General features: G+C 62.7%; 66 protein-coding genes (2 of these 66 running past the window's edge). 25 read left to right on the top strand and 41 right to left on the bottom strand.

Annotated features, from left to right (window positions below):
* Positions 1–1352, top strand: the 3' portion of a protein-coding gene (locus tag PUN71_RS02760) for an ArnT family glycosyltransferase (RefSeq protein WP_277797264.1). Its footprint begins 556 nt before the window's first position; only the last 1352 of its 1908 coding nucleotides appear in the window; its start codon lies off the left edge, out of view; it ends in the stop codon at positions 1350–1352.
* A 54-nt stretch (positions 1353–1406) separates the two neighbouring features.
* Here PUN71_RS02760 and rpsI read toward each other — a convergent pair whose 3' ends face one another.
* Both rpsI and rplM read right to left on the bottom strand, forming a co-directional pair.
* On the bottom strand, positions 1407–1913 hold the full coding sequence (rpsI, locus tag PUN71_RS02755) for a 30S ribosomal protein S9 (RefSeq protein ID WP_043454698.1): 507 nt from the start codon (positions 1911–1913) through the stop codon (positions 1407–1409).
* A 39-nt stretch (positions 1914–1952) separates the two neighbouring features.
* Positions 1953–2396: a 50S ribosomal protein L13 gene (gene rplM / locus PUN71_RS02750; RefSeq protein WP_043454696.1), complete on the bottom strand. Its 444-nt coding sequence runs from the start codon at positions 2394–2396 to the stop codon at positions 1953–1955.
* A gap of 327 nt (positions 2397–2723) precedes the next feature.
* Between rplM and PUN71_RS02745 the strand changes: the two genes are divergently transcribed.
* The 19 genes from PUN71_RS02745 (at position 2724) to PUN71_RS02655 (ending at position 18851) form a co-directional block, all read left to right on the top strand.
* Positions 2724–3359 (top strand): prepilin peptidase, encoded by a 636-nt coding sequence (locus tag PUN71_RS02745; RefSeq protein ID WP_277797263.1) that lies wholly within the window; start codon positions 2724–2726, stop codon positions 3357–3359.
* Positions 3360–3639: 280 nt separating this feature from the next.
* Positions 3640–3831, top strand: coding sequence for a Flp family type IVb pilin (locus PUN71_RS02740; RefSeq protein ID WP_277797262.1), 192 nt, complete (start codon positions 3640–3642; stop codon positions 3829–3831).
* Between the two features lie 31 nt (positions 3832–3862).
* Positions 3863–4054, top strand: a complete 192-nt coding sequence (locus PUN71_RS02735) for a Flp family type IVb pilin (protein WP_277797261.1) — start codon at positions 3863–3865, stop codon at positions 4052–4054.
* A gap of 203 nt (positions 4055–4257) precedes the next feature.
* Entirely contained in the window at positions 4258–4701 is a 444-nt protein-coding gene (locus tag PUN71_RS02730) for a TadE/TadG family type IV pilus assembly protein (RefSeq protein WP_349361797.1), read from the top strand.
* Complete coding sequence (locus PUN71_RS02725) at positions 4689–5705, top strand: TadE/TadG family type IV pilus assembly protein (RefSeq protein WP_277797260.1); 1017 nt, start codon at positions 4689–4691, stop codon at positions 5703–5705. The genes PUN71_RS02730 and PUN71_RS02725 overlap by 13 nt, the downstream gene beginning before the upstream one ends.
* Before the next feature lie 21 nt (positions 5706–5726).
* Positions 5727–6467, top strand: coding sequence for a Flp pilus assembly protein CpaB (gene cpaB / locus PUN71_RS02720; RefSeq protein WP_277797259.1), 741 nt, complete (start codon positions 5727–5729; stop codon positions 6465–6467).
* Positions 6464–7660: a CpaE/TadZ family protein gene (locus tag PUN71_RS02715; RefSeq protein ID WP_277797258.1), complete on the top strand. Its 1197-nt coding sequence runs from the start codon at positions 6464–6466 to the stop codon at positions 7658–7660. Before cpaB (PUN71_RS02720) ends, PUN71_RS02715 begins: the two co-directional genes overlap by 4 nt.
* Positions 7657–9093, top strand: a complete 1437-nt coding sequence (locus PUN71_RS02710) for a TadA family conjugal transfer-associated ATPase (RefSeq protein WP_277797257.1) — start codon at positions 7657–7659, stop codon at positions 9091–9093. Before PUN71_RS02715 ends, PUN71_RS02710 begins: the two co-directional genes overlap by 4 nt.
* Entirely contained in the window at positions 9090–10037 is a 948-nt protein-coding gene (locus tag PUN71_RS02705; RefSeq protein WP_277797256.1) for a type II secretion system F family protein, read from the top strand. The genes PUN71_RS02710 and PUN71_RS02705 overlap by 4 nt, the downstream gene beginning before the upstream one ends.
* 9 nt (positions 10038–10046) lie before the next feature.
* The gene (locus PUN71_RS02700) at positions 10047–10955 is read left to right on the top strand and encodes a type II secretion system F family protein (protein ID WP_277797255.1); all 909 of its coding nucleotides are present in this window, start codon (positions 10047–10049) and stop codon (positions 10953–10955) included.
* A 280-nt stretch (positions 10956–11235) separates the two neighbouring features.
* Positions 11236–11460 (top strand): Flp family type IVb pilin, encoded by a 225-nt coding sequence (locus tag PUN71_RS02695; RefSeq protein WP_277797254.1) that lies wholly within the window; start codon positions 11236–11238, stop codon positions 11458–11460.
* Between the two features lie 104 nt (positions 11461–11564).
* The gene (locus tag PUN71_RS02690; RefSeq protein ID WP_277797253.1) at positions 11565–11954 is read left to right on the top strand and encodes a TadE/TadG family type IV pilus assembly protein; all 390 of its coding nucleotides are present in this window, start codon (positions 11565–11567) and stop codon (positions 11952–11954) included.
* A complete protein-coding gene (locus tag PUN71_RS02685) occupies positions 11942–12973 on the top strand; it encodes a pilus assembly protein TadG-related protein (protein ID WP_277797252.1) in 1032 nt (343 codons plus the stop codon). The genes PUN71_RS02690 and PUN71_RS02685 overlap by 13 nt, the downstream gene beginning before the upstream one ends.
* A 40-nt stretch (positions 12974–13013) precedes the next feature.
* Entirely contained in the window at positions 13014–13763 is a 750-nt protein-coding gene (gene cpaB, locus PUN71_RS02680; RefSeq protein WP_277797251.1) for a Flp pilus assembly protein CpaB, read from the top strand.
* Entirely contained in the window at positions 13760–14956 is a 1197-nt protein-coding gene (locus tag PUN71_RS02675) for a CpaE/TadZ family protein (RefSeq protein WP_277797250.1), read from the top strand. The genes cpaB (PUN71_RS02680) and PUN71_RS02675 overlap by 4 nt, the downstream gene beginning before the upstream one ends.
* Complete coding sequence (locus PUN71_RS02670; RefSeq protein WP_277797249.1) at positions 14956–16440, top strand: TadA family conjugal transfer-associated ATPase; 1485 nt, start codon at positions 14956–14958, stop codon at positions 16438–16440. Before PUN71_RS02675 ends, PUN71_RS02670 begins: the two co-directional genes overlap by 1 nt.
* A gap of 10 nt (positions 16441–16450) precedes the next feature.
* The gene (locus PUN71_RS02665) at positions 16451–17383 is read left to right on the top strand and encodes a type II secretion system F family protein (RefSeq protein WP_277797248.1); all 933 of its coding nucleotides are present in this window, start codon (positions 16451–16453) and stop codon (positions 17381–17383) included.
* Between the two features lie 7 nt (positions 17384–17390).
* Complete coding sequence (locus PUN71_RS02660; RefSeq protein WP_277797247.1) at positions 17391–18275, top strand: type II secretion system F family protein; 885 nt, start codon at positions 17391–17393, stop codon at positions 18273–18275.
* 93 nt (positions 18276–18368) lie between these two features.
* The gene (locus PUN71_RS02655; RefSeq protein ID WP_043454650.1) at positions 18369–18851 is read left to right on the top strand and encodes an Hpt domain-containing protein; all 483 of its coding nucleotides are present in this window, start codon (positions 18369–18371) and stop codon (positions 18849–18851) included.
* A 3-nt stretch (positions 18852–18854) separates the two neighbouring features.
* Here PUN71_RS02655 and PUN71_RS02650 read toward each other — a convergent pair whose 3' ends face one another.
* Positions 18855–19628, bottom strand: a complete 774-nt coding sequence (locus PUN71_RS02650; RefSeq protein WP_277797246.1) for a response regulator transcription factor — start codon at positions 19626–19628, stop codon at positions 18855–18857.
* 253 nt (positions 19629–19881) lie between these two features.
* On the opposite strand from PUN71_RS02650, the gene PUN71_RS02645 reads away from it, so the two are divergent.
* Positions 19882–21549 carry a sensor histidine kinase gene (locus PUN71_RS02645; protein ID WP_277797245.1) on the top strand — a complete coding sequence of 556 codons (1668 nt, stop codon included), beginning with the start codon at positions 19882–19884 and terminating at the stop codon, positions 21547–21549.
* Between the two features lie 47 nt (positions 21550–21596).
* Here PUN71_RS02645 and PUN71_RS02640 read toward each other — a convergent pair whose 3' ends face one another.
* The 8 genes from PUN71_RS02640 to PUN71_RS02605 form a co-directional block, all read right to left on the bottom strand.
* A complete protein-coding gene (locus tag PUN71_RS02640) occupies positions 21597–22511 on the bottom strand; it encodes a tRNA pseudouridine synthase A (RefSeq protein WP_277797244.1) in 915 nt (304 codons plus the stop codon).
* Positions 22512–22543: 32 nt separating this feature from the next.
* The gene (rplQ, locus tag PUN71_RS02635) at positions 22544–23116 is read right to left on the bottom strand and encodes a 50S ribosomal protein L17 (protein WP_277797243.1); all 573 of its coding nucleotides are present in this window, start codon (positions 23114–23116) and stop codon (positions 22544–22546) included.
* A 68-nt stretch (positions 23117–23184) separates the two neighbouring features.
* On the bottom strand, positions 23185–24195 hold the full coding sequence (locus PUN71_RS02630) for a DNA-directed RNA polymerase subunit alpha (protein ID WP_009358719.1): 1011 nt from the start codon (positions 24193–24195) through the stop codon (positions 23185–23187).
* 129 nt (positions 24196–24324) lie between these two features.
* On the bottom strand, positions 24325–24726 hold the full coding sequence (rpsK, locus tag PUN71_RS02625; RefSeq protein WP_009358720.1) for a 30S ribosomal protein S11: 402 nt from the start codon (positions 24724–24726) through the stop codon (positions 24325–24327).
* Between the two features lie 54 nt (positions 24727–24780).
* A complete protein-coding gene (gene rpsM / locus PUN71_RS02620; protein WP_003803743.1) occupies positions 24781–25155 on the bottom strand; it encodes a 30S ribosomal protein S13 in 375 nt (124 codons plus the stop codon).
* Positions 25156–25331: 176 nt separating this feature from the next.
* Positions 25332–25445 carry a 50S ribosomal protein L36 gene (gene rpmJ, locus PUN71_RS02615; protein ID WP_009358722.1) on the bottom strand — a complete coding sequence of 38 codons (114 nt, stop codon included), beginning with the start codon at positions 25443–25445 and terminating at the stop codon, positions 25332–25334.
* A gap of 71 nt (positions 25446–25516) precedes the next feature.
* On the bottom strand, positions 25517–25738 hold the full coding sequence (infA, locus tag PUN71_RS02610; protein ID WP_009358723.1) for a translation initiation factor IF-1: 222 nt from the start codon (positions 25736–25738) through the stop codon (positions 25517–25519).
* Between the two features lie 171 nt (positions 25739–25909).
* The gene (locus tag PUN71_RS02605) at positions 25910–26845 is read right to left on the bottom strand and encodes a P1 family peptidase (protein ID WP_277797242.1); all 936 of its coding nucleotides are present in this window, start codon (positions 26843–26845) and stop codon (positions 25910–25912) included.
* 216 nt (positions 26846–27061) lie between these two features.
* On the opposite strand from PUN71_RS02605, the gene PUN71_RS02600 reads away from it, so the two are divergent.
* From PUN71_RS02600 to PUN71_RS02590, 3 genes are all read left to right on the top strand, one after another.
* Positions 27062–28021 (top strand): carbohydrate ABC transporter permease, encoded by a 960-nt coding sequence (locus PUN71_RS02600; RefSeq protein ID WP_277797241.1) that lies wholly within the window; start codon positions 27062–27064, stop codon positions 28019–28021.
* Positions 28018–28935 carry a carbohydrate ABC transporter permease gene (locus PUN71_RS02595; RefSeq protein WP_277797240.1) on the top strand — a complete coding sequence of 306 codons (918 nt, stop codon included), beginning with the start codon at positions 28018–28020 and terminating at the stop codon, positions 28933–28935. Before PUN71_RS02600 ends, PUN71_RS02595 begins: the two co-directional genes overlap by 4 nt.
* Before the next feature lie 76 nt (positions 28936–29011).
* Entirely contained in the window at positions 29012–30358 is a 1347-nt protein-coding gene (locus PUN71_RS02590; protein WP_043454632.1) for an ABC transporter substrate-binding protein, read from the top strand.
* Between the two features lie 89 nt (positions 30359–30447).
* Here the strand turns inward: PUN71_RS02590 and map are convergent, their stop codons facing one another.
* From map to rpsJ, 23 genes are all read right to left on the bottom strand, one after another.
* On the bottom strand, positions 30448–31275 hold the full coding sequence (map, locus tag PUN71_RS02585) for a type I methionyl aminopeptidase (protein WP_277797239.1): 828 nt from the start codon (positions 31273–31275) through the stop codon (positions 30448–30450).
* Positions 31276–31347: 72 nt separating this feature from the next.
* Positions 31348–31917, bottom strand: coding sequence for an adenylate kinase (locus PUN71_RS02580; protein WP_277797238.1), 570 nt, complete (start codon positions 31915–31917; stop codon positions 31348–31350).
* Between the two features lie 5 nt (positions 31918–31922).
* Positions 31923–33233 carry a preprotein translocase subunit SecY gene (gene secY, locus PUN71_RS02575; protein WP_043454625.1) on the bottom strand — a complete coding sequence of 437 codons (1311 nt, stop codon included), beginning with the start codon at positions 33231–33233 and terminating at the stop codon, positions 31923–31925.
* A 210-nt stretch (positions 33234–33443) separates the two neighbouring features.
* The gene (rplO, locus tag PUN71_RS02570) at positions 33444–33929 is read right to left on the bottom strand and encodes a 50S ribosomal protein L15 (protein WP_013601817.1); all 486 of its coding nucleotides are present in this window, start codon (positions 33927–33929) and stop codon (positions 33444–33446) included.
* Positions 33930–34136 (bottom strand): 50S ribosomal protein L30, encoded by a 207-nt coding sequence (gene rpmD / locus PUN71_RS02565; RefSeq protein ID WP_009358731.1) that lies wholly within the window; start codon positions 34134–34136, stop codon positions 33930–33932.
* 2 nt (positions 34137–34138) lie between these two features.
* A complete protein-coding gene (gene rpsE / locus PUN71_RS02560; RefSeq protein ID WP_043454622.1) occupies positions 34139–34855 on the bottom strand; it encodes a 30S ribosomal protein S5 in 717 nt (238 codons plus the stop codon).
* Positions 34852–35235, bottom strand: coding sequence for a 50S ribosomal protein L18 (gene rplR / locus PUN71_RS02555; protein WP_018769141.1), 384 nt, complete (start codon positions 35233–35235; stop codon positions 34852–34854). Before rplR ends, rpsE begins: the two co-directional genes overlap by 4 nt.
* A gap of 2 nt (positions 35236–35237) precedes the next feature.
* Positions 35238–35774 carry a 50S ribosomal protein L6 gene (gene rplF / locus PUN71_RS02550; protein ID WP_043454618.1) on the bottom strand — a complete coding sequence of 179 codons (537 nt, stop codon included), beginning with the start codon at positions 35772–35774 and terminating at the stop codon, positions 35238–35240.
* Positions 35775–35792: 18 nt separating this feature from the next.
* Complete coding sequence (gene rpsH, locus PUN71_RS02545; RefSeq protein ID WP_043454616.1) at positions 35793–36191, bottom strand: 30S ribosomal protein S8; 399 nt, start codon at positions 36189–36191, stop codon at positions 35793–35795.
* 82 nt (positions 36192–36273) lie between these two features.
* Positions 36274–36855 carry a 50S ribosomal protein L5 gene (gene rplE / locus PUN71_RS02540; protein WP_043454613.1) on the bottom strand — a complete coding sequence of 194 codons (582 nt, stop codon included), beginning with the start codon at positions 36853–36855 and terminating at the stop codon, positions 36274–36276.
* Positions 36855–37217 carry a 50S ribosomal protein L24 gene (rplX, locus tag PUN71_RS02535; RefSeq protein ID WP_043454610.1) on the bottom strand — a complete coding sequence of 121 codons (363 nt, stop codon included), beginning with the start codon at positions 37215–37217 and terminating at the stop codon, positions 36855–36857. The genes rplE and rplX overlap by 1 nt, the downstream gene beginning before the upstream one ends.
* Before the next feature lie 3 nt (positions 37218–37220).
* The gene (gene rplN / locus PUN71_RS02530; protein ID WP_003803789.1) at positions 37221–37589 is read right to left on the bottom strand and encodes a 50S ribosomal protein L14; all 369 of its coding nucleotides are present in this window, start codon (positions 37587–37589) and stop codon (positions 37221–37223) included.
* A 915-nt stretch (positions 37590–38504) separates the two neighbouring features.
* A complete protein-coding gene (rpsQ, locus tag PUN71_RS02525) occupies positions 38505–38810 on the bottom strand; it encodes a 30S ribosomal protein S17 (RefSeq protein WP_043454607.1) in 306 nt (101 codons plus the stop codon).
* Positions 38807–39136 (bottom strand): 50S ribosomal protein L29, encoded by a 330-nt coding sequence (gene rpmC, locus PUN71_RS02520; protein WP_018769136.1) that lies wholly within the window; start codon positions 39134–39136, stop codon positions 38807–38809. Before rpmC ends, rpsQ begins: the two co-directional genes overlap by 4 nt.
* A 2-nt stretch (positions 39137–39138) precedes the next feature.
* Complete coding sequence (rplP, locus tag PUN71_RS02515; protein ID WP_043454603.1) at positions 39139–39555, bottom strand: 50S ribosomal protein L16; 417 nt, start codon at positions 39553–39555, stop codon at positions 39139–39141.
* On the bottom strand, positions 39556–40386 hold the full coding sequence (gene rpsC / locus PUN71_RS02510; protein WP_043454600.1) for a 30S ribosomal protein S3: 831 nt from the start codon (positions 40384–40386) through the stop codon (positions 39556–39558). It lies immediately after the preceding gene.
* On the bottom strand, positions 40387–40752 hold the full coding sequence (rplV, locus tag PUN71_RS02505) for a 50S ribosomal protein L22 (protein ID WP_009358304.1): 366 nt from the start codon (positions 40750–40752) through the stop codon (positions 40387–40389).
* A 38-nt stretch (positions 40753–40790) separates the two neighbouring features.
* Complete coding sequence (rpsS, locus tag PUN71_RS02500; protein ID WP_003803803.1) at positions 40791–41072, bottom strand: 30S ribosomal protein S19; 282 nt, start codon at positions 41070–41072, stop codon at positions 40791–40793.
* A 12-nt stretch (positions 41073–41084) separates the two neighbouring features.
* Positions 41085–41924: a 50S ribosomal protein L2 gene (rplB, locus tag PUN71_RS02495; protein WP_043454598.1), complete on the bottom strand. Its 840-nt coding sequence runs from the start codon at positions 41922–41924 to the stop codon at positions 41085–41087.
* Positions 41925–41953: 29 nt separating this feature from the next.
* Complete coding sequence (gene rplW, locus PUN71_RS02490; protein WP_011692807.1) at positions 41954–42259, bottom strand: 50S ribosomal protein L23; 306 nt, start codon at positions 42257–42259, stop codon at positions 41954–41956.
* Positions 42256–42876 carry a 50S ribosomal protein L4 gene (gene rplD / locus PUN71_RS02485; protein WP_043454595.1) on the bottom strand — a complete coding sequence of 207 codons (621 nt, stop codon included), beginning with the start codon at positions 42874–42876 and terminating at the stop codon, positions 42256–42258. The genes rplW and rplD overlap by 4 nt, the downstream gene beginning before the upstream one ends.
* A gap of 4 nt (positions 42877–42880) precedes the next feature.
* Complete coding sequence (gene rplC, locus PUN71_RS02480; protein ID WP_043454592.1) at positions 42881–43531, bottom strand: 50S ribosomal protein L3; 651 nt, start codon at positions 43529–43531, stop codon at positions 42881–42883.
* Positions 43532–43548: 17 nt separating this feature from the next.
* The gene (gene rpsJ, locus PUN71_RS02475) at positions 43549–43857 is read right to left on the bottom strand and encodes a 30S ribosomal protein S10 (RefSeq protein WP_003803825.1); all 309 of its coding nucleotides are present in this window, start codon (positions 43855–43857) and stop codon (positions 43549–43551) included.
* A 396-nt stretch (positions 43858–44253) separates the two neighbouring features.
* Here rpsJ and PUN71_RS02470 point away from each other — a divergent pair, with 396 nt between their 5' ends.
* Positions 44254–45690, top strand: coding sequence for a GH1 family beta-glucosidase (locus PUN71_RS02470; RefSeq protein WP_277797237.1), 1437 nt, complete (start codon positions 44254–44256; stop codon positions 45688–45690).
* A 30-nt stretch (positions 45691–45720) separates the two neighbouring features.
* On the opposite strand, the gene PUN71_RS02465 is transcribed toward PUN71_RS02470, so the two are convergent.
* The 7 genes from PUN71_RS02465 to PUN71_RS02435 form a co-directional block, all read right to left on the bottom strand.
* On the bottom strand, positions 45721–46968 hold the full coding sequence (locus PUN71_RS02465) for an Nramp family divalent metal transporter (RefSeq protein ID WP_277797236.1): 1248 nt from the start codon (positions 46966–46968) through the stop codon (positions 45721–45723).
* A gap of 106 nt (positions 46969–47074) precedes the next feature.
* Positions 47075–47200, bottom strand: coding sequence for a hypothetical protein (locus tag PUN71_RS02460; RefSeq protein ID WP_276202738.1), 126 nt, complete (start codon positions 47198–47200; stop codon positions 47075–47077).
* A gap of 101 nt (positions 47201–47301) precedes the next feature.
* Positions 47302–48492, bottom strand: coding sequence for an elongation factor Tu (tuf, locus tag PUN71_RS02455; protein WP_013601835.1), 1191 nt, complete (start codon positions 48490–48492; stop codon positions 47302–47304).
* A 256-nt stretch (positions 48493–48748) separates the two neighbouring features.
* On the bottom strand, positions 48749–50863 hold the full coding sequence (gene fusA, locus PUN71_RS02450) for an elongation factor G (protein ID WP_043454582.1): 2115 nt from the start codon (positions 50861–50863) through the stop codon (positions 48749–48751).
* Between the two features lie 69 nt (positions 50864–50932).
* Positions 50933–51403, bottom strand: a complete 471-nt coding sequence (gene rpsG / locus PUN71_RS02445) for a 30S ribosomal protein S7 (protein WP_003803829.1) — start codon at positions 51401–51403, stop codon at positions 50933–50935.
* A gap of 1 nt (position 51404) precedes the next feature.
* Positions 51405–51779, bottom strand: a complete 375-nt coding sequence (gene rpsL / locus PUN71_RS02440; RefSeq protein WP_009358312.1) for a 30S ribosomal protein S12 — start codon at positions 51777–51779, stop codon at positions 51405–51407.
* A gap of 384 nt (positions 51780–52163) precedes the next feature.
* On the bottom strand, positions 52164–54384 hold the 3' portion of the coding sequence (locus PUN71_RS02435; protein ID WP_277797235.1) for a DNA-directed RNA polymerase subunit beta'. Its footprint extends 1679 nt past the window's final position; only the last 2221 of its 3900 coding nucleotides appear in the window; its start codon lies off the right edge, out of view; its stop codon occupies positions 52164–52166.

Below are 54384 nucleotides of genomic sequence, written 5' to 3'. Positions count from 1 at the left end.
AGCAGCCCTTGCTTTTGACGGCGGCGGGGGCGATGGCTGGCGCAGGTTTTCTCACCAAGCAATTGCAGATTGCGCTAATCCTCCCCGCGCTCGCCATCACCTACGTGGTCTTCGCCTCCGCAACCTGGCGGCGGCGACTGCTGCATCTGATCTGCGCGTTCCTTTCTGCTGCCGCGGTGGCCGGTTCGTGGTTGCTGGCGGTGCAGTTGGCTGCTCCGACCAGCCGTCCTTTCATCGGCGGCTCCCGGACCAACAGCGCTCTCGAACTCGCTCTCGGGTACAACGGCCTGCAACGCCTGACCGGCGAAGACGCGGTGCGCTCTACTCCCACTGATGCTCTCGACGGGGACTTTACTGGTGGATTCCAGCGTTTCCTTGAGCCGCAATTCGCGGGTCAATGCGGCTGGTTCCTGCCCCTGTCCCTCGTTGGCATGTCTCTGGCCGCTGTTTGGATCTCGAAGCGCGAAGGGAGTCGGGGTACCCGGGCACTGTTGCTGTTATCTGGCACATGGCTGGTCACATCCGCCACTGTGTTGGCTTTCATGTCCGGAATCCTGCACCCGTATTACTGCCTCACCTCCGTTCCTCCGCTTTGTGTGTTGGGTGCCGTAGGCCTCAGCCATCTCCTCAAGTCACGGACTCGCAAGAGCAGGGTGCTTCTGCTGTTGACACTGGTAGCAGCTATGACCATGGCCTATGTATCCGCGCTCCGTTCGATCCAGGACTTCCCGGGCCTGCCACTCATCCTGCTCGTTCTCTGGGCTGTCGCAATTGCCCTGCAATTCATGCCCGGAATCCGTCAGCCTGTCGCCCGCGCCGCGTCTGCCGGATTGATGGCCGTCCTATTAACCGGACCTGTCATATGGTCCCTCAATACCGTCCTCAGCCCTCATGTAGGCGCCGGGGTAATAGCGGGACCAAGTATCCTGGGCTACCGAAGCGACCACCCTGACAAGCAGCACCTGGGAGACCACGTGATTCCCGGACAGGTTGCCCTGATGTTTGGCGACAGTACTCAGCCTGCAGTTGTTGACGCCCTGCGACAAATTCCTCCGTCGGCAACTTGGGTAACAGCCACGATTGGCTCCGAAACTGCCGCCAACTACCAACTGGAAGTGGGCCGCAGCGTCCTCCCAATTGGCGGCTTCGACGGCACCGATCCCTTTCCCAGTTTGGAACAGTTCCAGGCCCTGGTTGCAGGCGGAAGGGTAGGGTCCTTGGTCATCAAGGATTTGCCGCCCTTGACATTAGAGGGGAAGGGAGAATCAGCACGAATTGTCGATTGGGTTCGCACCAGCTTTGCAGCTGAGCCAGGTGTGGGGGCCGAGTTCTATCTGTTGCACCAGCCTTAACGACGGAAAAGCCCGTCCCGCCAAACGGCGGGACGGGCTTCCGTGCAAGCGGATTTAGCGCTTGGAGTACTGCTGAGCCTTACGGGCCTTCTTAAGACCAGCCTTCTTACGCTCGATGACACGGGCGTCGCGGGACAGGTAACCGGCCTTCTTCAGGGTCGGACGGTTGTTTTCGACGTCGATCTCGTTCAAGGAACGGGCGATGCCGAGGCGCAGTGCGCCCGCCTGGCCGGAAATGCCACCACCGTGGATACGGGCGATGACGTCGTAGGCGCCTTCGAGATCAAGGATCTTGAAGGGCTCATTGACGTCCTGCTGGTGCAGCTTGTTCGGGAAGTAGTTCGCCAGCTCGCGGCCGTTGATGGTCCACTTGCCGGAGCCGGGCACAACGCGGACGCGTGCAACGGCTTCCTTCCGGCGGCCAACAGCTGCGCCGGCAACGGTCAGGGCCGGGCGCTCCTTCTTGGGAGCAGCTTCAGCAGCTGAGCTCTCAGAGGTGTAGCTGGTCAGGTTTTCCTCGGCCTCGGGGGCCTCGGTGGTCAGTTCTTCGTTCTGAGCCACGATTCTCCTTGTATTAAGTAAGTTGTTTGGTGGCCAGGACTACTGGGCGACCTGGGTGATTTCGAAAGTCTTGGGCTGCTGGGCGGCGTGCGGGTGCTCAGCACCGCGGTACACCTTCAGCTTGCCGAGCTGCTGGGCAGCCAGGGAGTTCTTGGGGAGCATGCCCTTGATGGCCTTCTCAACAGCGCGGACCGGGTTGGTTTCCAGCAGTTCCGCGTAGTTGACGGAGGTCAGGCCGCCCGGGTAGCCGGAGTGGCGGTATGCGCGCTTCTGCTCCAGCTTGGCACCGGTCAGGGCTACCTTCTCGGCGTTGATGATGATGACAAAGTCGCCCATGTCCATGTGGGATGCGAAAGTGGCCTTGTGCTTGCCGCGCAGCAGGATTGCGGTCTGGCTTGCAAGACGACCAAGGACAACGTCGGTGGCGTCAATGACGTGCCACTGGCGGTTGATATCGCCGGGCTTCGGGGTGTACGTACGCACGGTGTTTGCCTCGTTCTTGTTCTGGCGTTCTTGTTTAGGTGTCACTAACTCGTGCACCTACTGTCTGCGCGCTACCGGAACAGAGGTGAGGGCTCCATGTAACCAGTCATCCTGAAGTTCCGAATGTGCACGTTGAGTAGTCATCCTGCAACCGGATTCTCAAGCGGGCACGCACCATCGGAATAGGACACGCACAACGACTACCAAGATTAGCGCGTCAGGTGGTCCAGGGTCAAAATGGGGGTAGCCGGAGGCCGCTGGGGCTTGGCCGGCTCATCTACGCAGGGGGATGCAGTGTCGTCAGCGGTGAACGGGGACTCCACCAGCATGTTCTTCTTTGTCATCGGCGCCGCGCTCCTAGGTGGCGCTTTATCACCCCTCGCCGAGACGCTGATCGCGAAACTGCTTCCTAGACTCGGCGGAGCGCCTCGCCTAAAGATGCGAATTGCGACGGCGGCCCTTACCGCTGTCGCAAGTGTCGCCTTTGCGCTGCATTTTGGTAATACAGCCAGCCTCCCTGCCTTTGTCTTTCTTGCGATAATCGGGGTGCAGCTGGCCCGGATTGATGTAGCACTTCACCTACTGCCAAATCCCCTGGTGCTGACTCTTCTCGCCGGCGGTCTTTTATTGCTTTTACTGCCTGCACTCCTTGATAAGCAATCTGACCAGTGGGTCCGAGCGGCCGTCGGAGCTGTTACTTTGTTTGCCGCGTATCTGATTATGGGACTTATTTCCCCGGGCGGCATCGGTATGGGCGACGTAAAGCTAGCTGCACCGGTCGGCCTCTACTTGGGGTACCTAGGCTGGGCGCAGCTCCTCTACGGCGGCTTGCTGGGCTTTGTCGTCAACGGGGTGGTGACGGTCCTTGTCCTGCGCAGAAAGGGCCGTGAACAAGCCACGGAAGTGCCGCACGGCCCCTCTATGCTGGGCGTTTTGGCAGCCCTCGCACTCTTCTCGAGTTAGTCATCTTCGCCTCAACCCATCGTCCCTACCAAGGCTATCCCGCGTCAGCCTCCAAGTAGCCAGCAGAAATCTCTACGTTCACTTCTGAGTACTGCCGACTGCTTCCGAGTACGTACTTTTGCCTCGTTCACTAAAAGTCGAGTACCACTACGCATTGTTGGTCATTGGCGACGGTGACAATCTCTTCTTAGCGAAGTCCAGCCGCTAGGAATTATGGGGGCAGCTGGAAATTCGTTGAAATCAAAATATCAATTCATTTCACCGAATTAAGGACAATAAAATGACTTCTCTCATGGTCTCGATGATGGCTTTCGTTGCCGGCGTCAAGGATCGCTTCTCCTCGGAAAAGGGTGCCACTGCCGTTGAATACGGCCTCCTGGTGGCCCTCATCGCCGCAGTCATCGTCGCAATCGTCGCCACTTTGGGCGGCCAGATCAACACCGCCTTCACCACGATCTCAAGCAAGCTCTAGAGGCTTACACATCTGTCAAAGAGGGGGGAAAATGTCAGCTCTCATGATTCCGGTTCTTGCATACATCTCAGGTATCAAGGAACGGTTCACCTCAGAAAAGGGTGCGACTGCTGTGGAATATGGCCTTCTCGTGGCACTAATCGCAGCAGTGATCATAGCGATCGTGGCAACGCTGGGCGGACAGATAAAGGACGCCTTTACTACGGTCTCCAGCCAGCTGTAGCGGAGTCTGGAGGACTAGGGGCGGGGCGGGAACCTGGAGCACTGGCTCACCGGATTCCGCCCCGCCCTACCCGTTCCAGCACACAGACCACGACTTTCCCGATATCGGAAAATGCGGCTCATGGCCCTGTGCCGATGTCCTGAACCATAACAACCGTCACGCCTGGCCTATTAGTCAGGCCTCCCAGAATCCTGGTCACACTCATGATGTCGATTCTCAAGCGCCAGCCACGACCTCGAGGCATGAGGGAGGCCGGCGCGGTTGCTGTCGAATTTGCACTGGTTCTACCGATCTTCCTTGCGCTCGTCCTTGGCATTGCTGAGATGGGCAGAGCATTCAACATTCAGGTGTCCCTTAGCGAAGCGGCACGTCAGGCTTCGCGGTATGCGGCCGTTCATTGCTCGGAAGCCGGCTACTCTCCGGCTAGCGCCCAGGCGGCGGGTGTAGCGGCAGCTCCATCAGTGGCTTTGACGGACTCAAATATTTCCATCACCTACACGGGGACCGGCTCGTGCGCGGACGGCAATGACGTATCGGTCAGCGTCAGCTACACAACTCCTTGGATGACAGGCTTTCCCAACCTAATCCCTGGAATGCCGGCCGGTCTCACCATTCAAGGCAAAGGGGTCATGCGATGCAACGCATAGGCGCAAGAGGTTCGGAACGAGGCGTTGTCGCCCCAATGACCGCGCTCATCATGGTGTTCCTGTTGGGCATGTCTGCCTTCGCTATCGACGTTGCCACCATGTACTCAGAGCACGCGCAACTTCAAAATGGTGCCGACGCTTCGGCTCTCGCCATCGCCAAGCAGTGCTCCAAGTCGCCAACGGCTTGCGCCGCCAATCAATCCGCTGCAGCTGCCGGGTACGCGAACGGCAACGCTTTGGACGCGCACAGCAATGTTTTGAGCGCCGTCGCGGACGCCACCGCCGGAACCATTGACGTTACCCTGCAGGCGCAGGAGCCTGACGGCAGTAACCACTTCTCTCTACAATTCGCCAAGGCTATAGGGATATCGACAACAGACATCCAGGCTTCGGCGAGCGCGAAGTGGGGATACCCGAGCAGCGGCAAAGGATTCCCGCTGGCGTTCTCGCAGAGTTGCTGGAACTTGGGCCCCGCGACACCCACAGGCGGGGATGTACAGAAAATTACGTGGAAGCCGGGAACACCCTCGTGCACCAATGCTTCCGGTCTCACTATCCCGGGGGGATGGGGGTGGTTGGACGACGCATCAACTGATCCCTGCACGGCCGTGACGTCCGTCGGTAACTTCACCACTAGCAACCCCGGGAACAACCCACCCACGACTTGCGAAACCATCCTCCAGGGCTGGAAGAACACGCTTTTGGCGGGTGGGACGGTAAAGGTCACGTTCCCTATTTTTGACACCGCCTCCGGCACCGGGAACACGGGGGTATTCCACATCGTGGGTTATGCAACGTTCAGCATCTGGGGCTGGCATTTCGGAAACTCTTCAGGCCCATACGAATTCCGCGACAGTGCGACCGACCCTGGCATGAACGCCAGCCTGGCCTGTTCTGGTGGAAATGACCGCTGCATCATCGGCCAATTCGTCGAGTACACAACCTCCACAGGGGGCAGCGGCGGATCGGACTTCGGCACAGACAGTGTCTCACTCATCAAATAGGAACCAAGTTAGGGGCTTAAATTGAAAACTCGCCTTCTGGGAGGCATCGTTGCGCTCGTGCTCGCCGTAGTCGGCACGTTGCTTCTCATCTCATACGTTCAAGGGTCTGAAGCCAGGGCCCAAGCAGACCTGCAACCCATCGACGTTCTGGTGGTCGAAAAGCAGCTTCCACAGGGTTCAACCCTGGACCAGGTCAAGTCAGCAGTAAAGCTCACCTCTCTTCCGTCAGCTTCAGTGCCAAATGGAGCCCTGAAAAGCCTCGATGGTCTCGATGGAAAAGTAACCTCCGCCGACCTGGTTCCAGGCGAACCACTTCTCGGAGTTCGCCTCGTGGACCCCACAAGCCTTGCAGCCCCTGGTTCCGTTCCAGTGCCTGCCGGCATGCAGGAGATTTCGGTTCAGCTCGACGCGCAGCGGGTAGTCGGTGGACGGATCGTGGCGGGCGACACCGTGGGTGTCGTAGCCCTATTCGCAGGAGATGGCCCAGATGGCGCGACCGCACAGCAGATCTTCCACAAGGTTTTGGTCACTAGCGTCCAGCGCGCAGTGACCCAAAACTCCGGGAGCAATCAGGCGTCCAGCGAACAGGCAAACACGCAGCTGCCAACGGGCCAGTTGCTGGTGACCTTCGCCCGTGGCGACGCCGATGCCCAGAAGATCGCCTTCGCCGCAGAGTTCGGAAAGCTCTGGCTTACGAAGGAGCCGGCGTCAGCTACGGAAAGCACTCCGAGCATCATCAAGAAAGTGGAGCTGATCAAATGAGCAGGTTCGTGTTGATCACCCAGGACAACAGCTTCACCCAGCGGACCAAGCAGGCGGCGAACAGCCTGCACGGTGCCTTGCAGACTCTTCAGGCCGACTACCTCCCTCCCAGCCCGGAAGACATCCTTCGTGCAATCAATGGGGATCCGGCGGAAGTGATTCTCCTTGGGCCCGGGCTTCCAACGGATGACGCGATCCGGCTCGCCAGTCTCTTCGACCTCCAGTTTCCGGAGATCAGCGTAGTTCTAGTGACCGACGGAGGGTCCGAAGTGGCCCTGCCTGCCATGCGCGCCGGCATCCGTGACCTGCTCAACCCCAGCGCACCAGTTGATGACATACGGGCAATGCTGGAACGGGCCAGCCTGGCATCTGCCGGACGTCGGCGGGGACTGGGAGCGTCGGTAACGGAGGCGCCGACAGGCACGCGAATAGTCGCGGTCATGTCGCCCAAAGGAGGGGTTGGCAAGACGACTGTGACGACCAACCTGGCGGTGGGCTTGGGGAAAGTCGCACCGAGCAGCGTCGTAGTTGTGGACCTGGATCTCCAGTTCGGTGACGTTGCGTCCGGCCTCATGCTGGAGCCTGAGCGCACCTTGGCTGATGCCGTCACCGGAGCTGCAGTCCAAGACAGCATGGTCTTGAAGTCCTACCTCACACTCCACCAGTCCGGGGTCTACGCTCTCTGTGCACCACTAAACCCGGCTCAGGCGGACCAAATCAGCGGAGAGCAGGTAGGACACCTCATCTCCCAGCTCGCTACCGAGTTCCAGTATGTCGTGGTCGACACGGCACCGGGCCTTGGCGAACACGTCCTTGCCACGTTGGACCGTGCAACGGATGCAGTGTGGGTATGCGGCATGGACATTCCCAGTATCCGGGGCTTGCGGACGGGTTTCCGGATCCTGGAGGAGTTGAACCTCATGCCCGAAAACCGGCACGTTGTGCTCAATTTTGCGGACCGCAGAAGCGGTCTGACGGTACAGGACGTGGAAGCGACTATCGGGTGCCCCGTGGACATCGTCCTGCCGCGCTCAAGGGCCGTTCCCTTTTCCACCAATAAAGGCGTGCCGCTCCTGCAGGACGGCAGCCGGGACAGCGCAGCTCGTGGCCTGGCCCAGCTTGTGGACCGTCTCAAGCCTGATTGGAAGGAAAAACAACACAAGAAGCTTCACAGAAGGGCGGTAGTGCAATGAGTCTGGCACGAAGGCTGGAAGCAGCCAGGGGGAATAACGACCCGAATGACGGTGCCGTTGTCAGCGCCCCTGTAGCGCCATGGAATTCTACCGCCGCCTCTTCAACCGGAGCCATCACCTCGCCGAGCTATGCAACCGAGCCCAACGAGGCACTTAGTGCGGTTAAAGAACGTGCCGGTGTTGCACTGTATGAGCGCATGGGCAGTCGGATCACTGACTCTTCCATTGACGATGCTGAGCTTCAGCAGTACGTCAAGGATGAGCTCAAAAAGATCATCGAAGAAGAGGACATCCCGCTGACGCTCACCGAGCGAAACCGGCTTGTCCAGGAAATTATCGACGACGTCCTGGGGCTCGGCCCGCTCGAAAAGTTCCTCAAAGACGGCGAGATTACCGAGATTATGGTCAACGGCCCCGACAAGATCTATGTGGAACGGCAAGGAAAGCTCGGAATCACGGGCTCCCGGTTCAACGACGAGGATCATCTGCGAAAAGTCATAGAGCGGATCGTCACAAAGGTCGGTCGGCGCATTGACGAGTCTTCACCTCTCGTGGATGCCCGCCTGAGCGATGGATCCCGTGTCAACGCCATCATTCCGCCTCTGGCGGTCAGTGGCTCCTCCCTCACCATCCGCAAATTCGGCCAAGTGCCACTGACGGTCAATAACCTGATTTCTTTGGGGTCCATGTCTCCCGAGATCGCCGAACTCCTCCACGCCTGTGTCCGGGCACGGCTCAACATCATCGTTTCGGGCGGCACCGGTACAGGCAAGACGACCATGCTCAACGTACTGTCGTCCTTCCTTCCCGCCGACGAACGAATCGTTACCATCGAAGATGCCGTGGAGCTCCAACTGCAGCAGGAACACGTAGTTCGGCTGGAAAGCCGCCCGCAGAACATTGAGGGCAAAGGGGAGATCACCATCCGCGATCTCGTTCGGAACTCCCTGCGTATGCGGCCTGATCGGATTGTCATCGGTGAGGTCCGTGGAGGGGAGTCGCTGGACATGCTGCAGGCGATGAACACTGGCCACGACGGCTCCATTTCCACCGTCCACGCCAATTCGCCGCGCGACGCAATTTCCCGGCTTGAAACATTGGTTCTCATGGCCGGCATGGATCTTCCGCTCCGCGCCATTCGAGAGCAGATTGCCTCCGCGGTGAACCTGATTGTGCACATTTCCAGGCTTCGTGATGGCTCCCGGCGCATAACCCATGTCACCGAAGTCCAGGGCATGGAAGGCGATATCGTGACACTGCAGGACGCCTTCGTGTTTGACTACAGTGCCGGCGTCGACGCCAACGGAAAGTTCCTCGGCAGAACAGTGCCAACCGGTGTACGTCCGCGTTTCGTGGATCACTTCGCTGAACTCGGCATACCGCTTTCTCCGGCGGTATTTGGTACCACTCCAGTAGGCGGTGGCTTCCGGTGACCGTTACGAACCCGGTGTTCCTGGCACTCGGAGTTGCACTTTGTTTGTCGGCTGCGGCCGTCCTCTTCCTCGTTACATTCAAAAGCAGACGGGATGAGATCGCTCTCTCCCGCAGGAGGCCCGGAGTTGCCAACGGGCCCGGTTTGCTTACACGGGCAGCCGAATCGGCTACTGCGTTTTTGGAAAAGAACGTCAGTAAGAATGCAACTTTTGGAAGTCGTGCATCCCTAGAGCAGGCAGGCCTGAAGATCCGCCAGGCAGACTTCCTGTTGCTGGTTGCCTGCAGCGCTGTCACCGCCGGCTTTGTTGGATTCATTTTGTGGGGATTCGTCGCTGCATTACTCTTCGTGGTCGCAACGCCCTTTGTTGCCATGCTGGTCTTGAATGTGCTTTCTTCGCGGCGCCGTTCAAAGTTCGAAGCGCAACTGGGTGACACCCTGCAAATGCTCTCCGGCGGCCTCCGAGCGGGACACAGCCTTCTCCGTTCCGTAGACGCAGTGTCAAAGGAGGCGGAGGCACCAACTTCGGAGGAGTTCGCAAGGCTGGTCAATGAGAACCGGCTTGGGCGGGACCTGAAGGACTCGATGCTGGATGCTGCACGCCGGCTGAGAAGCGAAGACTTCGAGTGGGTGGGCCAGGCCATCGAGATCCACCGCGAAGTTGGTGGAGACCTTGCGGAAGTCCTGGACCAGGTGGGGGAAACCATCCGGGAACGCAGCCAGATCAAAGGCCAGGTCAAGGCACTCAGCGCAGAGGGAAGGCTTTCCGCCTACATACTCGTGGCTCTACCCATCGGGATGTTCCTTTATATGTCGGTCGTCAACACGACGTACATCTCAACCCTTTACACCAGCTTCATCGGCTGGATCATGCTCGGAGTGGCTGTACTCATCCTGTCGGTGGGGTCGTTCTGGCTTAGCCGCGTCGTGAAGATCAAGTTTTAGGAGGAAGACATGACAGCAATGGCTTGGCTGATAATTGGCCTGATTGTGTTTCCGGTTTCCTTTATGGCTTGGTCTTTCCTTTCTGTAGATAGGAGGGGATTCGCGGCAGTCCGGAGCAATCTCGGCCGGGGCATCCGCCTTATAGAGGCCGGGGTGCCGGGAACCGGCACGGCCGGTAGTGCGGACGCCAAACCCTCAGTCCCACTGGGGCTGAGGGTCACGCCGAAGGGTTATGTCGCATGGCTGGATAAACTGCTTGCCAGGGCCGGCCGGCCCGCACAACTGCCCCTTCCGCGGCTGTTGATTGCCAAGCCGGCGTTGGCGCTCCTTGTCGCGGTGCTAGGGATCCTTATCATCAGCAAGGATCCCACGCCCGCCGCTTGCCTGTTCGTAGCGCTGGCGGCCATCCTCGCCTACTTCGTGCCCGACATCCTGATTCACGGCAGGGGCGCTGAACGCCAGAAAGCAATCGAACTTGAACTGCCAAACACACTCGACCAGATGCTGATCTCCGTTGAGGCCGGCTTGGGTTTCGAGATCGCGATGGCGCGGGCGGGTCAAAACGGAAAGGGCCCCCTGGCCTTTGAGCTCATGAGGACCCTCCAGGACATGCAGGTTGGCAGGAGCCGACGAGACGCCTACCTCGCCTTGGCCGCCCGGACAGATGTGCCGGACCTGCGGGCCTTTGTCCGGGCCGTTGTCCAGGCAGACATCTATGGGATTGCAATCGCAAACGTACTCCGGACACAAGCGAAGCAGATGCGCATCAAGCGGCGCCAACGGGCCGAAGAGAAGGCCATGAAACTGCCGATCAAAGTTCTCTTCCCATTGATGTTTTGTATCCTCCCTGCCCTGTTCATAGTCATCATGGGCCCTGCAGTCATCAATGTCATGAAGAACTTCGTAGGCGCTTTCTGACTCTCCCGCCGTCATTCACTTCGCGCCTCCCCTACCCGGCGGCGCCTCCAAAAAGCCGGACCCCCTCGGAACCCAGAACCGAGGGGGTCCTTTTGTCTGCCCGTGCTGGCCAAATCCACCAGAAGCACAGGAAAAACCCAGTAAAAGCACAGGGAAAAGGCACTCGGTAAAGCCTTTGCGCAGGATGTTGCAAGATCCGGTCAACGTCGCATCAAACGTTGCTAACTTCGTTTCAGTGCTGGTGCAGGGCCAGCCACATCCGTCTCGCTCAGGAGTCAAAATGCTTTCTCTCTACACCAACCTCTCCGTCCGCCTTCGCAGCGAAAAAGGTGCAACAGCCGTCGAATACGGCATTATGGTCGCACTTATCGCCGTCGTTATCATCGCCGCCGTCACGCTGCTCGGCGGGACCATGCAGGATACGTTCACGCAGATTCAGTGCTCGGTGAGCAAAGGAACGTTCGTGGCTCGCGCGGGTGATGTCGCTGCCAGCTGCACCCCGTAGTAGCACCTTCTGACAGGGAACTTTTGCGCCGATGAGTATGAGGTGGCGGCGGCAAGGGCCGTCGCCACCTTTTCCTACTGCCCGAATGATTGAAAGGCACCTCCATGTCCCAAGAATCCGAGCGCGGCGCCGCCGCTGTCGAGTTCGCGATTGTGGTGCCTGTCCTCGTCATGTTGTTGCTGGGCATCATGGAGTTCAGCCGGGTTTACAACGCCCAGGCTGAGCTTTCAGCAGCTGCCCGTGAAGGCGTGCGGGTAATGGCCGTGACCGGCAATCAAACAACGGCGCGGTCAGCAGCGAAGAACACAGCGGTTTCCTTGAAACCGGTTTTGCAGGACAGCAACATCAGTTTCGGAGCAGCTTGCCCTTCAACCGTTAGTGCCGGGACCAGTCCCCAAGCCACGATCACCATCACCTACTCCCTGTCCACCCTCACTGGGATAGCGGGGCCCTTCACGATGACCGGCAAGGGAACAATGCTATGCGGAGGCTGAAACTAGCCAGCCGGAAACGCGACGGCGAGCGCGGCGCCGTGAGTGTCATTGTCGCCACGATGCTGGTTGTCCTGCTTGGCTTCGGTGCCATGGCTGTCGACGTCGCAATGTTGTACTCGGAGCGAACGCAGCTCCGCAACGGGGCCGATGCAGCTGCGTTTGCCATCGCGCAAAAATGTGCCAAGAATCCCAGCGACACAGACTGCTCCAACACCTCATCTTTGGCGGCGAACCTGGCCAACACAAATGCCAACGACGGACTCAGCAATATCAAATCCATCGCGTTGGACAAGACAAACCGCAAGGTGACTGTCTCGGTCGCATCCCAGGAAGCCGGACACAGTGCCAACCAAGTCTCGCTCTTCTTCGCCCGGACCCTTGGTTTTAACACAGCTGAGGTTAACGCTCCCTCCACCGTTAATTGGGGTAGCCCAACCAAAGGCACCACCGTATTCCCCCTGACGATCTCCATCTGCCAGGTCCGCGGCCAATACGGAGTCATGCAGCTTCTCCGCATGCATGGCACGGGCGCCAACCCAAGCTGCAATTACGGTCCGGCGGGCGCCTTTGTCGAAGGCGGCTTTGGTGGACTCAAACAGGATGCCAATTCCTGCGGCGCCTTGGTGGATATCACAAAGAGCACTGCGGGGGGCGACACCGGCAACAACCCGCCCCCCAACTGTGAAGTGACCCTCAACGGATGGGCGGCCGACATGACAGCCGGTAAGGACGTAATCGTACTGTTGCCCATTTTCAATGCCGTCACGGGTACCGGAACCAATGCGATCTATGGACTCAAAACTTTTGCCGCATTCAAGGTGGCAGGTTGGAAGTTCGGGCCTACCGGGCTTCCGTACACCTTTCACAACAGATCCCCAGACGTACCCGCCGCTTTGGAATGCAAGGAGCCTTGCCGGGGCATCATAGGGACATTTGTGCAGTACGTGTCGCTTGCAAGTGGCTACACGCTGGGCCCGGTTGATCCAGATGGGGTCACCGTTGTGGCCCTCGGCGGCTAGAAGTGCCAACTAGACCATTCAGGAAGTTCAGGAGCAGTCAGTGAAGTCTCGTATGTTGGCCGGTGTATCAGCAGTGGTGCTGGCCATCATCGGAGCGGTCCTCATCGTCACCTATGCCCAAGGTGCCGATCAGCGCGCCATGAAGGACATGGATCCCACCGGCGTACTGGTGGTGACTAAGGCCGTTCCGGCAGGTTCGTCCCTTGACATTGTGCGGGCTTCAGTGAGTGTACAGCAGGTTCCCGCCACCGCTGTCTCTAAGAGCGCTCTCAAAAATCTTGACGACGCGGCCGGAAAGGTCGCAGCCGTCGACCTCGTCCCCGGCGAACAACTCCTCGCCGAACGCCTCGTCGCCCCGCAGGACGCCAAAACCACCGGCGGCGTCAAAGTGCCCGCAGGCATGCAGGAAGTCACCTTCGAGCTGGAACCGAAGCGCGTCGTAGGCGGGCGGATTGAAGCCGGCGACCACGTCGGCCTCGGCTTCAGCTTCGCCGGCGGCGCGGACAAGGCCAAGACAAGTGAAGCGACAACGCAGCTCACGCTCCGCAAGGTCCTGGTCACCGCCGTCCAGCGGGCCCCGCAACCAAGCGCCAAGCCCACCGACGGCACCAACCCCCAGGACACCACCCTCCCGCAGGGATCCTTCATGGTGACAGTGGCTGTGAATGACATCGACGCCACCAAGATCATCTACTCCTCCAACAATGGTGACCTCTGGCTCACCAAGGAACCCCTCGACGCCCAGGACAACGGCGGCTTCATTGCCAGGAAGGACACGGTGTACAAGTGAGCCGCTTCGTCCTCCTCTCCCCCAGCACCGAGTTCGACCAGAAGCTGCGCGCCGCCGTCGCCCACGGCCTGCGCGGCACCGTCCAGACCATCGCGAGCGATATCCTCCCGGCAGGCCCGGCCGAACTGTTCGCCCTCCTCAACCAGGAACAGCCGGAGGTCCTCATCATCGGCCCGGACGTCCCCTACGAAGAGGCATTGCGGTTCGCCAAGGTCTCCGACGTCCAGCTCCCAGGTCTCAGCCTGGTCCTGGTCAGCGACGTGCAGCCGGAGTTCCTCCTGCACGCCATGCGCGCCGGCATCCGCGACATCCTCAGCCCGCAGGCGGACGCCGCCGAAATCCGGGTGCTGCTGGAGCGCGCCTGCCAGTCTTTCGCCACCCGACACCGGGGCCCCGAATCACAGCACGCGGAGGCGAACGGCAAGGGACTGGTCATCGGCGTCTTCTCCCCCAAGGGCGGCGTGGGCAAAACCACCCTGGCCACCAACATCGCCATCGGCCTGGGCCAGATCGCACCCATGAGCGTGGTCATCGTAGACCTTGACCTGCAGTTCGGCGACGTCGCCTCGGGCCTGTACCTCAACCCCGAACACACCGTCACGGACGCCGTCACCCCCGCCGCCGCCCAGGACTCGCTGGTCCTCAAGGCCTTCCTCACGGTGCACCCCGCCGGCATCTACGCCCTCTGCGCCCCGCCCAACCCCGTGGACGCAGACCACATCACCCCGGACCAGGTAAGCCGGCTGCTCGAACAGCTCGCCCAGGAGTTCCAGTACGTGGTAATCGACACTGCCCCGGGCATGCCCGAAATCGGCCTTGCGGCCATGGAGCAGTGCACGGATGTGGTGTGGGTCAGCGCCATGGACATCCCCAGCCTGCGCGGACTCCGCTCCGGCCTGGAAGTCCTCCGCCAGCTGGAGATCATGCCCGAATCCCGCCACGTGGTCCTCAACATGGCGGACGCGAAAGCAGGCCTCAACGTCCAGGACGTCGAATCCACCATCGGCGCACCCGTGGACGTCAGCGTCCCCCGCTCCCGCGCCGTGGCCCTGTCCACCAACCGCGGCATCCCCGTCCTGCAGGAATCGAAGAAAGACCCCGCCGTCAAGAGCCTCCGCCAGCTGGTGGAGCGCTTCAACCCGGCCTGGCGCACACAGACTCAGCGGAAGCTTCACCGAAGGGTGGTTATCTGATGAAACTCTCCGAACGCATCAACGCGGTCCAGGACCGCAACCAGGCTGCCGGCGCGGGCACTGCGCTGCTGGAACCGCCCCGCGCCGCAGCTTCGCCAGCCCCGGCGGACAGTGCGGAACGGCACCTTCCCGCGCATGCCGCCGTCGTGCATTCAACGCATGACGCCGGCACAGCGCAGGTGCCCAGCTCACCAAGGGTGGACGTCTTCGCAGCCATGAAGGACAGGGCGGCCACGGCCCTTTTCGAGCGGATGGGCACCCGCTTCAACGACGCCGCCGTGAGCGAACAGGAACTGCGGAGCACCGCCAAGGAGGAACTCACCCGCATCATCGACGCGGAGCAGGTGCCGCTGACCCCGGAGGAGCGCACCCGCCTGGTCCGCGACGTTGCCGACGACGTGCTGGGCTACGGCCCCCTCCAGCGACTGCTGGACGATCCCGCCGTCACCGAAATCATGGTGAACCGGATGGACCAGATCTATGTCGAGCGCAAGGGCAAACTCACCCTCACCGAGTCCCGTTTCAGCTCAGAGGAACACCTGCGCAAGGTCATCGAGCGGATCGTATCCAAAGTCGGCCGCCGCATCGACGAGTCCTCGCCCCTGGTGGACGCCCGCCTCGAGGACGGTTCGCGCGTCAACGCCGTCATCCCGCCGCTGGCCGTGGGCGGCTCCTCCCTGACCATCCGTAAATTCAGCAAGACGCCGCTCACGGTCCGCAACCTGATCGACTTCGGAACGCTCACCCCCGAGATGGCCGAACTGCTCAACGCCTGTGTCAAGGCGAAGCTGAACATCATCGTTTCGGGCGGTACCGGCACGGGCAAGACCACCCTCCTGAATGTCCTGTCCTCGTTCCTTCCGCACGATGAACGCATCGTCACCATCGAGGACGCCGTGGAACTGCAGATCCAGCAGGAACACGTGGTCCGGCTGGAGAGCCGCCCGCCCAACACCGAAGGCAAGGGCGAGGTCACCATCCGCGAACTTCTCCGCAACTCCCTCCGCATGCGCCCGGACCGCATCGTGGTGGGTGAGGTCCGCGGCGGCGAATCGCTGGACATGCTGCAGGCCATGAACACCGGCCACGACGGCTCCCTCTCCACGGTGCACTCCAACTCACCCCGCGATGCGGTGGCCCGACTGGAAACCCTGGTGCTGATGGCCGGCATGGACCTGCCGCTGCGCGCCATCCGCGAACAGATCGCCTCCGCCGTGAACCTCATCGTCCAGATCTCCCGGCTCCGCGACGGCTCGCGGCGCATCACCCACGTCACCGAGGTCCAGGGCATGGAAGGCGACATCGTGACCCTTCAGGACGCCTTCGTCTTCGACTACTCCGCCGGTGTGGACGCCCAGGGCCGGTTCCTGGGCAGGCCGGTGGCCACGGGCATCCGGCCCCGGTTCATCGACCGGTTCGAGGACCTGGGCATCCACGTCTCCCCGGCCGTATTCGCCGGGCCGCTGTCTCCGGGCACCAAGTAGGGACGCGGCCATGATCATCGCCATCGGAAGCGTCATCCTGCTGGCAGCCATCTGCCTGCTCGGCGTGGCCGTGCTCCTGCCAAGCGCCCCCTCAGTGCCGCTGGACCGCCGTCGTCCATTTGAGCCCGAGCCGCCGTCCTCCATTTCCCGCCTGGCAACGTCGGGGGTCCGCTCCTTGGAGCGCCTTCTCGCCGGGCGAACCGTCAAGCTCTTCTCCCGCGCCGAACTGGAGAACGCCGGCCTCCGCCTCAGCCAGGCGGAATTCTCCCTCCTGGTGGGAATCGGCGCGTGCGTGGGCATGCTCGTGGGCCTGGTGACCGTCGGTCCCGTGGTGGGGCTGCTCCTCGCCCTGCTGGCGCCCTTCGTGGGCAAACTCGTCCTCGGCTTCCTGGCCGGCAAGCGGCGTGCCGCCTTCGACAGCCAGCTCGGCGACACCCTGCAGCTGCTATCCGGCGGCCTCCGGGCCGGGCACAGCATCCTGCGTGCCATCGACGCCGCCGCAACTGAATCGCAGAAACCGACGTCGGAGGAGATGCGGCGGGTGATCACCGAGACCAGCCTGGGCCGTGACCTGCTGGCCGCCCTAAACGACACCGCCGACCGGATGAAGAACGAGGACTTCGTCTGGATCTCGCAGGCCATCCAGATCAACCGGGAAGTGGGCGGCAACCTGGCGGAGGTACTGGACCAGGTCAACGAGACCATCCGCGAGCGCGCCGAAATCAAAGGCCACATCAAGGCTTTGGCGGCGGAAGGCAAGTTCTCGGCCTACATCCTTATCGCCATGCCGTTCGGCATCGTGGCCATGCTGCTGGCCGTGAGCCCCAGCTACATGAACTCGATGTTCACCCATCCCCTGGGCTGGGTGATGATTGGGGCCTCGTTTGTCCTGATGACCATTGGCGCGCTGTGGATGCGCAAGATCATCGACCTGAAGTTCTGAGGCCCCGATGAACCTGATCGTCCTCCTGTCCGTTCTGCTGGTCTGCGCCCCTGTTGCGGCGCTGGCCTGGTCCATCCTCACCGTGGACAAGCAGGGCCGTGCAGCCGTCTCCGACCTGCTCTCCCGCGGCGCGCCGCCCGTTGCCGCCGCACCGGCATCCAAGCCGGGCCTGCTGGAAGGCATCGGCAGGCGGCTGACTCCCCCGGCCTACGTCGCTTTCCTCGACCGGCTGCTTGCCCTCGCCGGCCGGCCCGCCTCCATGCCGCTGGGCAAGGTCCTAGGGTCAAAACTGGGTATTGGCCTGGCAGGTGTGGCCATTGGCCTGTACCTCACCTCGATCGGAAGCTCCCCGCTGATGAAGCTCGCCGGACTCTTTGTCCTGGTCCTCGGCTACTTCATCCCTGACCTCCTCCTCTACAGCAAGGGCCAGGAACGGCAAAAGGCCATGCAGCTGGAACTGGCCAACACGCTGGACCAGATGCTCATCTCCGTGGAAGCCGGGTTGGGCTTCGAGGGCGCCATGGCCCGGGCCGGAGAGAACGGCAAGGGACCGCTCGCGGAAGAACTGGTCCGAACCCTGCAGGACATGCAGGTGGGGCGCAGCCGCCGGGAGTCCTACATCGCCCTCGCCGAGAGAACCAACATCCCTGAACTGCGCAGCTTTGTGCAGGCCGTGGTGCAGGCCGACACCTACGGGATCGCCATCAGCCGGGTCCTGCGCGTCCAGGCCAAGGTGATGCGGGTCAAGCGGCGCCAGCGGGCCGAGGAAAAGGCCATGAAACTGCCCGTCATGATCCTTTTCCCGCTGCTGTTCTTTATCTTTCCGGTCCTCTTCATTGCCATTCTGGGACCGGCCGTCATCAATACAGTGGTGACCTTCAGCGGCCAGTAAGGATACTCAGTACGGCGGCAAGGTTGCCTCAAGGTTTACACAGAATGAGAAGAAATAGGACACCGAAGGATTTCCAGGAAGTAGCCTTGAACAATGAAAAGTCCCGATCCCGGTTCCGGCGGAAAGAGCCCCGCTGCGGACTCCCCGCTGTCCGGGGTCGCGTCGCCCGCCGCGTCCGTTCCGCCTGCCGGCTCGGCCCCCTCACTGGAAGCAGCCGCTCTCTTGCCGTTGATTGATGCCGCAGTCCTGGAAGAACTCGAAGACGAACTGGCTGGATCGGGCCTGGCCCAGCGCTTCGCCCGGGACTACGCCGCCATGTGGGACCTGCGGCTGGCCCGGCTCGGATCCGCGGTGGAAAGCCAGGATGAGGCCTCAGCCCTGGACGCGGTGATCAGCCTCAAGATCAGCTCCGCGATGGTGGGCGGGGTACGGCTCGCCAGGCTCGCCGAACTCCTGGAAGGCCTGATCCGGCGGGGCGACTTCGTCCAGGGCCAGGCCCTGATGGCTGGTGTGGCCCTGGACGGGGCCCGCACCGTATCGGAACTGCAGTCCACCTACATCCTGGAGAACGGCTAGCAGTCAGGCATCGTCCGGCCGCCGCGGCGCCAGCCGGTAGCCCACCCCGCGCACCGTCTGCAGCCAGCGCGGCGCCAACTGGTCTTCCTTGAGCTTGCGGCGCAGGTTGCCCACATGCACCTCGACGGCCCGCTCGTCCGCCTCACTGATATACGTGTCCCGGTCGTAGAAATCGCCCCGTACGGCCCGGACCAGGTCAGCCCTGGTACACACGGCACCGCCGCCCTTCAACAGCACATGGAGCAGGTCGAACTCGCTGCGCGTCAGGCCCAGCGGCTCGCCTTTGATTTCAACCGTGCGCGTCCGGTGGTTCAGCAGCAGGCCGTTATGCTGCAGCACCCCGGGCTCCACCGGGGCGGGAGTAGCCGCCTCCCCCCACTGCGCCGGCTTCTGCCCTGTCACTTCATGCCGGGGCCGCCGCATCATCGCCGCCACCCGCGCCCGGAGTTCCCGGGGCCGGAAAGGTTTGGCGATGTAGTCGTCCGCCCCTGCATTCAAAGCACTCAGCAGGTCCGGTTCCTCGGTCCGGCCGGTCAGCATCACCACGTAGGCATTACTGAAATTCCGGATCCGGCGGAGAACCTCAAACCCGTCAATGTCGGGCAGGCCGATGTCGAGCGTGACAACGTTGGCCTGCTTGCTGCGGACCACTTCAACCCCGGCCCGTCCATCAACAGCCGTATGCACTTCGAAGCCAGCCTGGGTGAGCACGCCTTCGAGAAGGTTGCGCACATCCGCATCGTCTTCGATTACTACAGCTACACCAAGATCGTCCATTGCTATCCCTGCGCCAGGCGGAGATGGCCCCCCATTGGCCCAGCGCCAATGCCATTCCCGCTCCAACCATTTATACGCTACTAGTAAGCCGGGCTGATGACATCCGAATCAGCACCGAAAATTGAAAAGTCAATTATTATGACAAGACATGTGCATTATCCAGCGGAAAGGGCGGATGCCAAGGTAACTGGGGGGAAATCAATGCACCTTGGCGCGCCCGCTTTCCACGTGTAAAGGGGTACGAGTCAGAACCATGGCTGAGCCGTTGTTCCACCGGGGACCCGGCCGCATCTTCCGCCGGCTGGGCACCCGCGCCCAGGTGGCGCTGTGCCAACTCCCCCTCACCGTGATCGTGGCTGCGATCACGGCGGCCACGCCGTTCGCCTGGCCCTCCCTGCTGGACAGCCCCCTGTACGTGGCGGGGATCGTCCTCCACGGGATACTGTTCCTCGGCTGCTTCCTGGTCCCGTGGGAGCGGCTGGCGCACCGCCCGTACCTGCTCATCCCGGTGCTGGATTTCGCCGCCATCGGCTTCCTGCGCAACGGCGCAGCACCCCTCCTGCCGGGCCTGGCGGTGCTCGTCATCTTCCCGGTCATCTGGCTTTCGGCCTCCGGGATGCTGGCCCGCAGCAGCCTGGTCCTCAGCTTCGTTGGGCCGCTCCTGATCATGCTTCCCACCGCAGTGGCACACTTCCCGGCCCTCAAGGCCTCGGACATCACCAGCGCCGTCCTCTTCCCCGTGATGATGCTTGCGGTGTCGCTGGCCATCCGTTTCGCCAGTGTGAGCCTGCGCCAGCAGCAGGCCGAACTGGCGGACAAGGACCGCGAACTCCGGGACCTGCTGGCAGCGAGCAGGGAACGGGAAAAGCTGCTGGAGACGGTCCTGGACGCCACCGATGTGGGGATTGCCGCCGTCGACCGCTCCGGACACTTCCTGGTGTCCAACAGCCGCCAGCGCAACTTCCGCCGCGCCACCGGCGCGGACGACGCCCTCCCCGGCCAGGGCCACCAGCTGATCTTCGGGCAGGACCGCCGCACCCTGCTTCCGCAGGACCGCCGGCCCATCAACCGGGCCAGGGCAGGCGAGTCCTTCGCCGACTACCTGGTGTGGGCCGGTGAAGGGCCGGACCAGCGTGCCGTCTCCACGGCGGCCCGCCCCCTGGTCAGCGAGGACGGACGCCTCACCGGCGCCGTGGTGGTCTACACCGACGTCACCGGCTGGGTGGAGTCCCTGGCGGCGAACCAGGAACTGGTGTCCAACGTGTCGCACGAATTCAAGAACCCGCTGAACTCGATCCTCGGCAACGTGGACCTGGTGCTGGACGAAGCTGACGGCCTTCCGCCGCGCGTGGCCCAGCGCCTCGCGGTGGTCCAGCGCAACGCCGAACGGCTGCTGGACCTGGTGGCCGACCTGACGGCCTCTGCCTCCACTTCGCTGAACGTCCATCCCAAGCGGACGGACCTGGCCAGCCTCGTGGAGACCAGCATCAGCTCCGCCCAGGCCTCGGCTCAGCGCTCCCACGTGGAGATCGCCGCCGACGTCCCCTCGCCGCTGTGGGCCTACGCGGATCCGCTCCGCATCGGCCAGGTGCTGGACAACCTGGTCTCCAACGCCATCAAGTACTCCCCCGACGGCGGCCAGGTCAGCATCAGTGCCACGGCGGACCGGCAATGGGTCCGCCTCAGCGTCCGGGACACCGGGATGGGCATGACAGAGGAGGACGCGGCCCGGGTGTTCAACCGCTTCTTCCGGACGGAATCAGCGCAGAAGGCCGCCATTCCGGGTGCAGGGCTCGGGCTTTCCATCACGCGGATGATCGTGGAGCGGCATGGGGGCAGCATCCAGTGCGAGAGCGGAGCGGGCCAGGGCAGTACCTTCACGGTGATCCTGCCTGCAGAAGGTCCCCCGCCGGCGTTCTAGTTCATCGGCTGCTGGGTAGATGCCGTTTTGACGCCTGAAAACGGCAGTTACGGAGCAATCGATGGGGGCTGGTGCACCCGCAGTGCCCGGGTCTGCTCCGCGCGGGCCAGCAGCTCGCTGTCTGACGGGTAGGCCACTTCCTCCAGCACCAAGGGGTGCGGCGCGGCAAGCACCGATTTCGCGTCCCGCTTCTGCAGCAGGAGCCGCTCGTACAGCCAGCCCGGGGGCACGGTCCCCTCACCCACGTACAGCGCCGACCCGATCAGGGCCCGCACCATGTTGTGGCAGAAGGCATCCGCCTGGACGGTGGCCACGATGGCGCCGTCCTCGCCGCGCCGGAACTCGAAGCGCTGCAGTTCCCGGACGGTGGTGGCGCCCTCGCGGGGCTTGCAGAAAGACAGGAAGTTCTGCAGGCCCAGCAGCTGCGAGGCGCCCTTGTTGAGGAGGTCGACGTCCAGCGCGTTCTTGTGCCACAGCGTGAAGTACCGCTCCAGCGGGTCCCACAGCGCCGGTCCATCCGCAATCCGGTAGCTGTACCGGCGCCAAAGGGCGGAGAACCGGGCGTCAAAGCCCTCGGGAGCCAGCGAGGCAGCATGGATCTCCACGGCGCCGGGCAGGTCCCCGAGCGCCCGGTTCAGCCCACCGCGGAGCCTCCGCAGCATGGCGACGGCGGGATCAAGTTCGTGCCCGCGCGGCATTGCCTGCCACTCGGCTTCGGTGAGGTCCAGGTGGACCACCTGGCCGCGGGCATGTACACCGGCGTCGGTGCGGCCGGCGACGGTGACCCGGACCTGGCGGCGGACCAGGAGGGCGATCGCCTCTTCCAGGACGCCCTGGACGGTGCGCAGGCCAGGCTGCAGTGCCCACCCGCTGAACGGGCCGCCGTCGTAGGAAAGATCGAGCCGGATACGCAAAAACCCGCCGCCCCCTGGAACGGGGGCCGCGGGTTTTTGGTGGTTCACAGACCTAAGTCTATAAGAAGCCGGTCAGCGAATTACTTCGCTTCCTTCTCCTCGGCAGCCGGAGCGTCGGCAGCTTCCTCAGCGGCCGGAGCCTCTTCGGTTGCAGCTTCTTCAGCAGCAGGTGCCTCTTCGGTTGCAGCAGCTTCCTCAGCGGCCGGAGCCTCTTCAACAGGAGCTTCCTCGGCGGCCGGAGCAGCCTTGGCAGCAGCCTGCGTAGCCTCGGCTACGACGGCCTGCTTGGCGGAAACCGGCTCGAGGACCAGTTCGATGACAGCCATGGGGGCGTTGTCGCCCTTGCGGTTGCCGATCTTGGTGATGCGGGTGTAGCCGCCGTCGCGGTTCTCCACGGCCTGGGCGATGTCGGTGAACAGCTCGTGGACGACGCCCTTGTTGCTGATCAGGCCGAGAACGCGGCGGCGGGAAGCGAGGTCGCCACGCTTGGCGAAGGTGACCAGGCGCTCTGCATACGGCTTCAGGCGCTTGGCCTTGGTCACCGTGGTGGTGATCCGCTTGTGCTCGAACAGGGATGCTGCCAGGTTCGCGAGCATGAGGCGCTCGTGAGCCGGGCCGCCTCCGAGGCGCGGACCCTTAGTGGGGGTAGGCATAATTGTTTCTCCTCATGTGGAAGCCGTAGGCCGCACTCCATGGTGCTGCCCGCCGGCCAAGGTCTGGTTTAGAGTTCGTCGTCGCCGAAGGCGGCGTCGTCCTCTTCGATTGCTGCGGCGCGTGCTGCGAGGTCAAAACCGGGAGGCGAATCCTTGAGGGACAGGCCCAGTTCAACCAGCTTTGCCTTGACCTCGTCAATGGACTTCGCACCGAAGTTGCGGATGTCCATCAGGTCAGCCTCGGAGCGTGCAACGAGTTCACCCACGGTGTGGATGCCCTCACGCTTGAGGCAGTTGTAGGAACGGACGGTGAGGTCCAGATCCTCGATCGGCAGTGCCATGTCGGCTGCCAGGGCAGCGTCGGTGGGCGACGGGCCGATCTCGATACCTTCAGCTGCGGTGTTCAGCTCACGGGCCAGACCGAACAGTTCCACCAGGGTGGTGCCTGCGGAAGCAACGGCATCGCGCGGGGCGATGGCCTGCTTGGTCTCGACGTCGACAATCAGCTTGTCGAAGTCGGTGCGCTGCTCAACACGGGTTGCTTCCACGCGGAAAGTAACCTTCAGCACCGGCGAGTAGATGGAGTCGACCGGGATGCGGCCGATCTCTGCGTCGCCGGACTTGTTCTGAGCTGCCGAAACGTAGCCGCGGCCGCGCTCGATGGTCAGTTCGAGTTCGAACTTGCCCTTCGAGTTCAGCGTGGCGATGTGCAGATCCGGGTTGTGGAATTCGACGCCGGCCGGCGGAGCGATGTCCGCGGCGGTGACGACTCCGGGGCCCTGCTTGCGCAGGTAAGCCACGACAGGCTCGTCGTGCTCGGAGGAAACCGACAGGTTCTTGATGTTCAGGATGATCTCGGTGACATCTTCCTTGACACCCGGAACCGTGGTGAACTCGTGCAGCACACCATCGATCCGGATGCTGGTTACGGCAGCACCGGGGATGGAGGAGAGCAGGGTACGGCGGAGGGAGTTTCCGAGGGTGTAGCCGAAGCCCGGTTCCAGCGGTTCAATGACGAAACGCGAACGGTTTTCGGACACGACCTCTTCGGAGAGGGTGGGGCGCTGTGCAATGAGCACTTAGGTTTCCTTTCGGCGAGCATCCGCTATATGACGCAACACAGGTGGTGGAAATTCGGTCTGAAGACTTAACGCGCTGGGCTTGCCCGGACCATCACTGGTCCGGGCAAGCTCCTGCTGCGGAAAGAATTAGACGCGGCGGCGCTTCGGCGGGCGGCAGCCGTTGTGGGCTGCGGGGGTGACGTCCTGGATGGAGCCAACCTCGAGGCCAGCGGCCTGCAGCGAACGGATTGCGGTCTCGCGTCCGGAACCCGGGCCCTTGACGAATACGTCTACCTTGCGCATGCCGTGCTCCTGCGCACGCTTGGCAGCGGCTTCAGCAGCCATCTGGGCAGCGAACGGGGTGGACTTGCGCGAGCCCTTGAAGCCAACCTCACCCGAGGAAGCCCAGGAGATAACAGCACCGGTGGGATCCGTGATGGAAACGATGGTGTTGTTAAAGGTGCTCTTGATGTGCGCCTGGCCAAGCGCGATATTCTTCTTGTCCTTCTTACGCGGCTTGCGAACCGCGCCACGAGTCTTCGGGGGCATTTTTTCTCCTACAGAAAGTTATTGGGGAAAGTCCGTAAATCCCGGGCGGGGATTTTAACGGGCCTTCTTCTTGCCGGCGACGGTACGCTTCGGGCCCTTGCGGGTACGTGCGTTGGTCTTCGTACGCTGACCGCGTACGGGCAGGCCCTTGCGGTGGCGCAGGCCTTCGTAGCTGCCGATTTCCACCTTGCGGCGGATATCTGCTGCCACTTCGCGGCGAAGGTCACCCTCAACCTTGTAGTTGCCTTCAATGTAGTCACGCAGCTCAACCAGCTGGGCGTCAGTCAGGTCCTTGACGCGAACGTCAGCGCTGATGCCCGTGGCAGCCAGGGTTTCGTGTGCACGGGTCTTGCCCACGCCGTAGATGTAAGTAAGCGCAATTTCCAGCCGCTTTTCGCGGGGAATGTCTACGCCAGCGAGACGAGCCATAGTGGCAGTACTCCTTGATAAACCGGAGGTCGTAGGCAGTACACCCGCACGTTCCGTGCGGCCCCAGCCTCCGACCGGGGGTTAGCTGTCCGGGCTCCATACGTCCCAGATCAGCTTGTGCTGCCTTTATTTACTTGCGTGGGTTAGCAACCCAGGATTTCCTTCAGGGAAGGAAATTAGCCCTGGCGCTGCTTGTGGCGCGGGTTCTCGCAGATCACCATGACCCGGCCATTACGGCGGATCACTTTGCACTTTTCGCAGATCTGCTTGACGCTCGGCTTGACCTTCATGGCATTCCTTTGCGTGTAGCAGTGTGGTCAACTGGAGCAGCAATCAGCGTGCGCTGACGCCGCCCAGCAATTTACTTGTAGCGGTAGACGATACGACCACGGGTGAGGTCGTACGGGCTCAGCTCCACCACTACGCGGTCCTCGGGGAGGATTCGGATGTAGTGCTGACGCATCTTTCCAGAGATGTGTGCCAGGACGATGTGCTTGTTGGTGAGCTCAACGCGAAACATCGCATTAGGCAGCGCCTCGGTCACAACGCCTTCGATCTCAATGACCCCGTCCTTCTTGGCCATACCCTCCGCTAACTGTTGTTGCCGCAGCCCCGCCGGATTGCACCGGGCATGACCACGAACGTTTTTGTTGGATCGATTGCCTTCCCCAGGCCCAAAAGGGCGTGGCAGTCCAGACAACCAACAAACAACACTACCCTGTTGGGCGGTAAAAGTTAAATCGGCCATAGTAGCCTACGCGGTGCGGTATGCACCATATTCGCCGGCAGGGGTGCTGATGCCTTCCGCGCTGGCAACGCCGTCCAGGATCGCCAGACGTACGACGTCGGCTGCCGCGCTTTGGAGCGTGATGAGGCTGACCTGCCGGGCAGCGTCGTCGGAGCGGTCGAGTGCGACTGCCTGCGTAGACAAACAAAAAACGGTATCCCCATCAGCAAGCGTGTGAGAAGGATTCAAGGCCCGGGCAATACCGGCGTGCGAAGCAGCGGCCGTCCTTTGACATTCGGCCACATCAAGAACGGCGTTGGTGGCCACCACGACAAGGGTGGTGTTGAAGGGCGGCGGATCAGTGTTCTCCACGAAGAACTGCAATGTTGGCTCAAACGGAAGTCCGAGTGCGTTGACGATGGCCAGCGCTCCGACCACCACCCCGTTCCCAAGGGTGATCGAGGCTGTGCCTACGCCCCCTTTGAACTGTCCCCTGCCGATGAGCGCGCCGGTGCCTGCGCCGACGTTGCCGCGTCCGACGTCGCGCCCTTCCTTGGATGCCGCCGCGGCGGCGGCTGCAGCGTAGCCCATGTCCGGCGTCGGGCGTGCGGAGAAGTCGCCGCCCCGGCCCAGGTCGAAGATGGCGGCGGCGGGGACGATCGGCACCACTCCCCCGGGCACGGCAAAGCCGCGGCCGTTCTCCTCGCACCAGCGCTGGGCGCCTGCAGCGGACGCGAGCCCGTACGCGCTTCCGCCCGTGAGGACCACGGCGTCCACGGCGCTGACCAGCGTGGTGGGGTCCAGGGCATCCGTTTCGTGGGTGGCCGGGCCACCGCCCTGGACGTCCACCGAACCCGTGGTGCCCGGCGGCGGCAGGACCACCGTCACCCCGCTGAGCCAGCCGTCGGTGTCTTTCTGGACGTGGCCCACGCGGATGCCCGGGACGTCGGTAATGGTTCCCATGCCCCTATTCTCCCCTCAGCCGGGCGTGCCCCTGCCGCAGCAGCGAACTTTGTGCGAGACTGCATCCAACACAGCGTTAACGGGCGACGAAGCCTTGGATAACAGTCCCCTGGCAAGGGCATATGCGGGTTTCAGCCCTCTGACGGTCTGGTGTAGTAGTCCCTAGATCCAGCCAGGGCCGGCCACGAGCAGGCTCCCAACCCGGGAGAGACACGCATGACCCGTCAACTCGCCCCGCATCCTTCCGTCAAACCCAAACGGCCGCCGGGCCAGGACGGGAAGGTACCCAAGCGGCGGTGGACCGCAAGGACGCGCCGCGACTTCTTCGTTTTCCTCGCCATGGCGTTGCCGAACCTTGTGCTCATCGCCGTCTTCACCTACCGTCCGCTGTTCAGCAATATCTACTACTCCACGCTGGACTGGACCCTCGGCTCGCCCACCGCAACCGTGGTGGGCCTGGCCAACTACGCCACCTTCTTCAACAGCAACGACGCGCCCAAGGTGCTGGGCACCACCGCTGTCTTCACGCTGGTGACCGTGGGCGGTTCGATGATCCTGGGGTTGCTGGTGGCGCTGGCGCTCAACGCGAAAGTCCGCGGCACCACGTTCGCCCGCTCCGCCGTCTTCGCACCGTACGTGCTCTCCGGGGTCGGTGTGGGCCTGGTGTGGCTGTTCATTTTCGACCCCGGCTACGGCGTCCTGGCATGGCTGCTGCGGGGCCTCGGCCAGCAGAGCCCGCAGTGGATCAACGATCCCCAGCTCTCGCTGGTCATGGTGATCCTGGTGTACGTCTGGAAGAACCTGGGCTACTGCGCGGTGGTGTATCTCGCCGGGCTGCAGTCGCTTCCGCAGGAGGTCATGGAAGCGGCGTCGCTCGACGGCGCCAACGGGTTCCGCCGCTTCGTCAGCATTTCGCTGCCGCTGCTGTCCCCCACCACGTTCTTCCTCCTGATCACCACAATGCTCAGTTCCCTGCAGGCCTTCGACCTGATCCGGATCATGACGCCGCTGGGCACGGGCACCAGCACCTTGATCTACGAGGCCTACCTCCAGGCCTTCGGCGCCTACAACAGGGCCGGCTACTCGGCGGCCATTTCCGTGGTCCTGTTCGCCATCCTCCTGGTGATCACCGTGCTTCAGCTGCGGTTCGTTGAACGAAAGGTGCACTACTCGTGACCTCCCTGTCCCCGGTGAATCCGGACCCCGCCGCAACCACCGCCGCACCGGAACCGGCCCTACGACGCGACCACCCGTTCTCCCGCCGGAACCTGGTCCGGACCGTGATGGGCGGCTACCTGCCGCTGCTCGTCGCCACCCTGGTGGTGTTCCTGCCGCTGCTGTGGATGGTGCTGAGCTCCTTCAAACAGTCCGGCGAAATCGTCACGACAGACCTGAAGATCCTTCCGGAAAGCCTGAACCTGGAGAACTACCGGACCGCCATGACCACGGTGCCCTTTGGACAGTTCTTCCTGAACAGCACCATCGTCACCCTGTCCGGGGCCACCATCAAGGTGCTGCTGGCGATCCTGACGGCGTATGCCCTGGTCTTTGTCCGCTTCCCGTTCCGGAATTTCATTTTCGTGCTGATCCTGGTGGCCCTCATGGTGCCGCCGCAGGTGTCCATCCTGCCCAACTTCATCCTGATTGCGGGTATCGGCGGAAAGAACACGCTGTGGGGCATCATCCTCCCGGGCCTGGGCACCGCATTCGGAACCTTCCTGCTGCGCCAGCACTTCCGGACGCTCCCGGCGTCCATCCTCGAATCGGCGGAAGTGGATGGTGCCGGGCATTGGCGCCGGTTGTGGCAGATCGTGGTCCCGGTCTCCGTCCCGTCCATCGCCACCGTGGCACTGGTGACCATCGTGACCGAATGGAACGACTACATCTGGCCGCTCATCATCACGGACCGGCCGGAAACCATGACCCTGCCCGTGGGCCTCACCCTGCTGCAGAACAACGAAAGCAACGCCGCCGGCTGGGGTGTCCTCATGGCCGGGGCCGTCCTGGTCATCGTGCCGATCCTGATTATCTTCGCCGCCCTGCAGCGCTACATCGTCGCGGGCCTCACCCAGGGCAGCGTGACCGGCTAAGCCGCCGGCCGCCGTCGTACTTCACAACTCGCAGTACATTCCGACCTTCCACTGGCAACAACCGAAAGGAACCGTCATGACACACCTGGACCGGAGGCACTTCCTGGGCCTGGCAGGGGTAACCGCCTCTGCGGCCGCACTGGCCGCATGCGGCGGCCCTTCAACGAGCGGCGGGGGCCAGGCGACCTCCCAGGCCGCCGAGATCGACTTCAACGGCGTGAAGCCGGCGGCCAAGATCGACTTCTGGTCCAGCCACCCCGGGCAGTCGCAGGACGTGGAGAAAAGCCTGATCGACAAATTCCACGCCAAGAACCCCGACATCACAGTCAACCTGGTCACCGCGGGCGCCAACTATGAGGAAATCGCGCAGAAGTTCCAGACCGCGCAGGCGGCCAAGTCCGGCCTGCCCGGCGTCGTGGTGCTCTCCGACGTCTGGTGGTTCCGCTACTACACCAACGGCAGCATCATCCCCGTGGACAGCCTGACCAAGAAGCTCGACATGAAGATGGACGACTTCCAGCAGTCACTGGTCAACGACTACAAGTACGACGGCAAGCAGTGGGCCCTCCCCTACGGCCGGTCGACACCGCTGTTCTACTACAACAAGGACCACTTCGCGGCGGCTGGGCTTCCGGACCGGGCACCGAAGACCTGGGACGAGTTCGCCGGCTGGGCGCCCAAGCTGAAGGCCAGTTCCGGCGCCCAGTACGCGTACATCTATCCGGCCCTGGCCGGATACGCGGGGTGGACGCTGCAGAACATGCTGTGGGGCTGGGGCGGCGGCTGGTCCAAGGAATGGGATATCACCTGCGACTCCACTGATTCCGTGGCTGCGCTGCAGTGGGCGCAGGATTCGATCTACAAGGACAAGTGGGCCGGTGTCTCGTCCAAGGAGGCCGCCGATGACTTCTCGGCCGGGTTGACCTCCACCACCATCTCTTCCACGGGTTCACTGCTGGGGATCCTGAAGTCCGCCAAGTTCAACGTGGGCGTGGGCTTCCTGCCGGGCGGACCGAAGGCGCAGTCCAACGTGTGCCCCACCGGCGGCGCAGGGCTCGGCATTCCCAGCGGCATCACCAAGGAAGAACAGCTTGCCGCCGGGATGTTCCTGGACTTCGTCACCCAGCCGGAAAGCACGGCCGAGTTCTCGGCAGCCACCGGTTACATGCCCACCCGCAAGTCAGCGGACATGGCAGCCGTCCTGGCCAAGACACCGCAGATCAAGACGGCCATGGACCAGCTGGCGGTCACGAAGGTCCAGGACAACGCGCGCGTCTTCCTCCCCGGCGCCGACCAGGAGATGGCCAAGGCAGCGGCGAAGATCCTGACCCAGCAGGGCGACGTCAAGTCGACCATGACCGACCTGAAGAACACGCTGCAGTCCATCTACGACCGGGACGTGAAACCCAAGCTGAAGTCATAGCGGGGCATTCGACGCGTAAAAGCCCTGGCGACCCCTGCATCCAGGGGTCGCCAGGGCTTTTGCGTGTCGCAGGCGAACGTGCGCGTCCCTTACGGGATCGGCACCGGGGTGACGCCGAGGGGCACCAGGTGCTCCGCGCCGCCGTCGGGCGCCGACAGCACCCAGATGCCTTTTTCGTGGACGGCCACGGAGTGCTCCCACTGGCAGGAACGCTTCCCGTCGGTGGTCACCACGGTCCAGTCGTCCTCCAGGACAGCGGTCTCGATGCCGCCGCGGACCAGCATGGGCTCGATGGCGAGGCAGAGGCCGGGCCTGATCTTGGGGCCGCGGTGGTTGGTGCGGTAGTTCAGGACGTCAGGGGCCATGTGCATTTCGGAGCCAATGCCGTGGCCCACGTAGTCCTCCAGGATGCCCAGCGGCCTTCCGGGGACGGAGGAGACGTAGTCATCGATGGCGGCGCCGATGTCACCCACGTGCTTGCCGGTGGCCAGGGCTGCGATTCCCCGCCACATGGCTGCCTGCGTAACGTCGGAGAGCCGCTGGTCCTCGGGATCCGCCGTTCCCACAATCACGGTGCGGGCGGAATCGGAGTGCCAGCCATCGACGATCGCGCCGCCGTCGATCGAGATGATGTCGCCGTCCTGCAGGACCCTGCTGCCCGGGATGCCGTGCACCACTTCCTCGTTGACGGACGTGCAGATGGTGGCCGGGAAGCCGTGGTAGCCCAGGAAGTTGGACTTGGCGCCCGCGTCGTTCAGGACGGCGGCGAAGACGTCATCCAGGTGCTTGGTGGTAACACCCGGCACGGCGGCGGCAACGGCGGCGTCCAGTGCACGGCTGAGCACCAGGCCGGCCTCGTGCATGGTGCGCATCTGGGCGTTGTTCTTGTATTCGATGCGGGGCTGGCCGAAGGCCATGGTGCTTCCTTTCAAATGGCTGAGGCTCCTCCCGGATTCCGGGAGGAGCCTCGATAAACCGGGCGCCTGAGGTCAGGCTGCCTGAGCGGCCTTGATGGCCTGCATCACGCGGTTGGTTACTTCGTCGATGGGACCGATCCCGTCGACCTGGGTGAGGATACCGCGCTCGGCGTACTTCGCCACCACGGCTTCAGTCTGCTCGTGGTACAGGTCCAGGCGGTGGCGGATGACGGCTTCGTTGTCGTCGCTCCGGCCCGTTTCCTTGGCCCGGCCCAGGAGGCGGTGCACCAGTTCTTCATCGTCGGCGGTCAGCTGGAGCACCACGTCGAGCTTCTCGTCGCCGTCGGCGAGGATCTCGTCAAGGTAGTCCACCTGCGCGGTGGTGCGCGGGTAGCCGTCCAGCAGGAAGCCGTTCTCGACGTCGGTTTCGTTCAGCCGGTCGCGGACCATCTTGTTTGTCACGCTGTCCGGGACGAAGTCACCGTTGTCCATGTACTTCTTTGCCTCGACGCCGAGCGGGGTTTCGCCCTTCACGTTGGCCCGGAAGATGTCGCCGGTGGAGATGGCCACAACGCCGAGGCGTTCTGAGATCCGCTCCGCCTGCGTTCCTTTTCCGGAACCGGGAGGTCCAATAATCAGCATTCTCGTCATCGCAAAAGCCCTTCGTAGTGACGTTGTTGTAGCTGCGCATCAATCTGCTTGACGGTCTCCAGGCCAACGCCCACCATGATCAGGATCGAGGTGCCACCGAACGGGAAGTTCTGGTTTGCGTTGATCAGCACCAGTGCCACCAGCGGGATCAGCGCCACGAAGCCCAGGTACAGGGCGCCGGGGAGGGTGATCCGTGAGAGCACGTACTGCAGGTAATCAGCGGTCGGCCTGCCGGCGCGGATACCTGGAATGAAGCCGCCGTACTTCTTCATGTTGTCTGAGACTTCTTCAGGGTTGAAGGTAATCGCGACGTAGAAGTAGGTGAAGAACACGATCAGGACGAAGTAAACCGCCATATAGATCGGGTGGTCACCGCGGGTCAGGTTGTTGTTGATCCACTCAACCCACGGCTGCATGGGCTCACCATTCCGGGGCTGGTTGAACTGCGCGATCAACCCGGGAATGTAGAGCATGGAGGAAGCGAAGATCACCGGAATGACACCGGCCATGTTCACCTTGATGGGAATGTAGGTGCTGGTGCCGCCCACGGTACGCCGGCCAATCATCCGCTTTGCGTACTGCACCGGAACGCGCCGCTGCGACTGTTCCACGAAGACCACGAGCGCCACGGTCAGCAGGCCCACCACCAGGACGAGGAAGAACGTTCCCGGTCCCTGCGAGGTCCAGATGGCACCCAGCGAGGTGGGGAACTGGGCCGCGATGGACGTGAAGATGAGCAGCGACATGCCGTTGCCCACGCCCTTCTCGGTGACGAGTTCGCCCATCCACATGATCAGGCCGGTTCCGGCCGTGAGGGTGATGATGATCAGGATCGTGGTGATGATGCTGCTGTTCGGAATGATCGGCAGCTGGCAGCCGGGAAGCAGCTGCCCGGAGCGGGCCAGGGACACCAGGGTGGTCGCGTTCAGCAGGCCGAGCGCAATGGTGAGGTAGCGGGTGTACTGGGTCAGCTTGGACTGGCCCGACGCTCCCTCGTCGTAGAGCTCCTGGAACCGGGGAATGACCACCCGGAGCAGCTGCACGATAATGCTGGCCGTGATGTAGGGCATGATGCCCAGGGCGAAGATCGACACCTGGAGCAACGCACCGCCGCTGAAGAGGTTAACGAGCTGGTACAGCCCGCCGGCCGTCTGACCGTTCTGCAAGCATTGCTGGACATTCTGGTAGTTCACACCTGGCGAGGGAATGAAAGCACCCAAGCGGAAGATGGTGATGATTCCCAGCGTGAACAACAACTTGCGTCGCAGATCAGGCGTGCGAAAGGCCCGGCCAAATGCGCTAAGCAAGCGTCCTCCTGTGGTGTCAATAAGGGTGGGGTGACGGAATGTGATAAATCCCGACAACCGAGTCTAACGGTTGGATGCGCCATGCGAACAATCCGTCCCTGCCCGCGTGCGCCGGATGGCGGGAATTAGTCGCCCGGCGGATGTGAAAAACTCCCGGTATCCGGGGCCGAAGCCCGCGGATACCGGGAGTTCAACAGCTGGCGCCGTCCCTTACAGGGCGGTGGTGCTTCCGCCTGCTGCAGCGATCTTTTCAGCGGCGCTGGCCGAGAATGCGTGGGCAGTGACGTCAACCTTGACGGTGATGTCGCCGGTGCCCAGCACCTTGACGGGCTGGTTCTTGCGAACGGCACCCTTTTCGACCAGGTTCTCCACGGTGACTGCGCCACCTTCCGGGAACAGCTCGTTGAGCTTGTCCAGGTTTACAACCTGGAACTCAACCCGGAACGGGTTCTTGAAGCCGCGCAGCTTCGGCAGGCGCATGTGCAGCGGCAGCTGGCCGCCGGCAAAGCCAGCCTTCACCTGGTAGCGGGCAGCAGTACCCTTGGTACCGCGGCCGGCGGTCTTACCCTTGGATGCCTCACCACGACCAACACGGGTCTTGGCGGTCTTGGCACCCGGAGCGGGACGCAGGTGGTGAACCTTCAGGGCGTTCTGCTTCTCAGCAGCCTGTGCCTTATCAGCAGTGTTCTCTGCCATTTACTTCGCCTCCTCTACCTTTACCAGGTGCGGAACCGTGTTGAGCATTCCAACGGTCACGGCGTCGGCGGTGCGGACAACGGTGTGTCCGATCCGCTTCAGGCCGAGGGACCGCAGGGTGTCGCGCTGGTTCTGCTTGCCGCCAATGGCGGACTTGATCTGAGTGATTTCCAACTGAGCGTCGGAGGGGACCAGGTTCTTAGCCATGACTAAACACCTGCCTTCGGAGCCAGGAGGGCCTTCACCAGTGCCGGCGGAGCGATCTCGTCCAGCGGCAGGCCGCGGCGTGCTGCCACGGATGCCGGCTCTTCGAGGCGCTTCAGGGCATCAACGGTCGCGTGCACGATGTTGATGGCGTTGGAGGAACCGAGCGACTTGGAGAGGATGTCGTGGATGCCCACGCACTCCAGTACTGCACGGACCGGACCACCGGCGATAACACCGGTACCGGCGGAAGCCGGACGCAGCATTACGACGCCGGCAGCGGCTTCACCCTGAACGCGGTGCGGGATGGTGTTGCCAACGCGGGGGACGCGGAAGAAGGACTTCTTGGCCTCTTCAACGCCCTTGGCGATAGCAGCGGGAACTTCCTTGGCCTTGCCGTAGCCCACGCCGACCATGCCGTTACCGTCACCAACGACGACGAGTGCGGTGAAGCTGAAGCGACGACCACCCTTGACGACCTTGGAAACGCGGTTGATGGTGACAACGCGCTCTACGAACTGGTTCTTTTCGGCTTCACGGCCACCGTCGCGGCCGCCACGGCCACCGCGGTCGCCGCGGCCCTGGCCGCGGTCGCCACGCTCGCCGCGACGGGCGCCACCACGGCGGTCCTCGGCAGCGGGGGCAGTGGTCTCAGCAGCTGCGGCTTCGGGAGCCTTCTGATCTGCAGACACAGTGTCCTTTTCCTTGTTTGCTTCGGTCACAGTGACAGCCCACCTTCGCGTGCACCGTCGGCGACGGCGGCAATCCGGCCGTGGTACTTGTTACCACCACGGTCGAACACGACAGCCTCGACGCCGGCAGCCTTGGCACGTTCGGCAACGAGCTCGCCGACGCGCTTGGCCTTGGCAGTCTTGTCACCGTCGAATGCACGGAGGTCGGCTTCCAGGGTGGACGCGCTTGCTACGGTCTGGCCAATGCTGTCATCGACAACCTGGACAAATACGTGGCGTGCGGAGCGGTTGACCACCAGGCGGGGGCGGGCAGCCGTACCGGCAATGCGCTTGCGGATACGAAGCTGGCGGCGGCTGCGGGCAGCAGCCTTGCTCTTGTTCGTACGCTTCTTGTTAATGGAGATGGCCATGGTTACTTACCAGCCTTTCCGACCTTGCGGCGGATGACTTCGCCGGCGTAACGGATGCCCTTGCCCTTGTAGGGGTCAGGCTTCCGCAGCTTACGAATGTTGGCAGCAACTTCGCCGACCTGCTGCTTGTTGATTCCTGAGACAGAGAGCTTGGTCGGTCCCTCTACTGCAAAGGTGATGCCGGCCGGAGCCGAAACGTTGACCGGGTGGCTGTAGCCCAGAGCGAACTCGAGGTCAGATCCCTTGGCCTGAACGCGGTAACCGGTACCGACGATTTCAAGCTTCTTCTCGTAGCCTGCGGTAACGCCCTGGATCATGTTGGCGATCAGGGTGCGGGTCAGGCCGTGGAGCGAACGGGAGGCGCGCTCGTCGTTCGGGCGGGTGACGGTCAGGGTGTTGTCTTCCAGGGCAACCTCGATGGGGCTGGCCACAGTGTGGCTCAGCTCGCCCTTGGAACCCTTGACGCTGACGACAGAGCCGTCAACCTTGACCTCAACGCCGGCAGGAACGGTGATGGGGAGACGTCCAATACGTGACATTATTCTCTTCCTTTCCCGTTACCAGACGTACGCGAGGACTTCGCCGCCCACGCCCTTCTTGCCGGCCTGCTTGTCAGTCAGGAGGCCGGAAGAGGTGGACAGGATTGCGATACCCAGGCCACCGAGCACGTGAGGCAGGTTGGTGGACTTCGCGTAAACGCGGAGACCCGGCTTGGAGATGCGGCGTACGCCGGCGATGGAACGCTCGCGGTTCGGACCGAACTTGAGTTCGAGGGTCAGCTTCTTGCCAACCTCGGCGTCCTCTTCCTTCCAGCCGGCGATGAAACCTTCGGCCTTGAGGATGTCGGCAACGCGTGCCTTGAGCTTGCTGTAAGGCATAGACACGGTGTCGTGGTATGCCGAGTTTGCGTTACGCAGGCGCGTAAGCATATCTGCGACAGGATCTGTCATTGTCATGTGGGCTCATGCCCTTCCTCGTAACGGTTTCCGCCGTCCCGCCCTTTGCGGTGCGGAGCGGCCGGACCTTTTACGTAGTTAATTAAGCTTCGGTTTTGAACGGGAAACCAAGCGCCTTGAGCAGCGCGCGGCCTTCGTCGTCGGTCTTGGCGGTGGTCACGACCGTGATGTCCATACCGCGGACGCGGTCGATCTTGTCCTGGTCGATTTCGTGGAACATAACCTGCTCGGTCAGACCGAAGGTGTAGTTGCCGTTGCCATCGAACTGCTTGCCGCTAAGGCCGCGGAAGTCGCGGATACGGGGCAGTGCCAGGGTGACCAGGCGGTCCACGAATTCCCACATGCGGTCGCCACGCAGGGTTGCGTGTGCACCGATGGGCATGCCTTCGCGCAGCTTGAACTGTGCGATCGACTTGCGGGCCTTGGTAACCTGCGGCTTCTGGCCGGTGATCTGGGTGAGGTCGCGGACAGCGCCGTCGATCAGCTTGGAGTCCTTGGCGGCATCTCCAACACCCATGTTCACAACAACCTTCACCAGGCGGGGAACCTGGTTGACGTTGGCGTACTTGAACTCATCCTGGAGCTGGCCCTTGATGGTTTCGGCGTACTTGGTCTTCAGACGGGGAACGATCTTCGTTGCCGGAGTCTCGATGGTCTCAGTCATTAGATGTCCTTCCCGGTGCTCTTGGACACGCGGATACGGACGGTCTTCTTGACGCCGTTCTTCTCCACAGTGTCGAGGCGGAAGCCCACGCGGGTCGGCTTCTTGGTCGACGGGTCAACCAGGGCCACGTTGGAAATGTGGATCGGGGCCTCTACGACCTCGATGCCGCCGGTCTTGGTGCCGCGCTGCGACTGTCCAACCCGGGTGTGCTTGGTAACGCGGTTGATGCCCTCAACCAGCACGCGGTTGGTGTCGGTGAAGACGCGCAGAACCTTGCCCTGCTTGCCACGGTCGCCGCCGCGCTCAGCCTTGGCGCCAGTGATGACCTGAACCAGGTCACCCTTCTTGATCTTTGCAGCCATGGACTAGAGCACCTCCGGAGCCAGAGAAACGATCTTCATGAACTTCTTGTCACGCAGTTCACGACCAACCGGTCCGAAGATACGGGTACCGCGGGGGTCACCGTCGTTCTTCAGGATCACAGCTGCGTTCTCGTCAAACTTGATGTAGGAACCGTCCGCACGGCGGCGTTCCTTCTTGGTACGGACGATGACGGCCTTGACCACATCGCCCTTCTTTACGTTGCCGCCCGGGATTGCATCCTTGACGGTGGCGACAATGACGTCACCGATGCCTGCGTAGCGACGGCCGGATCCACCGAGAACGCGAATGGTAAGGATTTCCTTAGCACCCGTGTTGTCGGCGACCTTGAGTCGCGACTCCTGCTGAATCACTATTTACTCCTTGCGTCGCGCCGGTTCTCAGGCCGTGATCTTGCTACGGAATGAGCCTTGCGGAACGGTTGATCGGGGTGTCTCTTGACCTGCCTGGATTTTGCCAGACCAGGCCTAAACGCCCGTGCCAGAAGCAGTTGCTCCCATTCGGACCGGGACGGATCCCGGGCGCACAGGGGCACTATGCTGTGGCACGCTTGTTTACGAGGTTGATGATGGCGCGCGAAAGGCGCCATACAAACTCAATATCCTAGCACGTTTTCGGCCAGTCCCCATATCACCACCGTCCCTGCCCCGCAAGACGGACGACGGCGTCACGTACGGCAGGCTCCCGGCGCCCCAGGGGTGCCGCTCCCCACGCCAGCACAACGCCCCATCACCTCCTGCAGCAAAAGAACCAACGCCCCATCACCTCATGGCGCCCCGGCGACGGGAAGTGATAGGGCGTCGCCGAAAATGCGGCGATAAGTGATGGGGCGTGTAAGCGACGGACGACGGCGTCACGCACGGCAGGCTCTCGGCCCGCCAGAGGTGCCGCTCCCCCGCCAGCACAACGCCCCATCACCTCCTGCAGCAAAACAACCAACGCCCCATCACCTCCTGCAGCAAAACAACCAACGCCCCATCACCTCATGGCGCCCCGGCGACGGGAAGTGATGGGGCGTCGCCGAAAATCCGGTGATAAGTGATGGGGCGTCGCCGAAAATGCGGCGATAAGTGATGGGGCGTGTAGGCGGGACAGACGACGGCGCCACGCACGGCAGGCTCCCGGCCCGCCAGGGGTGCCGCTCCCCCGCCAGGCCGGGCGCCGCCGTCGTCCGCTGCCGCCAATGGCTGCCCAACGTGACGCCAGTGTTAAACGAGGAAGCCCCCGCTCCCGGAAGGGAGCAGGGGCTTCCAGCGAAGCAGCAGGTGCTACTTGGCCTTTTCGAGGATTTCCACGAGCCGCCAGTTCTTGGTGGCGGACAGCGGACGGGTCTCGGCGATGACAACGAGGTCGCCGATGCCGGCGGTGTTCTCTTCGTCGTGTGCCTTGACCTTCGAGGTGCGGCGGATGACCTTGCCGTACAGTGCGTGCTTGACGCGGTCCTCAACCTCGACAACGATGGTCTTTTCCATCTTGTCGGAGACCACGTAGCCGCGACGGGTCTTGCGGTAACCGCGCTGCCCAGCCTTGGCTTCGGTAGCAGTTTCGGTCACGTTCTGGTCCTTTTCACTCACTTGGCGTCCTCCTCGGTCTCAGCCTTTTCAGCCTTGTCGGCCTTCTTGGTTGAAGCCTTCTTGGACTTCTTCTCTTCCTTGGCTTCCACAACCGGTGCGGCAACCTCGGCACGAATGCCCAGCTCGCGTTCGCGGAGAACGGTGTAGATGCGGGCAATGTCCTTCTTGACTGCGCGCAGGCGACCGTGGTTCTCCAGCTGTCCGGTGGCGGACTGGAAACGCAGGTTGAACAGCTCTTCCTTGGCCTTGCGGAGTTCTTCAACGAGACGCTCGTTGTCGAAACCGTCCAGCTGTGCGGGAGCCAGATCCTTGGATCCTACTGCCATTTCTATTCACCACCTTCGCGACGCACGATGCGTGCCTTCAACGGCAGCTTGTGGATTGCCAGGCGCAGGGCCTCGCGAGCTACCTCTTCATTGACACCGGAGAGTTCGAACAGAACCCGGCCCGGCTTGACGTTGGCGACCCACCATTCCGGCGAACCCTTACCGGAACCCATGCGGGTTTCGGCAGGCTTCTTGGTCAGCGGACGGTCCGGGTAGATGTTGATCCAGACCTTACCGCCACGCTTGATGTGGCGGGTCATGGCGATACGAGCGGACTCGATCTGACGGTTGGTGACGTATGCCGGGCTCAGGGCCTGGATGCCGTACTCACCGAAGGAGACCTGGGTGCCGCCCGTAGCAGCGCCGGAACGACCCGGGTGGTGCTGCTTACGGTGCTTTACTCGACGTGGGATAAGCATTTAAGCCTGTCCTCCTTCTGCAGCAGCAGGTGCTGCTTCAACTGCCGGTGCTTCGGCAGCAGGAGCTGCGTCAGCGGCCGGGCGGTCGTTGCGACGGCGGCGGTCACCGCGGTCAGCGCCACCCGGGCGGCCCGGACGCTCGCCACGGCCACCGCGGGACGGTGCAGCAGCAGCCTGTGCGGCCAGTTCCTTGGCGGTGACGTCACCCTTGTAGATCCAGACCTTCACGCCGATGCGGCCGAAGGTGGTCTTGGCTTCGTAGAAGCCGTAGTCGATGTTCGCGCGGAGGGTGTGCAGGGGCACACGGCCTTCGCGGTAGAACTCCGAGCGGGACATTTCAGCGCCACCCAGGCGGCCCGAGCAGGCGATACGGATGCCCTTGGCACCTGCACGCTGTGCGGACTGCATGGCCTTCTTCATCGCACGGCGGAATGCCACGCGGGAAGTCAGCTGCTCTGCAACGCCCTGGGCAACAAGCTGGGCTTCCATCTCGGGGTTCTTGACCTCGAGGATGTTCAGCTGGACCTGCTTGCCGGTGAGCTTTTCGAGCTCGCCGCGGATGCGGTCTGCTTCTGCTCCACGGCGGCCGATGACGATGCCGGGACGGGCCGTGTGGATGTCCACGCGGACACGGTCACGGGTGCGCTCGATCTCGACCTTGGCGATGCCGGCGCGCTCCATGCCCGTGGACATGAGCTGGCGGATGCGGATGTCTTCGCGAACGAAGTCCTTGTACCGCTGGCCTGCCTTGGTGCTGTCAGCGAACCAGTGCGATACGTGATCGGTGGTGATGCCGAGTCGGAACCCGTGCGGGTTTACTTTCTGTCCCACTTAGCGAGCCTCCTCTTTCTCCGGGGTAGCGACTACCACGGTGATGTGGCTGGTGCGCTTCTTGATCTGAAATGCACGACCCTGGGCACGCGGCTGGAACCGCTTCATGGTCGGGCCTTCATCAACAAACGCTTCGCTGATGATGAGGTCGCCTTCGTCAAACGCCACGCCGTCGCGGTCCGCGAGGACCCGGGCGTTGGAGATTGCTGACTGAACTACCTTGAATACCGGCTCCGAAGCTGCCTGCGGGGCAAACTTCAGAATTGCCAGAGCCTCATTCGCTTGCAATCCACGAACAAGGTTGACGACGCGCCGGGCCTTCATAGGCGTTACGCGGATGTGGCGCGCAATTGCCTTGGCTTCCATTGCTTTCCTTCTCTCGTCTTTGACGTAAACGCAGGCGCCTAGCGGCGCTTGCCCTTACGGTCGTCCTTGACATGGCCGCGGAATGTCCGCGTGGGAGCGAATTCGCCGAGCTTGTGCCCGACCATCGACTCAGTGACAAACACCGGGATGTGCTTGCGTCCGTCGTGTACGGCGATCGTGTGTCCGAGCATGTCGGGGATGATCATCGAACGGCGGGACCAGGTCTTGATGACGTTCTTGGTGCCCTTTTCGTTTTCCCTGGCTACCTTCACAAAGAGGTGCTGGTCAACGAAAGGACCTTTTTTCAGGCTGCGTGGCATGTGTCCAGGCTCCTATCGCTTGTTCTTGCCAGTACGACGGCGACGAACAATAAGCTTGTCGCTCTCTTTGTTGGGGCGGCGGGTGCGGCCTTCACGCTTACCGTTCGGGTTGACGGGGTTACGTCCACCGGAGGTCTTACCCTCACCACCACCGTGCGGGTGGTCAACCGGGTTCATGGCGACACCACGGACGGTCGGGCGGACGCCCTTCCACCGCATACGGCCGGCCTTGCCCCAGTTGATGTTCGACTGCTCGGCGTTGCCAACCTCGCCGACGGTTGCGCGGCAGCGCACGTCAACGTTGCGGATTTCGCCGGAAGGCAGACGCAGCTGGGCGAAGCGGCCTTCCTTGGCGACAAGCTGGATGGAGGCACCGGCGGAACGGCCCATCTTGGCGCCGCCACCCGGACGCAGTTCAACTGCGTGGATAACGGTACCTACGGGGATGTTGCGCAGGGGCAGGTTGTTGCCAGGCTTGATGTCAGCGTTGGCACCTGCTTCCACGAAGTCACCCTGGGACAGCTTGTTCGGGGCGATGATGTAACGCTTGGTGCCATCAACGTAGTGCAGGAGGGCGATGCGCGCCGTACGGTTCGGATCGTACTCAATTTCTGCAACGCGGGCGTCAACGCCGTCCTTGTCGTGGCGACGGAAGTCGATCAGACGGTACTGGCGCTTGTGTCCGCCACCCTTGTGACGGGTGGTGATCTTACCGGTGTTGTTACGGCCGCCCTTCTTGGGCAGCGGACGTACCAACGACTTTTCCGGCGTCGACCGCGTAATTTCGATGAAGTCCGCTACGCTCGAGCCACGACGGCCCGGGGTAGTCGGCTTGTACTTACGGATTCCCATAATTTATTTCCTCGTTAAAGTGGTCTCCGCTACGCGAGCGGACCGCCGAAGATGTCGATGGTGCCTTCTTTGAGGGTGACAATCGCACGCTTGGTGTTCTTGCGGGTACCCCATCCGAATTTGGTGCGCTTGCGCTTACCGGCACGGTTGATGGTGTTGATCGATTCGACCTTGACGGAGAAGATCTTCTCCACGGCCAGCTTGATCTCGGTCTTGTTCGAACGGGGGTCCACCAGGAAGGTGTACTTGCCCTCGTCGATCAGGCCGTAGCTCTTTTCCGACACGACGGGTGCAAGCACGACGTCGCGGGGATCCTTGATGGTGGCTGCACTCACTTGGCATCCTCCTCGTTCTTTGCTGCCTTGGCGGCAACGAATGCGTCGTAAGCAGCCTTGGTGAAGACAACGTCATCGGAAACGAGAACGTCGTAGGTGTTCAGCTGGTCTGCGTACAGAACGTGAACGCCGGCGAGGTTGCGCACGGACAGTGCAGCAACGTCGTTGTCCCGCTCGATGACGACCAGCAGGTTCTTGCGCTCGGAAACGCCGCGAAGCGTCGCCAGGGCGGTCTTCGACGACGGCTTGTCGCCTGCAACCAGCTCGGAGACAACGTGGATGCGGCCGTTGCGGGCCCGGTCAGACAGTGCGCCGCGCAGTGCAGCAGCAATCATCTTCTTGGGGGTCCGCTGGCTGTAGTCACGCGGGGTGGGACCGTGGACAATGCCACCGCCGGTCATGTGCGGAGCACGGATGGAACCCTGACGGGCGCGGCCGGTGCCCTTCTGCTTGAACGGCTTGCGTCCTGCACCGGAAACTTCGGCGCGGGTCTTGGTCTTGTGGGTTCCCTGGCGGGCAGCAGCGAGCTGGGCAACGACAACCTGGTGCAGCAGCGGCACGTTGGTCTGAACGTCGAAGATCTCTGCAGGCAGGTCAACCTGGACAGTGTTAGCCATTGAACTAGGCTCCCTTCACGGCGGTACGTACGAAGACGACCTGGCCGCGGGCACCGGGAACGGCACCCTTGATCAGGAGCAGCGACTTCTCGACGTCAACCGCGTGAACGGTGAGGTTCAGCGTGGTGTGACGAACGGCGCCCATGCGGCCGGCCATTCTCATGCCCTTGAAGACGCGGCTCGGGGTGGATGCGCCACCGATTGAACCGGGCTTACGGTGGTTCTTGTGGGCACCGTGGGAGGCGCCAACGCCGTGGAAGCCGTGACGCTTCATAACACCGGCGAAGCCCTTGCCCTTGGTGGTGCCGATGACGTCGATCTTCTGGCCGGCTTCGAAGAGCTCTACGGAGAGCTCCTGGCCCAGCTCGTACTCGGCAGCATCTGCGGTACGGAGTTCGACGACGTGGCGGCGAGGCGTGACGCCTGCCTTCTCAAAGTGACCAGCCAGCGGCTTGGTGACCTTGCGGGGATCGATCTGGCCGTAGCCGATCTGAACGGCGACGTAGCCATCGGTCTCAGCGTTGCGCAGCTGGGTGATGACGTTCGAGTCTGCCTGGACCACAGTGACGGGGATGAGCTTGTTGTTCTCGTCCCAGACCTGGGTCATGCCGAGCTTCGTGCCCAGCAGGCCCTTTACGTTACGGGTTGCGGTCATAGTTTCTCAGCACCTCCCTACAGCTTGATTTCGATGTTCACGTCAGCCGGCAGGTCGAGACGCATGAGCGAGTCGACGGCCTTCGGCGTGGGATCGATGATGTCGATAAGACGCTTGTGCGTGCGCATTTCGAAGTGCTCGCGGCTGTCCTTGTACTTGTGCGGAGAGCGGATCACGCAGTACACGTTCTTCTCCGTCGGCAGCGGCACGGGGCCGACTACCGTTGCGCCTGCGCGCGTGACCGTCTCAACGATCTTCCGTGCTGAAACGTCAATGACCTCGTGGTCGTATGACTTCAGCCGGATGCGGATTTTTTGTCCCGCCATGTCGCCTGACTCTCTTTCAGTCTGTGCTTCCCCGGTTTAGGGCTGCCCTGTTCACTTACTCGTTGTATGGCTGCCGAAGCATTTGAGGTCGTAACCACCATCCGCCGCACAAACTGAATCCGGATAAATCCGGGTTCCTCACCTTGCCGGCGTAACCGACCCCCGCGGTCGGGCGTGTCGCGCTGGGCGCACATATAAATCCGCAGTTCCATGGGGGTGGGTTATGTTTGGTCTTCAGCTTGGACCCTGCACCCGGCATTATCCGGATCGGGACGCGAAGAAGCGCTTGAACAACTCATCTAGTATGCCGGAAATCCGCGGCAGATGCGAATCGGCCCCCGTGCCCGGCCTCCAGGGGCATTGCCGCGGACGGGGACCCGGCTGGATGATAGGGGAATGACCCTGGAGAGCACCGAATCGGTGACTGAACTGGCCCGACACGTGCCGCCGTCGTTCACGCTTGGCGTCGCGGCAGCGGCATTCCAGATCGAAGGCGCCCTCAAGGCAGGGGGCCGTGGACCGTCAGGGTGGGACGCCTTCGCCGAGAAGCCGGGGGCCATCCTGGACGGCCACTCCCCTGCGGTGGCGTGCGACCACTACAACAGGCTGCCCGAGGACGTGGCGCTGCTGAAGGAGCTGGGCGTTGACTCCTACCGGTTCTCCCTGTCCTGGCCACGCATCCAACCCGGCGGCCAGGGTGCCTTCAATGCTGAGGGCCTGGACTTCTACGACCGCCTGATCGACCAGCTCCTCGAGGCCGGCATCTCCCCCATGGCCACCCTCTACCACTGGGACACTCCCCTGCCGCTGGAACACCGGGGCGGCTGGCTCAACAGGGAAACGGCTGAACGGTTCGGCGACTATGCCAGGGCGGCGGGCGAACGGTTTGGCGACCGGGTGGCGCAGTGGGTGACCCTCAACGAGCCGGTATCGGTCACCTTGAACGGGTATGCACTGGGGGTGCACGCCCCGGGCCGCCGGCTGATGTTCGACGCCCTTCCCGCGGTCCACCACCAGCTGCTGGCGCACGGGCTCGGCGTACAGGCGCTGCGGTCCGCCGGCGTCAAGGGCGGGGTTGGCCTGACCAACCTGCATTCACCGGTAAGGCCCGCCAGCCGCAGGATCGGCGACCGGCTGGTGGCTCATCTCTACGACCTGCTGGCGAACAGGATCTACGCCGATCCCGTACTGCTGGGTCGGTATCCGTCATTGCCGTTGTACGCCAAGCCCTGGCTGCGTTCCATCGGCAAGGTCTCCGACGCCGACCTCCGGACCATCCACCAGCCGCTGGACTTCTACGGCCTCAACTACTACTTCCCCGTCAAGGTTGCCCTGGGACCGGGCATCACCCCGCTGCCGGCTGACATGCACAAGGAGCTTGCGAAGCTGCCCTTCCATGAGGAGGGCTATCCGGAGTACGGCAGCACTGGGTTCGGCTGGCCGGTGGCGCCCGGGCATTTGGGGGTGCTGCTGCAGGAGATGCGGGACCGGTACGGCGAGGCCCTCCCGCCGGTGTACATCACCGAGGGTGGCGCCAGCTTTCCCGAGCCCGACAGCGTGTCGGAGACCCTGGAGGACGCCGACCGCGTGGAGTACCTGGCGTCCCACCTCGGAGCTGCCCTTGAGGCCACCGCGCCCGGCGGTATAGCCGAAGGCGTGGACCTGCGCGGCTACTACGTATGGACGCTGATGGACAACTTTGAGTGGGCTGCCGGCTACTCGCAGCGCTTCGGACTGGTGCACGTGGACTTTGACACCCTGGAACGGACACCCAAGCGCTCCTTCTACTGGTACCGGGAGCTTTCCGGCGCCCGCCTGCGCGGCCAGGAGTAGGCGGCGCCCAGCCGGCAGCAGTCCGGGCCGTCAGCCGCCGAGCACCGTCAGGAAAATCAGGACGCAGTTCAGGCCCACGATCAGCGTGGCGCTGGTCCAGCCCGCGATCCGCAGCGGTTTCGAGTCGGCGTGGATTCCCATCACCTTCCGGCTGCCGGTCAGCCTGATGAGGGGAATGAGTGCAAAGGGGATGCCGAAACTCAGCAGGACCTGGCTAAGGACCAGCGCCAGCGTGGGTTCAATACCCGCGCCCAGGACCACCAGCGCCGGAACCAGGGTAACGGTCCTCCGGACCAGCAGCGGCACCCGCAGCTTGAGGAGTCCGCCCATGATGGTGGCACCGGCGTAGCAGCCCACCGAGGTGGACGCCAGCCCCGAGGCCAGCAGGCCGATGGCAAAGACGACGCCGATAACCGGCCCGAGTGCCGAGGTCACGGCAGCGTGGGCGCCGGCGATGGTGTCCGTCCCCTCCACACCGCGGAGGCTGGAGGCAGCCAGCAGCAGCATGGCGATGTTGACGATACCGGCCAGCAGCAGGGCACCTGCGACATCCACGCGGGTTGCCCGGATGAGCCGCGTCCTGACCAGCGGGTCCGGCGAGAAACCGTGGCGGTCCCGGGCGAGGGCCGAGTGCAGGTAGATGGCATGCGGCATGACCGTGGCGCCCAGCATGCTGGCGGCGAGCAGGACGGTGTCCGTTCCCTCAAACCGCGGGACAAGCCCGGCAAGTGCGCTGCCGCCGTCGGGCGGATTGACGAAAAGGCCTGAGACGAAGCCGACGGCGATAACCCCAAGCAAGGTCAGGATGGCAAGCTCGAAGGCCTTCTGGCTGCGGTGGGACTGCAATGACAGCAACAGCATGGAAGCCAGCCCGATGATCACTCCGCCCTGGAGCAGAGGCAGGCCGAACAGCAGGTTGAGCGCCACTGCCCCGCCGATCACTTCGGCCATGTCGGTGGCACCGGCCACCACTTCCGCCTGCACCCAGTAGGCACGGCGGCCGCGGGTCCCCAGGCGCTGGCCCAGGATCTCCGGCAGGCTCATTCCGGTGGCGAGGCCGAGTTTGGCCGACTGGTACTGGATCAGGACGGCCATGGCATTGGCGGCTACCAGGACCCACACCAGCAGGTAGCCGAAGCTTGCGCCGGCGGTCAGGTTGGCAGCGACGTTGCCGGGATCCACGTACGCGATGGCGGCAACGAATGCCGGACCAAGCAGCAGGAGGCGCGACCAGATGCCCGGGGTGGCGGGTCTCGCCGTCATGGTTGAAGCAGCCATCAGATGTCCTCGTCGTTGCGGGCGTCAGTACAACGAGGATAGCGCAGATTTAGGTATACCGAAAAGTAGGAGTAAGGACTGCCTGCAACCCGGCTGCGGTGCCGGGCTACTGGTTCTTGTTGGCCCGGTTAATCCGCTTCGCCCGGTCAATCTCGTGCCGGAAGTTCTTCCTGGCCCAGACCACTCCGGCTACAACAGCAACCGCAATGATGAGGAAAATAAGCCATCCCATGATGCTCTCCTTTCAGTGCTGCAACAGTATCAGGGGGCCGTTAACGAAAAAGGACAGCCCCGCTGCTTTCGCAGCGGGGCTGTCCTTCAGTTCAGCAAGTACTACTTGATGATCTTGGTGACACGTCCCGAACCAACGGTGCGGCCGCCTTCGCGGATAGCGAAGCCGAGGCCCTCTTCCATAGCGATCGGCTGGATGAGCGCAACGGTCATCTCAGTGTTGTCGCCGGGCATAACCATTTCCGTGCCCTCGGGCAGGGTGATAACGCCGGTTACGTCCGTGGTACGGAAGTAGAACTGCGGGCGGTAGTTGGAGTAGAACGGGTTGTGACGTCCGCCTTCGTCCTTGGACAGGATGTAGACGTTGGCCTCGAAGTCGGTGTGCGGGGTGATGGAACCCGGCTTGACGACAACCTGGCCACGCTCGACATCGTCGCGCTTCAGACCGCGGAGCAGGAGGCCACAGTTCTCGCCGGCCCATGCTTCATCGAGCTGCTTGTGGAACATCTCGATACCGGTAACCGTGGTCTTCTGGACCGGGCGGATGCCGACGATCTCAACCTCGGAGTTGATGGCGAGGGTTCCACGCTCGGCGCGGCCCGTAACAACGGTGCCACGACCGGTGATCGTGAAGACGTCTTCGATCGGCATCAGGAACGGCTTGTCGCGGTCACGTACGGGGTCCGGAACGGACTCGTCGACAGCAGCCATCAGGTCCTCAACGGACTTGACCCACTCGGGATCGCCTTCCAGGGCCTTCAGGCCGGAAACGCGGACGACCGGTGCGTTGTCGCCATCGAAGCCCTGCGAGCTCAGGAGCTCACGAACTTCCATTTCGACGAGGTCGAGGAGTTCCTCGTCCTCAACCATGTCAGCCTTGTTCAGCGCGACCAGCAGGTAGGGAACGCCAACCTGGCGGGCGAGCAGAACGTGCTCGCGGGTCTGGGCCATCGGGCCGTCAGTAGCAGCAACCACCAGGATAGCGCCGTCCATCTGGGCAGCACCGGTGATCATGTTCTTGATGTAGTCAGCGTGGCCGGGGGCGTCAACGTGTGCGTAGTGACGCTTCTCGGTCTGGTACTCCACGTGGGAGATGTTGATGGTAATACCGCGCTGACGCTCTTCGGGTGCAGAGTCGATCGACGCGAAGTCACGCTTCTCGTTGAGATCCGGGTACTTGTCGTACAGCACCTTGGAAATGGCGGCCGTCAGCGTCGTCTTACCGTGGTCAACGTGACCAATGGTGCCGATGTTGACGTGCGGCTTAGTCCGCTCGAACTTTGCCTTTGCCACAGGTTCCTCCTAGAACGTTTTCAAATAACTTGCCCTCCAGCCGCGCTTATCGCGGTAGAACTCAGGCAAGTCTACTTGGGGGCTTTGGATTGGTGAAATTGCAGATTCAGGAACTAATACTAATCCCCTGAGCCTGTTCGTGCAGGGGCCGGAACCGGCTGCCGGATTACTCCGGCCGGCCCGGCCACCTGCACCGGCCGGGCTGTCCTATGGCGGACCGCACAGCCGGGGTGTTCGCTTTGAAAGTCCGGAAGGACTACTCGCCGCGGGACTTCTGGATGATCTCGTCGGCAACAGCCTTCGGGACCTCGGCGTAGCTGTTGAACGTCATGGAGTACACAGCGCGGCCCTGGGTCTTGGAGCGCAGGTCGCCGATGTAGCCGAACATGCCGGACAGCGGCACGTGGGCACGGACAACCTTCACACCGGCTGCGTCTTCCATGGACTGCATCTGGCCACGGCGGGAGTTGAGGTCGCCGATCACGTCACCCATGTATTCCTCAGGCGTACGTACTTCGACATCCATCAGCGGTTCCAGCAGGACAGGGTTCGCCTTGCGCGCGGCTTCCTTGAAAGCCATGCGGCCGGCGATCTTGAACGCCATTTCCGAGGAGTCAACATCGTGGTACGCGCCGTCAAGCAGCGTGGCCTTGATGCCGACAACCGGGTAACCGGCCAGGACGCCGTCGTTCAGCGCGTCCTGGATACCAGCGTCAACAGACGGGATGTATTCGCGCGGAACGCGGCCACCGGTGACCTTGTTCTCGAACTCGTACAGCTCGCCCTCGGCGGTGTCCAGCGGCTCGATGGCAATCTGGACCTTTGCGAACTGGCCCGAACCACCGGTCTGCTTCTTGTGCGTGTAGTCGTGCTTCTCGACTGCGCGCTTGATGGTCTCGCGGTAAGCAACCTGCGGCTTGCCCACGTTGGCCTCAACCTTGAATTCCCGGCGCATGCGGTCCACCAGGATGTCCAGGTGGAGCTCGCCCATGCCGGCGATGATGGTCTGGCCGGTGTCTTCGTTGAGGGACACCTGGAAGGTGGGGTCCTCAGCGGAGAGCTTCTGGATGGCCGTGGAGAGCTTCTCCTGGTCACCCTTGGTGTTCGGCTCGATGGCCACGGAGATCACGGGCTCGGGGAAGCTCATGGACTCCAGGACGATCTGGTTGTTGGAATCACACAGGGTGTCGCCCGTGGTGGTGTCCTTCAGGCCGATGGCTGCGTAGATGTGGCCAGCAGTGGCTGCCTCAACCGGCATTTCCTTGTTGGCGTGCATCTGGAACAGCTTGCCGATGCGCTCACGCTTGCCCTTGGTGGAGTTGACCACCTGGGCACCGGATTCCACGTGACCGGAGTACACGCGGATGAAGGTGAGCTGACCGAAGAACGGGTGTGCCGCAATCTTGAACGCCAGGGCCGAGAACGGCTCGTCGGCGGAAGGCTTGCGGGTCAGTTCCTTCTCTTCGTCCTTGGGATCGTGGCCGATCATCGGAGGAACGTCGAGCGGGTTCGGCAGGTAGTCCACCACTGCGTCGAGCATGGGCTGGACACCGCGGTTCTTGAAGGCGGAGCCACAGAACACCGGGTACAGCTCGGAGTTGATGGTCATCTTGCGGATGCCGGCCTTGAGCTCGTCGATGGTGAGCTCTTCGCCTTCCAGGTACTTCTCCATGAGTTCCTCGGAGGACTCTGCAACGGTCTCGACGAGCGCTGCGCGGTACTCTTCGGCCTTCTCCTGGAGGTCCGCGGGGATCTCCTGGATTTCGTACTTGGCACCCATGGTCACGTCGCCCTTGGCGTCGCCCGGCCAAACCAGGGCACGCATGTAGAGCAGGTCGACGACGCCGATGAAGTCGTTCTCGGCACCGATGGGCAGCTGCATGACCAGCGGCTTGGCGCCGAGGCGGCTGATGATGGTGTCTACGGTGAAGTAGAAATCAGCACCGAGCTTGTCCATCTTGTTGACGAAGCAGATGCGGGGAACGTTGTACTTGTCAGCCTGGCGCCAAACGGTCTCGGACTGCGGCTCAACGCCTTCCTTGCCATCGAAGACAGCAACTGCACCGTCGAGGACGCGCAGGGAGCGCTCAACCTCAACCGTGAAGTCCACGTGGCCGGGGGTGTCGATGATGTTGATCTGGTTGTTTTCCCAGAAGCAGGTCACGGCGGCAGACGTGATGGTGATGCCGCGTTCCTTTTCCTGTTCCATCCAGTCAGTGGTCGAAGCGCCGTCGTGCGTTTCGCCGATCTTGTGGTTCACACCCGTGTAGAACAGGATGCGCTCGGTGGTAGTGGTCTTGCCGGCATCGATGTGGGCCATGATGCCGATGTTGCGGACCTTGCTAAGGTCGGTAAGCACGTCCTGTGCCACGGGGTCTCCTTTTGGGATGGACTACACGTTTGCCGCCGGCTCAGTTGAGCCGGCGGCGTCCGGGGAGTATTACCAGCGGTAGTGTGCGAAGGCCTTGTTGGACTCGGCCATCTTGTGGGTGTCTTCGCGACGCTTCACAGCGGCACCGAGACCGTTGGACGCATCCAGGATTTCGTTCTGGAGGCGCTCGGTCATCGTCTTTTCGCGGCGGGCCTTGGAGTAGCCAACCAGCCACCGCAGGGCGAGTGCGGTGGAGCGGCCCGGCTTGACCTCAACCGGAACCTGGTAGGTGGCGCCACCGACACGGCGGGAGCGGACCTCGAGGGAAGGCTTGACGTTGTCCATGGCCTTCTTGAGGGCCGCAACGGGGTCGCCGCCGGACTTGGCGCGGGCGCCTTCGAGTGCACCGTAGACAATGCGCTCTGCCGTGGACTTCTTGCCGTCAACGAGCACCTTGTTGATGAGCTGGGTTACCAGCGGGGAACCGTATACCGGATCCGAAACGAGCGGCCGCTTGGGGGCCGGACCCTTGCGAGGCATATTACTTCTTCTCCATCTTTGCGCCGTAGCGGCTGCGGGCCTGCTTACGGTTCTTCACACCCTGGGTATCGAGGGCGCCACGGACGATCTTGTAGCGGACACCCGGGAGGTCCTTAACACGACCACCGCGAACGAGCACAATGGAGTGCTCCTGCAGGTTGTGGCCAACACCGGGGATGTAGGCGGTAACTTCCACGCCGCCGTTGAGGCGCACACGTGCCACCTTACGCAGAGCCGAGTTCGGCTTCTTCGGGGTGGTGGTGTAGACGCGGGTGCAAACACCGCGGCGCATGGGGCTGCCCTTAAGCGCGGGAGCCTTGGTCTTTGAGACCTTAGGCGTGCGGCCCTTGCGGACCAGCTGGTTAATCGTAGGCACTCTCGTGTTCTCCGTTTTATCCGGAGTGGCTGTTTCCCGCCACTCTCTTGTTGCGATGCCCCGCCGCCCGGGCCACGAAGATGATCTCCAAGGCGGCGAAGGCGAAGCCTTAATAGTCGGATCACATGCCGGGGACCGGTTCAGGACCAATGTTCCCTAGGCATGCAAAAATGTGGCATACGTTGCACAAGAACCCTGCAAACCGGAAACGTCGCTCTGGTCAGGCCTTACAGCCATGACCGGCGCTCTCATCCACTGCCACAATAACAATTGGTAACAAGTCTAGCATGGACAGGCTCCATGCCTTAATCGACGGGGTTAAACGGGGATGGTCCCGCACCAACCGGTGCGGGACCATCCCTTCGTCAGGCGTGAACCGGATGGTTACCGGAAGTCATTGCCCAGGTCGTAGTCATCCAGCGGGATGGCGTGGAACTCGGGAGCTCCGTCCCCGCCCAGGGTGTCGTACGAGAAGTCACTGAAGGCGCTGGGGCCGGTGAACAGGTTGGCCTTTGCTTCCTCAGTGGGCTCCACGGTGACCTCGGTATAGCGCGGGAGGCCCGTGCCGGCCGGGATCAGCTTACCGATGATCACGTTCTCCTTGAGGCCCAGCAGCGGATCGCTCTTGCCTTCCATGGCCGCCTGCGTCAGGACGCGGGTGGTCTCCTGGAAGGAAGCTGCGGACAGCCAGGACTCGGTGGCCAGCGATGCCTTGGTGATGCCCATGAGCTCGGGACGTCCGGAAGCCGGAGTCTTGCCCTCGGACACAACGCGGCGGTTCGCTTCCTCGAACCGGCTGCGTTCGGCGAGCTCGCCGGGCAGCAGGTCCGATTCACCGGACTCGATGACCGTGACGCGGCGCAGCATCTGGCGGACGATAACCTCGACGTGCTTGTCGTGGATACCAATGCCCTGGCTGCGGTACACGCCCTGGACTTCGTCCACCAGGAACTTCTGTGCCGCACGCGGACCCATAATGCGCAGGACCTGCTTGGGGTCCACCGGGCCGTTGATCAGCTTCTGGCCGACGGAGACGTGGTCCCCGTCCTCGATCAGCAGGCGTGAACGGCGCAGCACCGGGTAGGCGATCTCTTCCGAGCCGTCATCCGGGGTGATGACCAGGCGCATCTGGCGCTCGGACTCTTCGATGGTGATGCGGCCGGCTGCTTCAGCAATCGGGGCAACACCCTTCGGAGTACGGGCTTCGAAGAGCTCCTGGATACGGGGCAGACCCTGGGTGATGTCGTCGCCACCGCCGGCGGACACAGCACCACCGGTGTGGAACGTACGCATGGTCAGCTGGGTACCGGGCTCACCGATGGACTGTGCGGCGATGATGCCGACGGCCTCGCCGATGTCAACGGTCTTGCCGGTGGCCAGCGAACGGCCGTAGCACAGGGCGCAAGTGCCAACGCTGGACTCACAGGTGAGGACGGAGCGGACCTTGACCTCGGTAATGCCTGCCTTGAAGAGCTCGGCGATGACCACGTCGCCGCAGTCGGTGCCGGCGGCTGCGAGGACGTTGCCCTCGGAGTCGACGACGTCGACGGCCAGCGTCCGTGCGTAGGCGCTGTTTTCGACGTTCTCGTCCAGGACCAGCTCACCGTTGGAGTCGGCGACGGCGATGGGCGTGACCAGGCCGCGCTCGGTGCCGCAGTCCTCTTCGCGGACGATGACGTCCTGCGAGACGTCCACCAGACGACGGGTCAGGTAACCCGAGTTGGCGGTACGCAGAGCGGTATCGGCCAGGCCCTTACGGGCACCGTGCGTGGCGATGAAGTATTCCAGCACCGACAGGCCCTCGCGGTAGGAGGACTTGATGGGACGCGGGATGATCTCACCCTTCGGGTTGGCCACCAGGCCACGGATACCCGCGATCTGGCGGACCTGCATCCAGTTACCACGAGCACCGGAGGACACCATGCGGTTGATGGTGTTCATCGGGGACAGGCTTTCACGCATCACCGAGGCGATGTCGTTGGTGGCCTTGTTCCAGATCTCGATGAGTTCCTGGCGGCGCTCGTCGTCGTCGATCAGGCCCTTGTCGTACTGGCCCTGGATCTTGGCGGCGCGCTCTTCGTACCCGGCAAGGATTTCCGGCTTGGCGGCCGGGACCTCGATGTCGGAGATGGCGACGGTGACGCCCGAGCGGGTGGCCCAGTAGAAGCCGGCATCCTTCAGGTTGTCCAGCGTGGCAGCCGTGACGACCTTCGGGTAGCGCTCGGCGAGGTCGTTGACGATGCGGGACAGTTCGCCCTTGTCGGCAACCGCTTCAACCCAGGGGTAGTCCTCGGGCAGGGTCTCGTTGAAGAGGACCTGGCCCAGTGAGGTCTGGACGAGGGCCGGCTGACCCGGCTCCCAGCCCTCCGGAGCTTGCCAGCCGGCGTACGGCACGAAGCCTTCGAGGCGGATCTTGACCTGCGAGTTCAGGTGCAGCTCGCGGGCGTCGAACGCCATGATGGCCTCGGAGACCGAACCGAAGATGCGGCCCTCACCGGCTGAACCCTTGCGCTTGGTGGTCAAGTGGTACAGGCCGATGATCATGTCCTGCGAAGGCAGGGTGACCGGGCGTCCGTCGGAGGGCTTCAGGATGTTGTTCGAGGAC

The organism is Arthrobacter sp. NQ7, from assembly GCF_029581595.2.
GTDB lineage: Bacteria > Actinomycetota > Actinomycetes > Actinomycetales > Micrococcaceae > Arthrobacter > Arthrobacter phenanthrenivorans_B.
The sequence above is the reverse complement of the archived record's forward strand: the minus strand, read 5'-3'. Positions and strand labels throughout refer to the sequence as shown.

Excerpts from the sequence above, each read along its gene's own strand:
- PUN71_RS02685 (WP_277797252.1), top strand. The coding sequence starts at position 11,942 with ATGCGGAGGCTGAAACTAGCCAGCCGGAAACGCGACGGCGAGCGCGGC.
- PUN71_RS02465 (WP_277797236.1), bottom strand. The coding sequence starts at position 46,968 with ATGGCTGCTTCAACCATGACGGCGAGACCCGCCACCCCGGGCATCTGG.
- PUN71_RS02695 (WP_277797254.1), top strand. The coding sequence starts at position 11,236 with ATGCTTTCTCTCTACACCAACCTCTCCGTCCGCCTTCGCAGCGAAAAA.
- rplR (WP_018769141.1), bottom strand. The coding sequence starts at position 35,235 with ATGGCCATCTCCATTAACAAGAAGCGTACGAACAAGAGCAAGGCTGCT.
- infA (WP_009358723.1), bottom strand. The coding sequence starts at position 25,738 with ATGGCCAAGAAGGACGGGGTCATTGAGATCGAAGGCGTTGTGACCGAG.
- rplD (WP_043454595.1), bottom strand. The coding sequence starts at position 42,876 with ATGGCTAACACTGTCCAGGTTGACCTGCCTGCAGAGATCTTCGACGTT.
- rplB (WP_043454598.1), bottom strand. The coding sequence starts at position 41,924 with ATGGGAATCCGTAAGTACAAGCCGACTACCCCGGGCCGTCGTGGCTCG.
- rpmJ (WP_009358722.1), bottom strand. The coding sequence starts at position 25,445 with ATGAAGGTCAAGCCGAGCGTCAAGCAGATCTGCGAAAAGTGCAAAGTG.
- rpsK (WP_009358720.1), bottom strand. The coding sequence starts at position 24,726 with ATGCCCCCGAAGACTCGTGGCGCGGTTCGCAAGCCGCGTAAGAAGGAC.
- rpmC (WP_018769136.1), bottom strand. The coding sequence starts at position 39,136 with ATGGCAGTAGGATCCAAGGATCTGGCTCCCGCACAGCTGGACGGTTTC.
- rpsS (WP_003803803.1), bottom strand. The coding sequence starts at position 41,072 with ATGCCACGCAGCCTGAAAAAAGGTCCTTTCGTTGACCAGCACCTCTTT.
- PUN71_RS02735 (WP_277797261.1), top strand. The coding sequence starts at position 3,863 with ATGTCAGCTCTCATGATTCCGGTTCTTGCATACATCTCAGGTATCAAG.
- PUN71_RS02715 (WP_277797258.1), top strand. The coding sequence starts at position 6,464 with ATGAGCAGGTTCGTGTTGATCACCCAGGACAACAGCTTCACCCAGCGG.
- PUN71_RS02645 (WP_277797245.1), top strand. The coding sequence starts at position 19,882 with ATGGCTGAGCCGTTGTTCCACCGGGGACCCGGCCGCATCTTCCGCCGG.
- map (WP_277797239.1), bottom strand. The coding sequence starts at position 31,275 with ATGGCCTTCGGCCAGCCCCGCATCGAATACAAGAACAACGCCCAGATG.
- rpsM (WP_003803743.1), bottom strand. The coding sequence starts at position 25,155 with ATGGCTCGTCTCGCTGGCGTAGACATTCCCCGCGAAAAGCGGCTGGAA.
- PUN71_RS02580 (WP_277797238.1), bottom strand. The coding sequence starts at position 31,917 with ATGCTGATTATTGGACCTCCCGGTTCCGGAAAAGGAACGCAGGCGGAG.
- rplX (WP_043454610.1), bottom strand. The coding sequence starts at position 37,217 with ATGGCTGCAAAGATCAAGAAGGGTGACCTGGTTCAGGTCATCACTGGC.
- rplF (WP_043454618.1), bottom strand. The coding sequence starts at position 35,774 with ATGTCACGTATTGGACGTCTCCCCATCACCGTTCCTGCCGGCGTTGAG.
- PUN71_RS02460 (WP_276202738.1), bottom strand. The coding sequence starts at position 47,200 with ATGGGATGGCTTATTTTCCTCATCATTGCGGTTGCTGTTGTAGCCGGA.
- PUN71_RS02700 (WP_277797255.1), top strand. The coding sequence starts at position 10,047 with ATGACAGCAATGGCTTGGCTGATAATTGGCCTGATTGTGTTTCCGGTT.
- PUN71_RS02600 (WP_277797241.1), top strand. The coding sequence starts at position 27,062 with ATGACCCGTCAACTCGCCCCGCATCCTTCCGTCAAACCCAAACGGCCG.
- PUN71_RS02590 (WP_043454632.1), top strand. The coding sequence starts at position 29,012 with ATGACACACCTGGACCGGAGGCACTTCCTGGGCCTGGCAGGGGTAACC.
- PUN71_RS02665 (WP_277797248.1), top strand. The coding sequence starts at position 16,451 with ATGATCATCGCCATCGGAAGCGTCATCCTGCTGGCAGCCATCTGCCTG.
- PUN71_RS02470 (WP_277797237.1), top strand. The coding sequence starts at position 44,254 with ATGACCCTGGAGAGCACCGAATCGGTGACTGAACTGGCCCGACACGTG.
- rplQ (WP_277797243.1), bottom strand. The coding sequence starts at position 23,116 with ATGCCTACCCCCACTAAGGGTCCGCGCCTCGGAGGCGGCCCGGCTCAC.
- PUN71_RS02670 (WP_277797249.1), top strand. The coding sequence starts at position 14,956 with ATGAAACTCTCCGAACGCATCAACGCGGTCCAGGACCGCAACCAGGCT.
- PUN71_RS02605 (WP_277797242.1), bottom strand. The coding sequence starts at position 26,845 with ATGGGAACCATTACCGACGTCCCGGGCATCCGCGTGGGCCACGTCCAG.
- PUN71_RS02650 (WP_277797246.1), bottom strand. The coding sequence starts at position 19,628 with ATGGACGATCTTGGTGTAGCTGTAGTAATCGAAGACGATGCGGATGTG.
- rplC (WP_043454592.1), bottom strand. The coding sequence starts at position 43,531 with ATGACCGCAACCCGTAACGTAAAGGGCCTGCTGGGCACGAAGCTCGGC.
- rplO (WP_013601817.1), bottom strand. The coding sequence starts at position 33,929 with ATGGCAGAGAACACTGCTGATAAGGCACAGGCTGCTGAGAAGCAGAAC.
- PUN71_RS02655 (WP_043454650.1), top strand. The coding sequence starts at position 18,369 with ATGAAAAGTCCCGATCCCGGTTCCGGCGGAAAGAGCCCCGCTGCGGAC.
- PUN71_RS02730 (WP_349361797.1), top strand. The coding sequence starts at position 4,258 with ATGATGTCGATTCTCAAGCGCCAGCCACGACCTCGAGGCATGAGGGAG.
- PUN71_RS02710 (WP_277797257.1), top strand. The coding sequence starts at position 7,657 with ATGAGTCTGGCACGAAGGCTGGAAGCAGCCAGGGGGAATAACGACCCG.
- rplE (WP_043454613.1), bottom strand. The coding sequence starts at position 36,855 with ATGACTGAGACCATCGAGACTCCGGCAACGAAGATCGTTCCCCGTCTG.
- PUN71_RS02740 (WP_277797262.1), top strand. The coding sequence starts at position 3,640 with ATGACTTCTCTCATGGTCTCGATGATGGCTTTCGTTGCCGGCGTCAAG.
- rplV (WP_009358304.1), bottom strand. The coding sequence starts at position 40,752 with ATGGAAGCCAAGGCAATTGCGCGCCACATCCGCGTAACGCCTATGAAG.
- PUN71_RS02660 (WP_277797247.1), top strand. The coding sequence starts at position 17,391 with ATGAACCTGATCGTCCTCCTGTCCGTTCTGCTGGTCTGCGCCCCTGTT.
- rpsH (WP_043454616.1), bottom strand. The coding sequence starts at position 36,191 with ATGACAATGACAGATCCTGTCGCAGATATGCTTACGCGCCTGCGTAAC.
- PUN71_RS02690 (WP_277797253.1), top strand. The coding sequence starts at position 11,565 with ATGTCCCAAGAATCCGAGCGCGGCGCCGCCGCTGTCGAGTTCGCGATT.
- PUN71_RS02745 (WP_277797263.1), top strand. The coding sequence starts at position 2,724 with ATGTTCTTCTTTGTCATCGGCGCCGCGCTCCTAGGTGGCGCTTTATCA.
- rplP (WP_043454603.1), bottom strand. The coding sequence starts at position 39,555 with ATGCTTATCCCACGTCGAGTAAAGCACCGTAAGCAGCACCACCCGGGT.
- rpsJ (WP_003803825.1), bottom strand. The coding sequence starts at position 43,857 with ATGGCGGGACAAAAAATCCGCATCCGGCTGAAGTCATACGACCACGAG.
- PUN71_RS02725 (WP_277797260.1), top strand. The coding sequence starts at position 4,689 with ATGCAACGCATAGGCGCAAGAGGTTCGGAACGAGGCGTTGTCGCCCCA.
- rpsG (WP_003803829.1), bottom strand. The coding sequence starts at position 51,403 with ATGCCTCGCAAGGGTCCGGCCCCCAAGCGGCCGCTCGTTTCGGATCCG.
- rpmD (WP_009358731.1), bottom strand. The coding sequence starts at position 34,136 with ATGGCTAAGAACCTGGTCCCCTCCGACGCTCAGTTGGAAATCACTCAG.